Genomic DNA, 57,118 nt, shown 5'->3' with positions numbered 1-57,118 from the left:
GATGGCGACCCCGTAATGGCCCTTCTGGCCGTGGAACGCCACGTGATACCCCATGGCCTCCACGTCGGCTACCGGGAAGGCCTCGTCGTGGACCTTGATCTCCTGCAGGCCGATCACATCCGGCTGATGCTTGTCGATGATGGCTTGCAACTGATGAAGACGGGCACGCAGGCCATTGATATTGAAAGAGATGATCTTCATGTCGGGATGCTCATGTCGTTTTTATTAGTGGCTATTGAACTCGGGATCCGCCCCGGATGCAAGTGCGGGGCGGGCCAGAGGCCAGTCCCTGAACAGTGGCGGGTCAACGGGTCATCTTCTTGACAAACACCACCACGAACAGCGCCAGCGTGAAGCTGCCGGTGAAGGCCTCGAAGGCGGCGACGATCCGCGACAGGCCTACGGGGGTGAAGTCCCCATAGCCGAGGGTGGTGAAGGTCACCACGCTGTAGTAGAGGCACTCGAGCAGGAAGAAGGCGTTCTGCTCGAGGCTCGCCTGTGGCTGGTAGATGAGATGATTGCCGCTGAAGCTCAGGCCAAAGAAGAAGTAGAAGATGCTGCAGATGAAGATGAGCAGCAGGGAGAAGAGCACCACCCGCATGGGGGCCTCGCCGTAGCCGCAGAAGAGATCCACTATCCAGGAGGCGAAGCGCTGGTAGGAGCAAAACGGCATCTGCAGGCGGCGCATGGTGAGCTCCTGCTGGATGTAGCGACCGGACATGGTGAAGATGCCCTGGGCCTCTGAGGCTTTGCGCAGATCCCGGTAGGTCTCTTCCGCCTCCTTGAACCAGACGCGGGCCTGGGCTGGATCCCGCTCGCGGCGCCCCTTCCTGTCCTGCATCAGCCGCTTGCCGGTATCCAGGTTGTCGAGGCGGGTGTTCTTCCAGCGGATGCCGAGCAGGTTCACGTCGTGCAGCTCGGCGCAGTGCAGGTTGGCCTCGCTGAGGTCGGCCTTCATCAGGCTGCCGCCGTGAATCCTGAGGCCGTAGAGGTGGGCGCCGCGCAGATTGGCGCGATAGAGGTTGCACTGCTCCAGCAAGAAACCCTGGGGACCTTGCTTGTTCACCAGGTTGAGGTCAGCGAGCTCGGCCCTGGCCAGTTGCAAGCCGTGGCACAGACCCCCCTGGCGCACATAGTTTTCCAGCGCCTGAAGGGTGCCGGGGGATTGATGATCCCCCTTGGGGTCGTGCCAGCGGCACAGATCCTGATCTCCCGCCTCTTCGCTGCAGTGGCGGCCATCGGCCACCAGATACCGGCACATTGCCATGCTGTCCTCTCCCTCGCTGAACTGGTATCAGCATAGGTGAGGGGGGACGGGAGGCGCTTAGTTGAGCTGGTTATATTCCTGGCGCAGCTTGCGAAAACGCTCCTGCTGGGCGGGATTCAAGGGAATGCCTTCCAGCACCTCCAGGGTCTCCCGGCACTCGGCGCCAAATTCTGGACTCTTGCGGTTCTTCTGCATCAGTTGCAACAGCACCTGGATCTTGTTGAGGGCCGCCCCGGTGTTGGCCGGGGTGCGGCGCAGGGCCTCGCGAAAGTGGCTGAGGGCCTGCTCCAGCTCTCCACCCTGATAGGCCTTGATCCCCAGCTCGTTGAGCTGCTGGTAGCGCTGGCGGCGCTCCTGCACCGTCTTGTCATCCCGGGTAACCTGGATGCAGGTGGTGAGCAGCCTGTCTTCATCCTCCGCTAGCAGGGCCTGCAGACTCTCGGCGTACTCGAACTCGCCGAGCTGATAGAGCGCCAATATGGTCTCTCCCAGCAGGGCGGGGGGCATGGTCTCGGGTTGATCCAGCCAGTTCTGGTTCGCGCGGTAGAGCATCTTCTTGCCCCTGAGCAGTTCACCGAGGGCGATCTGCACCCTGGCCTGGCAGATCTGCTCGAACACCGGGTAGTTGAACTCCGCCATCATCAGGGAGTCGCGAATGCGGGACAGGGCCGAATTCACCTGCTTTTGCAGGTTGGCGATGTGGTAACCGTCGTTGCTGTTGAGGGCATAGAGGGTCAGGGTCTGGATGTAGGCTCCCAGATAGTGCGGGGTGCGGTGGATGGAGTTGCGGGAGAGATCGATGAGGGAGAGCAACACATCCTTGGCCTGACCGTAGTCGTGGCGCAGCAGGCAGACCTCGGCCAGCCGGCGGGAGAGCTGGACGGACTGGGGGGAGATGTCCACCGCCCGGCGCAGCTCCTGCTGGGCCAGATCGCTGTTGCCGAGGGCGAGCTGGGACTCCGCCAGCCAGAGGTAGGCCTCCACCATCAACGGGGCATTTTTCAGGGTCACCTGCAGGTGGCTCACCGCCTCCTCATGCAGCGCGAGGGTATGGCAGGCCTTGCCAAGGGTGAGCCGGGCCCAGCTGTTCTCCTGTCCGGCCAGCAACTGGCGCATCAGGCTGCGGGCTTCCCTCGCCTGACCGAGCTTGAGCTGGGTGTTGGCCTGCAGACAGCGGCAGAAGTTGGCAAAGCGGGGCACCCGATCGGCCTGGGCGGCGCACGCCTCAATCAGGGCCGGCAGATCATCCTGGGTGAGGGCGGTAAAGACGCTCTCCAGGGCCTGGCGGCGGGCGAGGGCGCGCTTCAAGCGAAACGAGAACTGCTCCTGAGAGAAGGGCTTCATCAGGTATTCGTCGGGTTCGGCCTCGAGGGCGCTCAGCACCATGGCCCGGGAGCCGTCGCTGCTGACCATGATCACCACGCTCTGGGGCGGAATGAGCTTCTGATCCCGCAGACTCTCCAGCAGCTGGCGACCGTTCTCCCCGCTGCCCAGCTCATAGTCCAGCAGATAGATGTCGAAGGTCTCTTTCTGGCAGCGGCGTCTGGCCTCCTCGGCGGAGTTGATGTAGGTGATGCGATTGATGCCGATGTTGAGCAGCATGGCCTTCATCATCATCTGGAAGGAGCGCTGCTCGTTGACCAACAGTATGCGTCTGGGCTTGGGCTGGGCTTTTTTCTCTGGCTCGGGAGTCTGCATCTGTCTGGATCAGGGCGCTGGGATGGGATGAGGGAAGTGTGCCACCAAAGCCCGCAGACAGGCAATCCGGCGGCGCAATTGCCCGTGTCGTCCCTCACAAATCCGTGCCTTGCCGGCAGGAAAGTGCGCAACTGGAGCTGTGGTTGGCCCCGTCTCGCTCAGGAAACGGGCTTGGTGGCGCCGGTTTGCGGCTTGGCGGAGAGATAGGGGGCAAACTCCGGGGTGTATCTGGCCTCGAAACCCTGCTCCGTCTTGACGATGAGGTAGACGGCCAGATGATGGCGACGCGCGAAGCTCATGGCCTGCTCGGGCCCCATCACCATGAGCGCCGTGTCCAGGGCATCGGCCTCCAGGGTGGTCTTGGTGATGACGCTGGCGGAGACCAGCTTGTGGGTCACGGGTTCGCCGGTGGCGGGATCGATGATGTGGGAATAGCGCCTGCCGTCCAGCTCGTAATAGTTGAGATAGCTGCCGGCGGTGCTGAGCCCCATGCCGTTGGGGGTGACGACGTCTTCGATGGTGCCTGGCTTGCCTGAGGGTTCGACGATGGCGACACGCCAGGGGTTGCCCTGGCTGTTGTGGCCCTTGCTGCGCACGGCCCCCGCCACCTCGATGAGGTAGTTGTCGACCCCCTTGCGCTCCAGTAGCGCGGCAATCTCGTCAGACGCAGCCCCTTCTCCCAGGGTGGAGAGATCGAGGTAGAGGTCCGCAATGCGCTTGGTGAGCAGGAAGTGATCCCCCTGTGGCGTCAGACCCAGTTTGTCGATGCCGACCCGCTCGCGGGCACGGACTATCTGCTCGGGGGAGGGACGTTTGACCGGGCGTTTGTCCGGCCCGAAGCCCCAGAGGTTGACCAGGGGCCCCACGGTCACATCTAGCTTGCCGCCGGTAAGGTGACCGACATCGATGCCTTGTTGCACGATCTTGGCCATGGTGGCCGGGATTAGGGTGGGGGCGTTGGCCGGTCCCAGGTTGAAGCGGGAGATGAGGGAGTCCGGATCATAGGTGGAGATCTCCTTGTTCATCCGGGCCAGCAGAGCGTTGACCTCTTTTTGCAGCGCAGGCTTTCCACCCGGGTAGGTATCCGTGATGGTCACCACGAAGTAGGTGCCCATGGTATTGCCCTGGATTCGCGTCTGGGTGGGGCTCGGCTGGCAGGCACTGAGCAGCAGCATCAGGGCCAGCAGGGCACCGTGGCGAAGGGGGGAAAGCGGTGCGGAAAACGACATCGACTACGCTCATAAGCAATGAAATCCGGGCGGGCAGCTTAGCCAACCCGGTCCGTGCTGACGAGTTTATTGCCCGCTCGGGGCGGAAAATAATTAACCGGTGTGGCACTCTGATCAGAAAATGCTGTCGCACGGTGGCCGAGAATGAGCCTCAGACGAGTGACCTGGTCCGCAGCTTTGAGCAAAAGCCATCGTCGATTGATGACAGTCCGGTAGAATGAAGATCGATTACGACAGCATCTTTGCCCATCGCCGAGGCGAGTCTGCAGGCAAGCGTGTTGCCATCCATAGCCAATCGAAGGAGAAGATGATGAAAAAGGCCATTACCCTGCTGTTTCTTGGTTCACTGACCGCCCTGGGCATGGTTGCACCGGCCCAGGCAGACGAATGCGCCCTGGCGATTGAAGGCAATGATGCCATGCAGTTCAACCTGAAGGAGATGAGTGTTCCGGCTACCTGCAAGGAAGTGACCATCACCTTGCACCATTCGGGCAAGATGCCGGTGACGGCCATGGGGCATAACTGGGTGCTGTCGAACACCGCCGATTATCAGGCGGTCGCCACCGCAGGCATGAGCGCCGGCGCCGATCACGACTACCTGCCCAAGGACGATGCCCGTATCCTGGCGCACACCAAGCTGGTGGGCGGTGGCGAGAGCACCAGCGTCACCTTCAAGACCGAGGGGCTGGCGGGCAAGGATCTCACCTTCTTCTGCTCCTTCCCCGGCCACTTCGCCATGATGAAGGGTACCTTCAAGGTGGGTTAAGCCGCCTGGCGTTTGACGATGCCGATAAAAAGCCGGGTTCTCCCGGCTTTTTTGTCTCTGGCGTTCGGTGCTAGCAATCAGGGCAACGCCGCCTTCAGCCTGCGGCCTGCGCCTGCTCGCTGGCTTGCAGGGTGAAGAAGGCGATGGTGGTCTTCTTCTGGCACTCGAAGCGGATGCTCTCCTCCCCTGTGATGACCAGGGTTTCATTGACCGCCACGGCTTTGCCATCAACCTCCAACTGGCCGCTCAGCAGGTGGCAGAGATAGGTCTTGTCCGCCTCCAGCGTCAGGCTCAAGGTGAAGGGGAGGTTGAGCACCCGCAGGTTGGCGCTGATGCGCTCGGGGTCATAGATAAGCCCCAGATCCATCACCTCTTTTTTCAGCAACTCGCAGTGGGTCTCGTCGTCACCGCTGAAATGGGCGGCCTCATGGGTGGCATAGGGGTGGCCGTTGAGCACGAAACCGGCGCCGCTGATGGGCAGCAGGATGCGCTGATAACCGGGGAACTTAGAGAACGGGCCCGGCCCCTTGATGGGGGCTGAGCTCAGGCGGTAGTCAAAGTCGAGCTTCTCCAGGCTGCTCCCTTTGGGGGCGATGAGGATCTGGGCCGTGGTGCCCTGCTTGTTCTTCCAGGGCATCTTCAACTGGTCAGACTCTTTGATCAGGGTGATCACTGTGGGCCTCTTTGTGGCAATCAAGGGATGAGGCCAAGTGATACCATCCCGGCCGCGGCCCCACAAGGCGAGCCGCCATCGGGCCCGTCCGGTTGGCCATTTACTGGACAATGGCGGGAAGAAGGGGAGCAGTTTCGGTGGTCGGTGTCCTCCTGATGGCGCTGGATTGAGCAATCTGTCGCCAACTCCGGGCCTTGTTCCCATGAAACCCCGAGGCTGTGATGGCGACGCTGTTAAAGCGCTCTCGACTCGCTACACTGGCAGCTTCGCTGTATGGAGGCACCATGACTCACAAGATCATTCTGGATACGGATCCCGGCATCGACGATGCCATGGCAATACTGTTTGCCGAGGCTCACCCCGCCATCGAACTGATGGCCATCACCACGGTATTTGGCAATGCCACCATCGAAAACGGCACCCACAACGCGCTCTGGCTCAAGCAGCAATATGGCATGAAGGCCGACGTGGTCCAGGGCGCCGCGGCGCCGCTCAAACGCGAGCCGGTCGGCCCGACCACGGTGGTGCATGGCCCCACCGGCTTTGGAGATGTGCAGGCCGGAGAGGTGAGCATCAAGGCGGACGCTCGCCCCGCCTGGCAATACATCGTCGAGGCGCTGAAGGCGGCGCCCGGCGAGATCACCCTGGTGACCATTGGGCCGCTGACCAACCTGGCGCTGGCGCTCGAAGCGGCCCCCGAGATCACCGGGCTGGTGAAAGAAGTGGTCGTGATGGGCGGCGCCTTTGGCGTCAACGGCCATCGTGGCAATGTGACCCCCTATGCGGAGGCCAATATTCACGACGATCCCGAGGCGGCGGATCGGGTGTTCACCGCCGATTGGCCCGTGGTGATCATCGGGTTGGACGTGACCCAGCAGAGCTTCTTCAGCAGCGCCTATCTGGACGCCCTGCGCAGCGAAGCCGGGGAGCCGGGCCGCTTCCTGTGGGATGTGAGCCGCTTCTACCTGCGCTTCTATTCCGAGCGCATCGGCCTGGATGGTTGTCACGTGCACGATCCCTCCGCCATCGCCTATGTCATCGATCCTGCCCTGTTCACCCTGCGGGAAGGGCCGGTGCGGGTCATCAGTGAGGGGCCGGCCATCGGCCACACCCTGCAAAAATTCGATGGCAAGTCCCATCCCCACGACGAGTGGGCCGCCTGTCCTGCCCAGCGGGTCGGGGTGGCGGTGCGGGATCAGGCGCTGCTGTCACTCTATCGGGAGACGCTGGTGGCCTGGGGCAAGGGTCGCCAGGGCGGCCAGCGGTGATGGGCAAAGCGTGATGCTCCCCCGATAATCGGCCGCCGGCGAGGCCTATACTGAGGCCATCAATGGGATACAAGGAGAAGCACGGATGGCCTGGTTGTCTTTGGTGGTGGCGATAGCCCTGATCTGGTGGTTGATGAAGCTGGGGCGCGGCGCCCTGTTCGAGATCCGGCTCGCCCCCGGCAAGGTGGTGGTGAAGCGGGGCTCCGTGCCGCCGCGTTTCCTGACGCAGGCCAAACAGGTGCTGCAGCATGACCCGGTGCGCGGTCGCATACTGGGGCAGCGGGATGGCAACGGGGTACGCCTCGTCTTCTCCCGCTCCATTCCTGAGCCCGTGGCCCAGCGGCTGCGCAACATCTTCCCCTATGGTGATTATCGCGGTCCGGCGCCGAGTCCGGATGGGCGTAAGTCCCACTGAGCCCGGCTGCCGCCACTCACTCTTTCAAATGCTGACTACGCCGGGCCGCTGCCCGGCGTTTGCTTGTTGGCGGGTTGGCGTTTCACCCTCAACGGGGCCCCTGCAGGGGCTTCATCACCTCTATCAGGAAGTCGATGAAGGCGCGGGTCTGGGGTTTCAAGAAGCGTCCGCCGCGAAACACCGCATAGATCTCGTCGTGACGATCCTCGTAGGGAGATGCCTGCCAGTCGGGCAGGACGGGCAGCAGGGACCCCTCGTCCAGTCCTTGCTGCACCATCCAGCTCGACAGCAGCAGCAGGCCGCAGCCCGCCTTGGCTGCGCACAGCAGCGGGGTACCGCCGATGGAGGTGAAATTGCCCTGCACCGCGACCCGCTGACGCTCGGCCCCCTGCTGAAAGTGCCAGTGCTGTCGTTGCCGACCCTGACCGCGGATGAGGCAGTTGTGATTGGCAATGTCGCCGGGGTGGGCCGGTTCCCCATGGGTTGCCAGGTAGTCGGGGGAGGCGACCAGCAGGGTACGATTCGCCAGCAGGCGGCGGGCGTGCAGGCCGCTGTCGAGAGGACGTCCGATGCGCACGGCCAGATCCACGTTCTCGGCGTCGAGATCCACCAGCCGGTTGTCGAGCTCTATCTCGAGGCGCACGCCGGGATAGCGGGCGAGGAAGGCGGGCAGCCGGGGGGCCAGCCAGGCGGCACCGAAGCTCTCGAACACGGACACCCGCAGCCCCCCTTGCGGCGCACCGGACAGGGGCTGGAGGGACTGCACCAGCTGATCCGCCTCCTCCAGCAGGGGGAGGGAGCGGGTGAGAAAGTATTCCCCCTGATCGGTCAACACCAGCTGGCGGGTGCTGCGCTTGAACAGCGGCACACCGAGCTGCTGCTCCAGACCGTCGATGGTGCGGGTGACCGAGGAGGGGGCCAGATTGAGGGCGCGGGCGGCGCGGGAGAAGCTGCCTGACTCCACCACCTGGGCCAGGATACGGATGCGATCCAGCATGACTCATCCTTTGCGTTTAATGCAAAACTGTTGCCGATTACGGCCATATTCTATTCATCTGAATGATAGTGGACAATGCCCTCATCGCCCATGGGGGTGCTCATCGAAGGAATCTTGTCATGTCCCACCGTATCCAGCTTGCCACCCAGATCCCCGTCGCCATCCAGGCCATGCGAGGATTGGAAACCTATCTCGGCACTACCGAGATCCCCCCCGCCCTCAAGGAGCTCATCAAGATGCGAGCCTCCATGATCAACGGCTGCGCCTACTGCATCGAGATGCACGGGGCGGTGGCACTGAAGCAGCAGGAGAGCCCTCAGCGGCTGCTGGCGCTGGCTGCCTGGCGGGAATCCCCGCTGTTCGACGAGCGGGAGCGCGCCGTGCTGGCCCTGACCGACGAGGTGACGCTGATCGCCGAACAGGGTCTCAGCGAGGAGAGCTATCAGCGGGGGCTGATCCTGCTCGGAGAGACCCTGCTGGCCCAGTGTCTGATGCAGATCATCACCATCAACGCCTGGAATCGGGTTGCGGTCGCGACCCGGATGGAGCATGCCCACGACTGACATCAGATGTCATTTGTTAATATCGTGTTAACGAGAAATGGCGGCAGAATGTGCTGATGACGGGTCCCCGCAGGGGGCCCGTTTTTTTCGCCTTGAGGGGCTAAAAAAGGAGGGGGTTGCGGAGGAAATGGGTTCTTTTTTGAATGCAAGAAGTTAATCATACGATCGTTTGATTAATTAATTTATATTTTTGTGATAGTTTCATGGCGCCAGATCAAGGAACTGGTAATGAGAATGCCGGATGTGAGGGAGCGATATGAGGCCCTGATTTCCGTTTATCCATTGGAAATATAAGGATGAATGATGTTTTTGTTTAATTAGTGAGCGTTTTTGGCCGTGTAGAAAATTAACGGGAGATGAATTGCTGGGCGGGGATCCGAGTTAATTGGTCGATGTCAAGTAATTAACATTCAATGTGTGTTTGTATCAGCTTGAAAACAATTTTGGGATTAATTTTTCATGTTGTTCACATGCCTGTCTGATGCAATAAAATGCTGCATTTTTTAATTATACCAATAAGCCTTGGGAAGATGAGGACATTGCATGAGACCTTTTGATGTGAAGAGGGGCTTGGGCGCTTTGCTGTTGATCGCGACTGCTGGTTTGCTGAGCGGCTGCGACATGGCTCTGATGAGCCCCAAGGGGCAAGTCGGTCTGGAGCAGAAATCACTGATATTGACCGCACTCGGCTTGATGCTGATTGTGGTGGTGCCCGTGATTATCATGGCGGTGGCGTTCGCTTATAAATACCGAGCGTCCAACACCAAAGCCACCTACGCGCCGGACTGGGCCCACTCCAACAAGATTGAAGCGGTTGTCTGGACCGTACCCGTCATCATTGTCGCCATCCTGGCGGTGATTACCTGGAAAACGTCCCACTCGCTCGACCCCTACAAGCCGCTGGAGTCCGATGTGAAACCGATCCAGGTCGATGTCATCTCCCTCGACTGGAAATGGTTGTTTGTCTATCCGGAACTGGGCATTGCCTCGGTCAACGAGCTGGCCTTCCCGGTCAACACCCCGGTCAACTTCCGCGTGACCTCAGACACCGTGATGAACTCCTTCTTCATTCCCCAGCTGGGTGGCCAGATCTACGCCATGGCGGGCATGCAGACCAAGCTGCACCTGATCGCCAACGAGGCAGGCCAGTACAAGGGCATCTCCGGCGGCTACAGCGGCGCAGGTTTCTCCGGCATGAAGTTCAACGCCATCGCGACACAAGATCAGGCCGGTTTCGACGCCTGGGTCGCCAAGGTGAAAGCCTCCTCCAAGGCACTGAACACCATGGGTGAGTTCGATGTGCTGGCCAAGAAGAGCGAAAACCACCCGGTTGAGTACTTCGCCAGCGCCGATCCCAAGCTGTTCGTCAATGTGATCAACAAGTTCATGGGCGGCATGTCCCATGGTGGCCACGACGCCAAGCAAGCTGGCGCCATGGAGCACGAGGCCATGAACCATGAGTCCGCCAATGAGGACACCATGGACCACGCGGCCATGAATCATGACGAGCATGCAGGACACATGGCCACGTCGATGGCTGACAAGAGTGTGAAAGCAGGATCCGAGGAATAATTGATGTTTGGAAAATTGACACTCGAGGCTGTCCCGTACCATGAACCCATCATCATGGTCACGATAGTCGGTATCATTCTGGGTGGGCTGGCGCTGACCGGGCTCATCACCTATTACGGCAAATGGCAATACCTGTGGAAAGAGTGGTTCACCTCGGTGGATCACAAGCGCCTCGGTATCATGTATCTCATCCTGGGCATGGTCATGCTGCTGCGCGGCTTCGCCGACGCAGTGCTGATGCGCGGTCAGCAGGTGCTGGCCTCCGCCGGTGGTGAAGGCTATCTGAATGCCCATCACTACGACCAGATCTTCACCGCCCACGGCGTCATCATGATCTTCTTCGTGGCCATGCCACTGGTGATCGGCCTGATGAACATCGTGGTGCCGCTGCAGATCGGTGCCCGTGACGTTGCCTTCCCCTTCCTGAACAACCTGAGCTTCTGGTTTACTGCCGCGGCCGTGGTGCTGATTAACATCTCCCTCGGGGTTGGTGAGTTCGCCCAGACCGGCTGGTTGGCCTATCCGCCCTTGTCGGGACTGGAGTTCAGTCCGGGCGTCGGGGTCGATTACTGGATATGGAGTCTGCAGATCTCAGGGTTAGGTACCCTGCTGACCGGTGTGAACTTCTTTGCCACCATCATCCGGATGCGTGCCCCCGGCATGACCATGATGCGTCTGCCGGTGTTCACCTGGACTGCCCTGTGCGCCAACATCCTGATCATCGCCTCCTTCCCGATCCTGACCGTCACCATCGCCCTGCTGACTGCAGACCGCTACCTGGGTACCCATTTCTTTACCAATGACATGGGTGGCAACATGATGATGTACATCAACCTGATCTGGGCCTGGGGTCACCCCGAGGTGTATATCCTGGTGCTGCCGGTGTTCGGGATCTTCTCCGAAGTGGTGGCGACCTTCTGCAAGAAGAAGCTGTTTGGCTACACCTCTCTGGTGTGGGCGACGGTGGCCATCACCGTGCTCTCCTTCATCGTCTGGCTGCATCACTTCTTTACCATGGGGTCCGGCGCCAACGTGAATGCCTTCTTCGGCATCACCACCATGATCATCTCCATCCCGACCGGGGTGAAGATCTTCAACTGGCTGTTCACCATGTACCGGGGTCGCATCGAGTTCAGCTCCCCCATGCTGTGGACTGTCGGCTTCATCATCACCTTCACCGTGGGTGGGATGACCGGCGTGCTGCTCTCCGTGCCGGCTGCCAACTTCGTGCTGCACAACAGCCTGTTCCTGATCGCCCACTTCCACAACGTCATCATCGGCGGCGTGGTGTTCGGTTGCTTCGCCGGTATCACCTACTGGTTCCCGAAAGCGTTCGGCTTCAAGCTGGATGACGTCTGGGGCAAGCGCGCCTTCTGGTGCTGGATTGTCGGCTTCTTCGTGGCCTTCATGCCGCTCTACGTGCTGGGCTTCATGGGCATGACCCGTCGTGTCAGCCAGAACATCGATCCCGAGTTCCACGGCATGCTGGTGGTTGCCGCCTGCGGTGCCGGCCTCATCGCCCTCGGCGTGCTGTGCCAGGTCGTCCAGATCGTGGTCAGTATCCGTGACCGCGAGAAGAACCGTGACCTGACCGGCGATCCCTGGGGTGGCCGTACCCTGGAGTGGGCGACCTCCTCGCCGCCGCCGTTCTACAACTTCGCCATCGAGCCGAAGGTCAAGGGTCTGGATGCCTTCTGGGAAGCCAAGCAAGACGGTAGCGCCTACCGCAAGCCGGCCCAGTATGCCCCCATCCACATGCCGAAGAACTCCGGTGCCGGTGTGATCATCGCCGCCTTCAGCGTGGTGTTCGGTTTTGCCATGATCTGGCACATCTGGTGGATGGCCATCGCCGGCTTCGTCGGCATGATCGCCACCTGGATCATCCACAGCTTCAACGACGATGTGGACTACTACGTACAGGTTGACGAGATCGAGCGTATCGAAGGTCAGCATTTCGACAACATCAACAAGGTAGCCTGACGCTATGGCAACTGACGTACTCCATCACACTCACGGCGCCCATGACGATCATGGGCACCATGACGCCGGTGCCACCAAGGTATTCGGTTTCTGGATCTACCTGATGAGTGACTGCATCCTGTTTGCGACCCTGTTCGCAACCTATGCGGTTCTCGTCAACGGCACTGCCGGCGGCCCCGCCGGCAAGGACATCTTCGAACTGCCGTTCGTGTTCGCCGAAACCATGCTGCTGCTGCTGAGCTCCATCACCTTCGGCTTCGGCATGCTGGCGATGAACAAGAACAAGGTCTCCGCCGTCAACACCTGGCTGTTCGTGACCTTCCTGCTCGGTGCCGGCTTCATCGCCATGGAGATCTACGAGTTCCACCACCTCATCGTCAACGATGCGGGCCCGGATCGCAGCGGCTTCCTCTCCGCCTTCTTCACCCTGGTCGGTACCCACGGTATCCACGTGACCAGCGGTCTTATCTGGATCATCGTGATGATGGTGCTGATCACCAAGAAGGGGCTGACCGAGCGCAACCGTACTCGCCTGATGTGCCTGAGCCTGTTCTGGCACTTCCTGGACGTGGTCTGGATCTGCGTCTTCACCGTGGTCTATCTGATGGGGGTCATGTAAATGAGTCATTCTGTTGACAATCACGGCGCCAGCCACGGCAGCGTCAAGTCCTACATGATAGGGTTCGTGCTGTCACTCATCCTGACGGCCATCCCGTTCTGGATGGTGATGGACGGCTCCGCCTCCCACGCCGTGGTGCTCGGCACCGTGGTCGGCATGGCGGTGGTGCAGATCTTCGTGCACCTGGTCTACTTCCTGCACATGAACACCTCCTCCGAGGAGCGCTGGAACCTGGTGGCCCTGGTCTTCACCGTGCTCATCATTGCCATAGTCGTGGTGGGTTCCCTGTGGATCATGTACAACCTCAACATCAACATGATGGTTCACTAAGCGGGTTGATGTGATGATGAAGCAATACCTGCAAGTGACCAAGCCAGGCATCATCTTCGGTAACCTCATCTCGGTTATCGGAGGGTTCCTGCTGGCGTCCAAGGGGAGCCTCGACGTCCCTCTGTTCATCCTGACCATGGTCGGGGTGTCACTGGTGGTCGCCTCCGGCTGCGTGTTCAACAACTACATCGACCGGGACATCGACTGCATCATGGAGCGCACCAAGAACCGTGCGCTGGTGAAGGGGTTGATCGCACCGGGTGTCTCGCTCTGGTATGCGAGCGTGCTCGGTGTTGCGGGCATTGCACTGCTCTACTTCGCGGCCAATCCGTTGGCCGCCTTGCTGGCAGTGCTGGGCTTCCTGGTCTATGTGGGGGTCTACAGCCTCTACATGAAGCGCCACTCGGTCTATGGCACCCTGGTGGGGAGCCTCTCCGGCGCCGCGCCACCGGTCATCGGCTACTGCGCGGTGAGCGGCCAGTTCGACTCGGGGGCGCTGATCCTGCTGGCGATTTTCAGCCTGTGGCAGATGCCGCACTCCTATGCGATTGCGATCTTCCGCTTCAAGGATTACCAGGCCGCCAACATCCCGGTGTTGCCGGTGGTGAAGGGGATCTCGGTGGCCAAACACCACATCACCCTCTACATCCTGGCCTTCATGGTGCCGACCCTGATGCTGTTCCTCGGCGGTTACGCCGGTTACAAGTATCTGATCGTCGCCACGGCGGTGAGTGTCTGGTGGTTGGGGATGGCGCTGTCCGGCTACAAGGCCGCGGTGGATGACTCCCTCTGGGCCCGCAAGCTGTTCATGTTCTCCATCGTCACCATCACCTGCCTGAGCGTGATGATGTCGGTAGACTTCCAGCCCGATGCGGCGCCGGTCCTGGTGACCATGCTGCCTTGAGTGCTGTGGTTCACCGCTGTGATGTGACGCAGGAAAATCAATAGAATCCAGAGCCGGGAACCTTCCCGGCTCTGTTATTATGTGGCCCCCGTGCGGGGTGATTGCCCGGTTTCTGCGGACGAATACAAGACGTCACGGGTCCGGATTTCTTCTCTCTTCTTGTCTATCGAGGCCATCATGAATGATTTCACCATGACGAGGGGCGAGCGACGCGCCACCTGGGCGCTCGGCTCCGTCTTCTCTTTGCGCATGCTCGGCATGTTTATGGTGCTGCCGGTACTGACCACCTACGGCATGTCCCTGGCCGGCGCCTCCGAGGCACTGATCGGCCTCGCCATCGGCATCTACGGCATGACCCAGGCCCTGCTGCAGATCCCCTTCGGTCTGCTCTCCGACCGCATCGGGCGCAAGCCCCTCATCGTCGGCGGTTTGCTGATGTTTGCACTCGGCAGCGTCGTCGCCGCCCTGAGCGACTCCATCTGGGGGGTCATCGTCGGCCGCGCCTTGCAGGGCAGTGGTGCCATCTCCGCCGCCGTCATGGCCCTGCTCTCGGATCTCACCCGGGAGCAGAACCGCACCAAGGCCATGGCCTTCATCGGGGTGAGCTTTGGCATCACCTTCGCCATCGCCATGGTGACCGGTCCCCTCATCACCCACGCCCTGGGCCTGTCCGGCCTGTTCTGGCTCATCGCCCTGCTGGCTCTGGCCGCCATTGCCCTGGTGATCTGGGCGGTGCCAAGGCCTGAGGCCCATCTGCAAAATCGCGAATCCGCCATGGTGCGGGGCGGTTTTCGCACCGTGTTGACCAACCCTAGGCTGCTCAAACTCAACCTCGGCATCCTCTGCGTTCACACCCTGCTGATGTCGAGCTTCGTGGCGCTGCCGCCACTGCTGGAGCAGGCAGGGCTGGCGCGGGAGCACCAGTGGCAGGCCTATCTCGCCACCATGTTGATCGCCTTCGTGAGCGTTGTGCCCTTCATCATCTATGCCGAGAAGCGCCGCCAGATGAAGCGGGTGTTCCAGCTCTGCGTGCTGGTGATGCTCATCGCCGAACTGGTGCTCTGGCAAGCGGGCCTGCAACTCTGGGGCCTGCTCGCAGGGCTGCAGATCTTCTTCATCGGTTTCAACGTGATGGAGGCATTGCTGCCGTCCCTCATCAGCAAGGAGTCCCCGCCGGGTTACAAGGGCACCGCCATGGGGGTCTACTCCACCAGTCAGTTCATCGGGGTCGCCATCGGCGGCAGTCTGGGCGGGCTGCTTTACGGCATCGGGGGAGCAGCCTTGGTATTTGGCGGTTGCGCCGTCCTGGCCCTGCTCTGGTTCGGGGTCAGCCTCACCATGCAGGAGCCCCCCTATGTGAGCAGCCTGCGCATCGTGTTGCCAGAGGGTGTCGCACCCACGCCGGCCCTCGAGCAGAAGGTGCGCGCCTGTGACGGGGTGAGCGCCGTGCTGCTGGTGGCCGAGGAGCGCTCTCTGTATGTGAAAGTGGATACCAAACACCTGAGTCGCAGCGATCTGGAGCGGCTGATCGCCACCTGAGGCTCGGGGCGGTGGCCGGACTCCCTTGCTATGCTGAAATCCCCAAGCAAGGAGGACGCTCCCATGTCATATGTGGATGGATTCGTGATCGCCGTGCCCACGGCGAACAAGCAGGCCATGATCGATCATGCGAAACACTTCGATCCCCTCTTCCTCGAACTCGGTGCGATCCGGGTGCTGGAGTGCTGGGGGGATGACGTGCCACACGGCAAGCAGACCGATTTTTACCGCGCGGTAGCGGCGAAGGAGGATGAGACCGTGGTCTTCTCCTGGGTGGAGTGGCCGGACAAGGCGACCCGGGACGAGGCGATGCAGAAGATGATGCAGGATCCCAGGATGGATCCGAAAAACCCCGACAACCCGCCCATGCCCTTCGATGGTGCCCGCATGATCTTCGGCGGCTTCAATGCCGTGCTGGATCTCAAGGCCTGATGCCGACCTCGCAGAATGAGGCCATGACCAGAGCCCGCCCATCGGCGGGCTTTTTTATGACCATTTTTCAGGGAAAAGCGGCGCTCTTCAGCTCGCTCGCCAGAAGGGCCTGTCCCCGAGGATGGTGGCGCGATGCATCACCCGCCGGGCCGGCAGGTAGTCGGCGTTGGCGTAGTGCTGGGTCACCCGATTGTCCCAGATGGCGATGTCGTTCTTCTGCCAGCGCCAGCGCACCTGAAACTCGGGGCGGCGAATGTGATCGAACAGAAAGCCGAGCAGGGCCTCGCTCTCCCGGGCCGGCAGGTCCGGCAAACGGGTGGTGAAACCTTCATTCACGAACAGCGCCTGGCGGCCGCTCACCGGGTGGGTGCGCAGCACCGGATGGCGCAGGGGCTGGTTGCTGGCCACCGCTGCCTGCCAGCGTTGACGCTCCTCCTCGCTGCCCTGATGGCGGTGGGCGGGGAAGGATTTGGTGAAGTCATGCTCTGCCTCCAGCCCCGCCAGCAGTTTTTGCAGGGGCGGGGAGAGGGCCGCCAGCGCCGCGATGCCGCTGGCCCAGAGGGTGTCTCCCCCGGTGGGGGGCAACTGCTTGGCGGCCAGGATGGCGAGCGCCGGTGGCGTCTCGATGAAGGTGACGTCTGTGTGCCAGTTGTCGTTGTCCGGCGGGTTGTCGTCATGGGTGTCGAGCACGATGATCTCCTCCGCCTCCTCGCTGTGGGGATAGACGGGATGGATGTGCAGATCCCCGAAGCGATTCGCCAGCGCCCGCTGTGCTCGCGGCGTGATGGGCTGGTTGCGGGCAAACAGCACCTGGTATTTGAGCAGGGCCCGGTGGAGTTGCTCGAACTGCGCCTGGCTCAGGGGCTCGGCCAGCGTGAGGCCGGCAATTTCGGCACCGATGTGGGGGCCGAGCGGGGTGATGGTCAGCTTGTTGTCATTCATTGTATTTCTCCATGCCAGGGCGTCAGCCTGCGCTGCAATGCGCGCAGGCCCAGTTCCAATACGAAGGCGATCACCGCGATCACCAGAATGCCGGCCAGCACCACGTCGGTGGCGAGGAACTCGCCGGCGGATTGCACCATGAAGCCCACGCCCCGGGTGGCGGCAATCAACTCGGCGGCCACCAGGGTGGACCAGCCCACGCCGAGGCCGATGCGGATCCCGGTCAGGATCTCCGGCAAGGCCCCCGGCAGGATCACGTGCCACAGCACCTGAATCCGGGTAGCGCCAAGGGCGCGGGCCGCCCGCAGTCGCACCGGCTGGGCGCTCTGCACGCCCGCCAGGGTGGCCATGGCCACGGGGGCGAAGATGGCCAGATAGATGAGCAGCACCTTGGAGGTCTCGCCGATGCCAAACCAGATCACCATCAGCGGCAGGTAAGCGAGCGGCGGCACCGGCCGGTAGAGCTCGATGAGGGGATCCAGCACCCCGCGCACCGTGGGGCTGAGCCCCATGGCGATGCCCGCGGCGATGCCAAACACCGTGGCCGCCGCCAGGGCGATCAGGATGCGGCCCAGACTCGCCCCCAGGTGTTGCCACAGGGTGGCGTCCATGAAGCCTTGCGGCCCGGCGATGGTGACGAGCTGCCCCAGTACCCGCTCGGGAGGCGGCAGGAACAGGGGGTCAATCCAGCCAAGGCGTGCCACCAGCCACCAGAGGGCCAGCAGGGCGGTGAGGGTCGCAAGGCTCAGACCAAGGCGGCGACCGAGGGGCCAGCGCAGCGGCCTGCGGGTGGCATGGGGCGCGGGCGTGGCCAGGGGTTGGGTCAGGGTCTGGTTCATGCGAAGGCCTCCCGCTCGGCAAACACCCGGCCGAGCACGTATTCCCGCCGCTCGATGAAGGCCGGATCGGACTTGATGCTGCGACTGGACTCCCCGGCGGCAAAGCGGCGACCAAAGTTCAGGGAGAGCCGCTCCAGCACCCGGCCGGGGGAGGGGGAGAGCAGCACCAAGTCGGTGGCCAGAAACACCGCCTCCTCGATGTCGTGGGTGATGAGCAGCACCTGGCGGCGGGCCTCGGACCACAGCCGCAGCAGCAGGGTCTGCATCTGCTCCCGGGTGAAGGCATCCAGGGCGCCGAACGGCTCGTCCAGCAACAGCAGTTGCGGCCGGGTGGCGAGGGCCCGGGCGATGCCGACGCGCTGGCGCTGGCCGCCGGAGAGCTGCCAGATGGCGCGCTCGCCCGCGCCTTCCAATCCCACCTGGCGCAGCAAGGCTTGCGCCTGTTCATGGCGACTGGCCCTGGGCACCCCGGCCAGTTGCAGGCCGAAGGCCACGTTGTCCTGCACGTTGCGCCAGGGGAGTAACCCCTCACTCTGGAACACCACGCCGCGCTCGGCACCGGGCCCGATGACAGGCTCACCCCCCAGGCTTATCTGGCCATGGCGGCAGGGTTCGAAACCGGCCACCAGGTTGAGCAGGGTGGTCTTGCCCGAGCCCGAGGGGCCGAGCACCACCATCAGCTCCCCCTCGGCGAGGGAGAGGTTGATGTTGTCGAGCACCTTCTTGCCAGCGTACTCGGCAGACACACGAGAGATATGCAGCATACTCGCCTCCTGTGGCTTATTGAGGCAGTGCTTTCACGAAGCGGTCGGTGACGAACTGGCGATAGTCGTCGGCGGCCCTGGCCACCTTGCCCTGCCCCTCGAGGAAGCGGGCGGTGTCGACGATGGTCTGGTTCACCAGGGTGCCGAGCTCGGCGCTCTGGGCGCGGGCGTCGAGGTAGGTGTTGCCTTTGACGAGCTCGGGGATATCCGCCTCGGGCACACCGCTCAGGCGGGAGAGCTTGTCGAGGTTCTCCGGCCGGGCCAGCCAGCCCTCCGGGTTGTCCAGATAACCGCGCTGGGCCGCGAGCGTGCTGCTCACGAAGGCCTGCACCACCTCGGGGTGAGCCTTGGCGAAGTCCTTGCGGACCACCCACACATCCAGGGTCGGCGCCCCCCATGTCCCCACCTGGGCCGAGTCGGTCAGCACCTTGCCCTCCTTGCTGAGCTGGTTGAGGGCCGGGGCCCACACATAGGCACCGTCGATGTCACCGCGCTGCCAGGCGGCAATGATGGCCGGCGGCTGCAGGTTCACTATCTGCAGCTTGGCCGGATCGACCCCCCAGTGCTTGAGGGCCGCCAGCAGGCTGTAGTGGGTGGTAGAGGTGTAGGGCACGGCGATGCGTTTGCCAACGAGATCCTGGGGGTTAGCGAGTCCTTGCTTCACCACCAGCGCTTCGGAGTCGCCGAGCTTGGAGGCGAGCAGGAACACCTCGATGGGCACGTTCTGGCTCGCCGCCACCGCCAGGGGGCTTGAGCCGATATTGCCAATCTGCACGTCGCCGGAGGCGAGCGCCCGCACCACGCTGGCGCCACTGTCAAATTTGCGCCACTCCACCTTGGCGCCACTCTCCTTGGCGAAGGTGCCGTCGGCCTGGGCCACCTTGGCGGGTTCGGCGGAGGTCTGGTAGGCGACGGTGACGTCCACCGCCTGGGCGGACTGGCTGAGCAGGACGGAGGCCGCGAGCCACACAGAGATGCCTTTTGCTGTCATGATGCACTTCCTTGTCTGGGGTGTTGGAAGCCACATCTTTGTCCAAAGCGCGCTTGGGAATGAAGGAACGAGAAACGCGCTCTCATGCCTTATGGTTCTTAGAAAAAGAGCAACAAATCAATGAGCTAATTGAGATATGCCGGGTTGTGAAGTGCTTATGCACCCCTTGGCAATGACCCCATGGGCAAGGGCGCGGCGAGGAATGGCAGGGTGAGCGAGCAGGAGCGGGGCAGGGAAAATAAAGGAAAGAAGAGGGCGGGACAGGACCCCGAGGGTCGAAGCGCGGGCCCGCCGTTTGGCGGGCCCGGGCGTGGTGAAGGGGATCCGGGGATCAGTGCTCCGATCAGCGGGTGATCAAGGCCCGGGGATCAGGGTGTCGATCAGCGTTCGATCAGCGGCGCCGAGCGATAGCTCCACAGGCCATAGGTGCGCAGGGCATCCCGGTAGATGCCGAGCAGCTCGCTGTCGCTGGCCTTGGCCAGGGTGGAGAGGGGCTTGTCCGGGTAGGCAACGCTGTCCACCTTGAGCCCGGCGGGGCCGCTCTGCCAGCTGGCGATCTCCAGCAGGGTCTGGCCCCGGCGCACGTGGCTGGCGGAGCTCACCAGGGTGGCATATTCAATCTGGTGGCGGGCGAGGGCATAGCCGCTGTAGAGGGCGTTGTCCACCGTGCTGGTGGCGTAGTTCTCCTCGATGATGCGAGATCTGTCGATCCCCTTCTTCACCAGCCAGTCCGCCATCAGCTTGCCCTCGGTCTGCCGGTTCTGGGGCACGCCGCCGGTCAGGATGATGAGGGCCGCCGGGTTGGCCTGGGCCAGTACCCGGGTGGTCTCAAGGCGCCCCAGCAGGATGTCGTTCATGGTGCCATCGGGGTTGAGGGCATAGCCCAGGGTGACGATGGCGCGTCGCCCGTTCTTCTCTACCCGGCCCTGACGCTCCTTGAGGGGGGTGGCGATCACCCTGTCCACGGTGTCGAAGATGCGCTGCAAGTCGGCGGCGCGCCCGCCATTGAGCTCACTCACCCGCTTGAAGTAGCCATCGGCCTTGGCCTGATTACCCTTGAAGCGCTGCCAGGTGGCCAGATAGCTGTTGATGTCGAGATCGTCGGGGGCGGCACTCTGGGCCTGTTCGAACAGGTTGATGGCCCTGTCCACGTTGCCGTTGTAGATCTGGGCGTTGGCCGCCGAGATGAGCAGATCGGTGCGATAGGGTTCGAGCTGATGAGCCTGCAGCAAGAGCTCGGTGACCTGCTCCATGTTGCTCGGCATCTTGGCGGTGAAGCCGGCATCGGAGACCCGGGCCGGTGACTTGAAGATGTGCAGGGCATCCGCCAGCAGCTGATCCACCACCTGGCGCTTGCTGATGTACTGGCCGTAGTTCTGCTCTTTTTGCAGGGAGCGCACCGGGGCGGCATCGACGCTCGGGATCAGGGCCGGCAGTGCCAGCAGGCTGGCCAGGGTCAGGGCAATCGCGGTTCTTTTCATTGAGGCTTCCTTGGGGCAGGAGGGCTTGCATCCCCTGCCGCTTTTTCAATAAAAACATGAGCTTGGTCTTGGCATTCTACCCGGTTTGGGATGAAGAAAACGTGAACCGCACCGATGGACCCGAGATGAGGGTCATCACGGCTGACCGAGGCGCTCGTCGAGAAAGGCGAGCCAGGCCACCACCTTGGCGGGCAGGTGACGCCGGCGTGGATAGAGACACCAGATGCCGTGCTCCGGCAGCCGGTAGGCGGGTAGCACGCTGATCAGCCGCCCGGCGGCGAGATCGTCCCCCACGATGAAATCCGGCATGTTGCCGATGCCAAGGCCCGCCAGCAGGGCGCTGTGAATGGCGTCGCTGTTGTTCACCTCGAAATTGCCCCTGGGGGTTACCCCCACCTCGCCATCCGGCCCCAGCAGACGCCACTGGGTACCGCCGCGAAACAGGGAGTAGAAGAGGCAGTTGTGGCGCTCGAGATCCTCCGGGCTTTGGGGCACTCCCGCCCGCGCCAGATAGGCGGGGGCGGCGCACAGGGTGCTGTGGCAGGGGGCGAGACGGCGGGCGATGAGGCTCGAATCCTCCAGGGCGCCGATGCGCAGCCCCACGTCAAACCCCTCGGCGACCAGATCCCGCTGCTCGTCGCTCATCTCGAACTGCAACTGCACCTCGGGATGGCGGGCGAGAAAGTCCGGGATGAGGGGCACCACATGACGGCGGCCATAGACCATGGGCACGGTGACCCGCAGCAGGCCCCGGGGCGCCGCCTGCAGGGCGCCGATGGCATCCTCCCCTTCGCCGGCCAGGCGCACCGCGTGACGCACCGTCTCGAAGTAGCGCTCCCCCGCCTCGGTAAGGCTGAGAGATCGGGTGGTGCGATAGAGCAGCTGGCAGCCGAGCAGTTGCTCGAGCTGGCTCACCTTCTTGCTGAGCGCCGACTTGCTGCCCCCCAGCTGACGCGCCGCACCGGAGAAACTGCCTGCCTCCACCACGGCGACGAAGGCGGGGAGCAGGGCGAAGGCATCCTGGTTCATGTCGTTCTCGAACTGGAAACAAAGTTGTGACGGCATGGTGGATTATCGCCGGAATAAAGACAATCTATCCTGCTCCTATCGCGTTAAAGGAGCCTTGCCATGTCTTCCACCCTTGTCACCTCTCTCGGTACTTCCCTCGGCGCTTTGCGCCTTCATGGCGGGCAAGCCATCGGGGCCCTGGCCGCCCTCGGTGCCGGCCTCTTGCTGGCGCTGATGATCGAGCGCAACGGCGCCCTGGCCCAGGCGACCGACCCCTGGCTCGCCAGCTGGCTGGCCCACGGGATCGGCACCCTGGTGGCCGCCCTGCTCTGGGGGCTCGTGGCCAGAGTGAACGCTAACCGCAGACGCAGTGCCGGGGCCGCAACGGCGGGGAAAACAGCCGCCGAGAGCACCTCCCTTTCAACGCCCTCAGTGCCAGACAGCAACAGCGCCACCCCCTGTCAGGGCGAGCCTGTCGCCACTTTGGTGACGGCAGAGCCTGCTCAAACGCAGAAGGCCCCGCTCTGGGCCTGGCTTGGCGGCCTGCCGGGGGCGCTCACCGTGGTGCTGGCGGCATTTTGCCTCAACTCACCCCTCGGGATGGCGGGCACCCTGGCCCTGCTGCTGCTCGGTCAGCTGCTGTTCGGGGCCCTGTGCGATGCCCTCGGCTGGTTCGGCCTGCCCCGCCGCCGTCCAGAGGGGATGGATCTCTTCGCCACCTTCTTGGTGATGGCCGGCGCCCTGCTGATCGTGCTGGGTCCGTGAGTTCGAAACATCTTGGGTGACGGTGCGCTGGGAGAGCGCGATGACGCTGCCGATGCGTGAGTGGCGGTTTCCCGCAGTGCCTGCCCTGACCCCTTTTACCGATAAGGAGAGAACGATGACCATCTTGATACTGCTGGGATTGCTCAACGGCGTGGCGGTCAGCCTGTCGCGCACCCTCAACGGCCGCCTCGCCACCGCCCGCGGGGCCCTGGGCGCGTCCCTGGCGAACCATCTGCTCGGCTTCCTGCTGCTCGGCGCCATGTTGCTGTTGACGGGGGCCCATTGGGAGCGGCTTGCCGGGCTGGATCCCAGGTTGCTGGTGGGCGGTGTGCTGGGGGCGCTATTTGTCGCCATCAGCAGCTGGGCCATAGGTCGGGTCGGCGCCCTGGCCTGCGCCCTGCTCATCATCACCGGCCAGCTGGTGGGGGGCGTGGCCTTGGATGCCCTGGCGGGACGCCTCGGCTGGGATGACTTGCTCGGCGTCGCCCTGGTGCTGGCCGGGGCCGGGCTGCAGCGCCTCGCGAGTGGGCGGAAAAGTCATCGCTGATTGGAAAATTCGAAATGGACCGAATTTTGTTGCCTTTGCGAATCGTTTTACCGCTTTTTATGTGATTCAGATCACTGTACCATCGCCGCCCGACCTGCCAGTCGCCGTCTCTCCCGCGCGGCTGGCGTCACCGATACTCGCCGTCACCCGGAACGTGAATGACCCCAGGATGGGACCCGCCACTGAACCGTAGGTTTGTGGTTTGTGTGTCGCGTGGTCGGCACGCCCCGCCTGACGTCCTCGCGCCCCCCGTCTGCAGACTTGCCATATGAAACTCCTCTCTTCATAGGTGCAAGATGACCCTGTTATTGAGTCTGGTCGGCATGCTGGCCCTGATGTTTATCGCCTGGCTGGCCAGTGAAAACCGCCGCGCCATCCGCTGGCGCACCGTGCTCGGGGCCCTGGCCCTGCAGACCGGTTTCGCCGCCCTGGTGCTCTATTTCCCCCCCGGTCAGCTGCTGCTCGGCGCCATGAGCAACGGCGTCTCCGCCCTGCTCGGTTTTGCCGACAACGGCATCCGCTTCGTGTTCGGCGATCTGGCGAGCAACGGCTTCATCTTCGCGGTGCGGGTACTGCCCCTGGTCATCTTCATCAGCGCGCTCATCGCCGTGCTCTATCACTTCGGCATCATGCAGTGGGTGATCCGGGTGCTGGGGGGCGGCATTCACCGCCTGCTCGGCACCAGCCGCGCCGAGTCCCTGGTGGCCACAGGCAACATCTTCCTCTCCCAGGGGGAATCCCCCCTGCTGATCCGCCCCTTCCTGGCGGGCATGACCCGCTCCGAACTGTTTGCGGTGATGACCTGCGGCATGGCCTCGGTGGCGGGATCTGTGCTCGGCGGCTATGCCGGCCTCGGCGTGGATCTCAAATACCTCATCGCCGCCTCCTTTATGGCGGCGCCGGGTGGCCTCTTGATGGCAAAACTCTTGGTGCCTGAGCAGGAGCGGGTGCGCGAGCAAGATGAGATCACCCTGGACAAGAGCGACTACAGCAACGCCATCGATGCCCTCGCGGGCGGTGCCATGGGGGGCATGAAGATCGCCGTGGCTATCGGCACCATCTTGCTGGCCTTTGTCAGCGTCATCACCATGCTCAACGCCGGTTTTGCCGCGGTCGGTGAGTGGTTCGGCTGGCCCGAGCTCTCCTTGCAACTGCTGCTGGGCTATTTGTTTGCCCCCGTCGCCTGGCTCATCGGGGTGCCGAGCAACGAGATGATGGCGGCAGGTTCCCTGATTGGCCAGAAGGTCATCATGAACGAGTTCGTCGCCTATCTGGATTTTGCCAGCATCAAGGAGAACTTGAGCGCCCACACCCAGATCATCATCACCTTCGCCCTGTGCGGCTTCGCGAATCTGGGGTCCATCGCCATCCAGCTCGGCTCCATCGGCACCCTGGCGCCGGAGCGCCGCCACGACGTGGCCAATATGGGCCTCAAGGCCGTGCTGGCCGCGACCCTGGCGAACCTGATGAGTGCGACCCTGGCCGGGATTTTCGCCTCACTGGGCTAAAGCTAGGGATTCTGGTCCAGAGAAGAGGCCAGTTCATTAGGTTGGCTAATGATATTGGTAACTTAATCATAAAAAATGATAAAGCCCCGTCTCGCCGCAAGGCCAGACGGGGCTTTTTATATGGCTGGGGATGGATCCTCAGCCTAATGGCGTAAATGTCGGACGTGGCTTGAGGCATCGAATAGGAGCTAAGGCGACTATCCGTGCATTTTGATGCTGAAAAACAAAACACCGGCGCTGGGCCGGTGTTTGGGATATCGAGCCCTGATCGGGGCGCGGCAATACGCTTAGGCGTAGAAGGCTTCTACAGTGCCCTTGACGGTGATCAGCATGGCATTGCCATAGCGATCCTTGGCCTTGGGGGAGGGGATCTTCACCCAACCTTCACTGATGCAGTACTCCTCGACATTGGTGCGCACCTTGCCGTTGAGGCGAATACCGATCTCGTGCTCGAAGCATTCCGCCACATGGTACGGGCTGCGCGGGTTGGCCGCCAGACGGTCGGGCAGTGCAGGTTTGTTGTCGCTCATTTTATAGACCTGAGTTTGATAAAAAGTGGGCCATTGTAGGCAATGCCCGCCGTGGGCTCAAGGCTGGTGGTGTGCCATGCTGCCTGCTTCTTTGCTCCCTGGCAGGTGATCTGGGTCGTCCTTTTTAAATTGGAGCGAGGTGAGGCGGAGATCCTCTCCGAGCTCTACTGGGTTTGTCTGCCAGAACATAATCATGATGCTAATGGCGGGAGTAGATCAGGGGATAGTAGGAGAGGGATTGGAAACGGTTGTTGGATATATCGTGGTTGGGAAAATATAGGCATCATGCCAGTCGAAATTTACTATTTATATCCCAGGGGATAAACCAAATTGGGTAAAAGATATCCGATTTCTTGTGTCTTTATTATATTCGGCCTTGCTCAGAAAAATTGGCGCCCTATTTTTTCAAACTTTACGGTGTGATTATTAAAGATTGCAGTATCGAAAAATAGTGTCGTACTTTTCGTCTACTTCATCCACTGAACTCCCTTTAGCATATAACGCTTTAGCTTTACGGTGCACTGGAGAGCTGCTTGTGTGCGTTCGAATATAGCCATTTATTACCCTTTATTTTTGGGAGTAATGAACACGGTTGAGATACCTTGAGGGTCATCACTAGCGGGGAACTCACCCTCAAAGCTGTTATTTAATGCTCTAAAACAATCGGTATCGTTAGAATTTAGAGAAAACGATATTTGCTGCTTTTTACCCCTTGCAGTTCCCCCTGAAGAGGCCAGCGTCTCATTTATCAATAAAGTTATCAGTCGATCCCAGTCATCAGACATGTTGCCAAAAATGAAGTGTTTCCCTAGTGAATTAATGGGGCGAGTAATCATACCCAAAATTGCTTCACTGTATGTCTCTGAGTATGAGGCAGGTGGCCATATTGTTTGCCACGAAGGGATTGTCATGGGCCATCGTCTAGCTTTAGCGTCCTTGATTTGCAAGAAAGTACAGTGTTCGAGACGTGAATTTTCATAAGAAGGAAGTTTGAACTCACAGTTGATTTTTGGATTCAATGGACTCGGGCTGCTACCTAGTGTAGTAGATGTTTGACTGCTTAGTAAAAACTTTGGAGCAGTTCCCAGAAGTCTCAGCTCGGTTTTTGTTGATTTATTCGAAATTGAGATTCGGTTGTAGCTTTTTCCTCTTTTTGCTTGAACAAGAAGAGCCCTGCCAGCTTTTCTGTTTTCGTCATCCCAAGTAACAATTAAAAGGTCCGCTAGTTCACAACTTGGCTTGAGCCAAGCACCATTTCTTTGTGTATACCAGCACTGGGGAGTATGGTCGACCCAAATAGAAGTTACAGAGACACATGGATGACCTAGTCTGCAAAGATCAGAATTCAAACTATCTGCCCAAAGCCAGAGTCCAGGCGGATGGTGAACCACCCTCAAATAGTCTCTTTCGACTGGGAAAGGGCCCTCAAAATGCAGAGCATAGTGCCAAATAAATTCAAAGGTAGATTCTAAGTTCATAATTTTCCTTATGGATAATATCCGCATTTTCGGTCGCTCTGGAGCAAAGTGGAAGACAGTCTGACAAAATGTACATGTTAGTCCTTAGCGTCATATATTGTGCGAATCTTTTGTTGCATTTCAGCTGACATAGTAAAACCTTGTGCAGTAATGTGGCTCAATGCGACATATGGTTTGCTGCTGCCACCATTTGGCAATCCAAGCTCTTCTTCAATATCGTTCATAAGAACAACAGAGCTACCCACATTAGCGTCAATTTCTTCTTCAATCTTTTGAGTAGATCTATCAGCGGACGCTATTGCATCTACACCTTTATGCACCTGATGATCTCGATCATAAACAGCTACATAGGGTATAGAGAATTTGTTCATGAGTCTGACATAAAGCGGGATATTGTCCTTCGAGCCACAATCTATGAGCGTGTATTCATATTTGAAAACATTGAGCTGCTTTGCTAACAGTGGTAGTACAGTCTTTTCTGTTGCTCCTTCTAACAGAACTACTTTGCTTGCAAAGAACAATTCACCACGATCAGGATTGATCCAGTAGGATAGGTTAAAATCTTTCTTGGTATCGCCTTCAAATAATTCATCAGTGCATTGTTTAATCTTAGTTCCGCTAATTTCATCTACTTTTGTTGCTATATAAATTGATTTGTATCGCTCAACATCAATAAGTCCACTTGAATGCGTACAAAGGATTACTTGACTACCGGATTCAGACAAACCTACAAATGAGTCAAAAAGCGATCTTTGTGCTTGCGGGTGAAGATAAAGCTCTGGTTCTTCAAAAATGAAGTATCTAGAATTTGATGCTCTTCTAGTTCCATTACCTTCTTCATCTCCAGCAACAGCTTCTGCGATAGTTCTTTTTGCGACAACTTGTATCAATGCAACAGTTAATGCCCTTTGTAAGCCGTGACCCTTTCGCTTTATATCTGTTCTAACACCGTCATTCACCCATACTTGAGTATTAGCTTTAAATACACTCTCAATATCTGGGGCGTTTACTTCAATATCTACTGTTGCCCCCCAAGATATCATTTCATTAGTAATCTCTTGCTCAAAGGCTGCTAGTTGTTGAGGGCGATCATTATTATCCTTTCCCTCATGATCTTTTTTGTTTAGAGTGGCGAATAGCTGGCCTAGTTTTTCTTTAGTTTCCCTCCATTCCTCATTATGCTCTGACATTAAAGCCACCACATCAGCGTACATCTTCCCGAAAACGCTAGAATCCTTTGAGGAAAAATCGTCTGAGGCCTCTTTAACTGCAGGAATAAAATACACATCTCCAAATATTCCTTTGGCAACGGTTTTTAACCCCAGAAAGTTTGTAACCTCTAGTTCAAAGTTGAACATGACATTAGCTTTATGTTGTGCAATGTATTCGTTTTGAGCATCAATAATATTTTGCCTAGTTATACGCCCAGAGTTAGGAATGAATTGATGTAATGGCAAGGTGCTTGCCAGCTCTCTATTTGTATAAGCGGATGCATTTGCTTCTTTAAGCCAATCATCTGACGGATTCTCAATATATCCGCGATATTCAAAGCTACCACCTAGATATGCTAATTTTCTGACCACGATCTTATCTTCAGAAGTAAGATACTTTTTGAAGGTAGTTTTATCAGATTCGTCTAAATTTCCAAATTTAATCTCGACGAAGAGTTCTGTTGAACCATTGTAAAAATCTAGATCTTGGGCTTTTATTTCGCCAAAAAAAATAACACGGAAGATAGGATATTAGATTTACCATGATTATTCTGCCCGATGATCACCATAAGATCTTGCGCTTGGAGTTTTTCCTCCTTTACAGAGCGCCAATTTTTAATCCATATGTTTTCGATTTTCACAATTATTCCTTATGGCCGAAAAGTAATTAAATGGAAGGCGCTACTAATCCGATAATAGAGTCTTCAATATCTCTATACTTTGCCCTGACAGTCACCACGAAAAACTAATGTAAAATAAATGAATTATCAGAACATCTCTATAAGAAGAACGTGCTCGCTTTATTTCCTTATTTAGACCTTTGTACAAAATATCATCAATGTAAAACCATAATAAGCAGGTTTTTTCGATGTTATTTTGAACTGAGAAAGCTACCGCCCCTGAGTTACAGCCCCCAGCTCGCTGCTTTTAACCTGCGAGATAGCAACAATCGCTGCCATGACGTTCTCCCGAGAGGCTGATTGTCGTTTGGCTATCTTAAGGGGCCGGATTGAGACATGGAAAGAGAGGGATGATAGAAATCTGAGCTAGTTCACCAATTAGTGATTAGCCGCTGTTTTAAGTGAAGTATTGGGTTAACAGAAGTTACGGAAATTCCCCTCACCCCAGCCCTCTCCCGGAGGGAGAGGGGGAAGATCTCAGTTGAAATGCGGGAGTTTATGGCTGGCACTGTTTTGTCTTGATCCCCCTTCAAGCCGCCGAGTCGAACTCTGTGGGTCAGGAGCACCGTCAGGGATGACGGCGCAGCCGCAGCTGGTACAGGGATGTACCATCTGCGGTGTTCCGTCCGATCCAGAGAGTGAGATGAGGGAACCCGCTGTAGGCGGGCGGCTTGGCGGGGGAGAAGACTTTTGGTGACTTTGGGTCTTTCCAAAGTCACTCGCCCCGGCCCGAAGGGCGGGCGAAACCCCGTCGAGGGCGGCGCCCTCGCGTCCTGCGTGGCGAAGCCACGCCATCAGGGGCATCCGCAGGATCAGGAGTTCAGATTAACGCTACCCGGATCGCGAACGTCCGAATACGCGGCGCTATTCGAACCTACGGTTTTGGGTATTAGGCCGAATTGTGCGGGTCAGGCTGGCGAAACCCCATCGAGGACGGAGTCCTCGCGTCCCATGCGGCGCAGCCGCATCACGGATCCTGATGTCCCTCACCCCAGCCTCTCCCAGAGGGCGAGGGGGCAAAGATGTTTGGAGCGAAATAGGGAATAAAAAGGGAGCCCATTCGGGCTCCCTTGTTGCTTAGGGTCAGGGTGATGGGGCCAAGCCCGGCCCGGCCTGGGGATCAGGGGTGGCGGGTCGCCGCCTTCATCCCTTCCACAAACTCCTTGAGGCGCACCAGCATGTGCTCCGGGTTCTGATGGTGGGTCTCGATGATCTTCACCACGGCGGAGCCCGAGATGGCACCGGCGGCGCCGGCCTTGATGGCGTCGCGCACCTGGGCCGGTTCGCTGATGCCAAAGCCGAGCAGGGCGGGGGGCGCCTTGAACTCGCGCAGTGAGTTGATGAGCCCCTCCACCGGCATGCCGGCCTTGGTCTCGGCGCCGGTGACACCGGCGCGGCTCACCAGATAGGTGTAACCGGAGCCGAGCTCCGCCACGGCTTTCAGGGTCTCGGCATCGCCGTTGGGCGGGGCGATAAAGATGCTGTCGATGCCGTACTTGTCGGCTGCGGCCTTGTAGGGCTCGCACATCTGCACCGGCACGTCCGCCACCAGCACGGAATCGACGCCCGCCTGCTGGCATTTCTCGTAGAAGCCGTCAATCTTGCGCACATAGACCAGGTTCGCGTAGACCAAGAGGCCAATGGGCAGCTCCGTGTACTTGGCGCGGATCTTGGCGAGCAGCCCGAAGCAGTCATCCGGGGTGGTGTGGCTGGCAAAAGCGCGCAGGGCCGCCCCCTGAATGGTGGGGCCGTCCGCCACCGGATCCGAGAAGGGAATGCCGAGTTCCAGGGCATCGGCGCCCCCTTCGACCAGGGCATCGACGATGGCGAGCGACAGCTCAGGGGTGGGATCCCCCAGCATCACGAAGGGGACGAAGGCGCCCTGCTTGGCTTGTGCTAACCGGGAGAAGAGTTGTGCGTAGCGATTCATTTGCGGGTTCCTTCTTGTTCGAAGCTCTTTTCCAAAATCTCGGCGACGGTGAAGATGTCCTTGTCGCCACGGCCGGAGAGGTTGACGATCAGCACCTGCTCTTTCTCAGGCTCGCTGCGGGCGAGTTTCAGGGCATGGGCCAGGGCGTGGGAGGACTCCAGTGCCGGAATAATCCCCTCCGATTGGGCCAGTTCCTGGAACGCATCCAGCGCCTCTTTGTCTGTGATGGAGACATATTCTGCCCGGCCGATGGCGGCCAGATGGGCATGCTGGGGGCCGACGGAGGGGAAATCGAGCCCCGCCGAGACGGAGTAGGACTCCTGGATCTGGCCCTGGCTGTCCTGCATCAGGTAGGAGTGCATGCCAAAGAAGACCCCCTTGCTGCCGTGACCGAGCGGCGCACCGTGCTCGCCGCTTTCGATGCCGTGACCACCGGGCTCGACGCCGATCAGGCGCACTTCAGGGTTGTCGATAAAATCGGCGAACATGCCGATGGCATTCGACCCGCCGCCGACGCAGGCGATCACCGCATCGGGCAGGCGCTCCTCCTTCTCGAAGCACTGGGCCTTGGCCTCTTCCCCTATCATCTTCTGGAATTCCCGCACTATGGTGGGGAAGGGGTGAGGGCCGGCGGCGGTGCCGAGCAGGTAGTGGGCGCTGTCGTAATTCGCAGCCCAGTCCCGCAGCGCCTCGTTGCAGGCATCCTTGAGAGTGGATGAGCCGGAGTGCACCGGAATCACGGTGGCGCCCATCAACTTCATGCGAAACACGTTCGGCTTCTGGCGCTCGCAATCCTTGGCGCCCATGTAGACCCGGCACTTGAGGCCAAGCAGGGCGCAGGCCAGGGCCGTGGCGACCCCGTGCTGACCGGCGCCGGTCTCGGCGATGATCTCGGTCTTGCCCATGCGCTTGGCGAGCAGAGCCTGGCCCAGCACCTGGTTGGTCTTGTGGGCGCCGCCGTGCAGCAGATCTTCCCGCTTGAGGTACAGGCGGGTCTTGGTGCCCTTGGTGAGATTGCGAGTCAGGGTGAGGGGGGTCGGGCGACCGGCGTACTCGGTCAGCAGTTCCTCAAACTCGGCGATGAAGGCCGGATCCTTCTTGGCATCGACGAAGGCCTTCTCCAGCTGGAGCAGGGCGGGGACGAGGATCTGGGGCACGTACATGCCGCCAAATTCCCCGAAGAACGGATTGAGCAGAGTCATGGGACTATTCCTTGTATTTATAGGCGAAAGCGATTCATCAATTTGGTGCATGTTCACAGGGCCCGCTTACAGTTGGCGCAGGGCACTCTCACAGTTGGCGCAGGGCGCCAAAGGCCGCGGCGAGTTTCTGGGGATCCTTCTGGCCCGGCGCACTCTCCACACCGGAGTTGAAATCGAGGCCGAGGCAACCGACCTGGGCGGCTTGCAATGCGTTGTCGGCGTTCAGCCCCCCGGCCAGCATCAGGCGGGATTTATCGAGGCCCGTCAGCAGAGACCAGTCGAACGCCTGGCCGGTGCCGCCGCTCTGGCTGCCCACTTTTGTATCCAGCAGCAGGCGATCCGCCGGGAAGTCGAGGTTAGGCAGGGGCTCGCCGCTTGTCTTGTCGAGAGTAATGCCCACGGCCTTCCAGATCTCGCAGCCTGGGGGCAGCAGGGGGCGCAGGCTCTCGATATAGGCGGCGTCTTCATCCCCGTGCAGCTGCACGGCGGCAAGCCCCAGGGCATCCACCGTCTTGGCGATGGTGGCGGCCTGGGCGTTGCGAAACACCCCCACATAGGAAAGGGGTGCGCCGGCCATCACCGCGCGGGCGGCGGGGATGTCCACGTAGCGGGGGCTCTTGGATACGAAGATGAGGCCGCCAAACACCGCGCCGGCCTGATGGGCGGCGGCGGCATCCTCGGGGCGGGTCAGGCCGCACACCTTGTTCTGGCCCAAGGTGAGCTTGCGCACCACGGCTTCGAGATCCGCCTCTTCCATCAGGGACGACCCCACCAGGAAGCCCTTGGCGTGCTGGCGCAATTCGGCCACCTGGGTGCGGTTGCGGATGCCGGACTCGCTGATGACAACCCGATCCGCCGGGATGCGGGAGGCCAGCTGGCCGGTGCGAGCGATGTCGACACTCAAGTCCCGCAGATCCCGGTTGTTGATGCCGATGACAGGGGCGCCCAGTGCGATGGCGCGCTCCAGCTCTTCTTCATTGCTCACCTCGGTCAGCACCCCGAGACCCAGCTCCTTGGCAACCGCAAACAGGGTGTTATAGCCCTCGTCGGTGAGCACGGAGAGCATCAGCAGGATGGCATCCGCCTGATAATGGCGGGCCAGATAGACCTGATAGGGGTCGATCATAAAGTCCTTGCACAGCACCGGCTGCTGGACGCGGCTGCGCACCCTCGGCAGAAACGCGAAATCCCCCTGGAAAAACTTCTCGTCGGTCAGCACAGAGATGGCGGTGGCGTATTTGCCATAGACATCGGCGATGGCCTCGGGGCTGAAGTCATTGCGGATCAGGCCCTTGGAGGGAGAAGCCTTCTTGCACTCTAAAATAAAGCGGGTGGAGCCTGCCCGCAGTTGCCCTTCGAAGTCCCGATCGCTTGGCACCAGAGCGGCCTTGAAGCTCTCCAGCGGCTGGGCTTCCTTGCGGGTCGCAATCCAGCCCTGCTTGGCGGCCACTATCTTGCCGAGGATGGTCTGGTTGATGGAGTCCATGTTCAAGAAAGCATGGGGGGCAATGACGTCTGACATCTCGTTATCCTTGCGAAGCTGTGAACTGCCCTTCGGGCGTTCTGAGTGAGTGCCTTGTGGGCTCTCTTTGGTCGTGGCTGACATCATGCCTCCTGATGGCTCAGGGTGGCCAGCGCCTTGGCGAGGGCGCTGCACTCGCCGCTGGCTAGCTTGGCCAGCACCAGGGCGGCGGCTTGCTTGAAGTCCGGCGCCTTGCCCGCCATCACCAGCAGGGGGGCCACGTTGGCGGCGATGGCGGCGTTGTGGGCCGGGCTGCCTTCACCCGCCAGGATGGCGGCCGTGATGGCGCGGTTCTCTTCCGGCTCACCCCCCTGGATGGCGCTGACCGGGTAGGTCTCGAGGCCAAAGTCCGCCGGGGTGATCAGGTACTCGCGGATCTCGCCGTCCCGGATCTCGGCGACCTGGGTCGGACCGTGGATGGCGATCTCGTCGAGGCCGGCGCCGTGTACCACCATACCGGTTTTCAGACCCAGTGCCAGCAGGGTTTCGGCGATGGGGCGCACCAGTTCCGGCGCATAGACCCCCATCAACTGGTAGGTGGGGCGGGCCGGGTTGATAAGGGGCCCCAAGACGTTAAATAAAGTGCGGGTCTTGAGGGCCTGGCGCACCGGCATGGCGTGGCGCACCCCGGCGTGATACTGGGGGGCGAACAGGAAACAGATGCCGAGCTCGTCGAGGCAACGGCGGGCCTGCTCTGGGCTCATGTCGAGCTTGATCCCCATCTTGTCGAGCAGGTCGCTCGAGCCGGACTTGCTCGAGACGGAGCGGTTGCCGTGCTTGGCGACCTTGAGGCCACAGGCGGCGGCCACCAGAGCCGAGGTGGTGGAGACGTTGATGGTGTTGAGGCCATCACCGCCGGTACCGACGATGTCGCAGAAGGCATAATCCGGGCGCGGGAAGTCGCGGGCCTCGGCCAGGAGCGCATCGGCGGCGCCGGCGATCTCCTCCGGGGTCTCCCCCTTGAGTTTGAGGGCGGTGAGCAGGCTTGAGAGCACGATGGGATCCACTTCGCCGCGCACGACCTGACCGAAGGCATCGCGTGCTTCATCGCGCGACAGAGACAGCCCCTGATAGAGGGTATTGAGATGGTGATGCATGGGGGTCTCCTTACCGCACCGTACTTTCGGGACGCGTCACGTGGGCGAGGGCCTGGGTGAGCAGGCGGGCCCCTTCGCTGGTCATGATGGATTCTGGATGGAACTGGAAGCCGAGCACGCGTTCGCCGCTCTGCTCGACAGCCATGGGCATGCCCTGATAGTGGGCAATCACCTGCAGTTCTTCCGGCACATAGGTCGCGACCAGGGAGTGGTAGCGGGCCACCGGCAGCGGGCTCGGCAGACCGGCGAAGGCGCCGTGGCCGTTGTGCTCGATCAAGGAGCGCTTGCCGTGGACGATTTCACCCGCCGCCCCGACTGTGCCGCCATAGGCTTCACACAGGGCCTGATGACCGAGGCAGATGCCGATGATGGGCACCCGGCCACGGGCCAGCTTGATGAGCTCGATGAGGCAACCCGCCTCGTGGGGGGCTCCCGGGCCCGGCGAGAGCACCAGCACGGCGTCGCCACCGGCGGCTTCGATCTCATTCATGATGCGGCTCGCCGGCAGGCTGTTGCGGTAGATGCGCACCGGATAGCCCAGGGTGCGGAACTGATCCACCAAGTTATAAGTGAACGAATCGAAGTTATCGAGCAGGAAAATATTAGTCATGATACTGCTCCTTCGAAGGGCGGAACTGATCGGCAACCTGGCAGTAAGTGAACGAGTCGAAGTTATCGAGCAGGAAGATGTTAGTCATGGCGCGCCTCCTTGTGCTTCTCTGACTGGTGCTCCTGCAGACTCAGGGCCTGCAGGGAGGTGCCATGGCTGGCGGCGATGGCGGCCAGCACGGCGGCGGCCTTGGCGCGGGTCTCGTCCGCTTCGGCTTGGGGCTTGGAATCATAGACGACGCCGGCACCGGCCTGGACATGGGCAACACCGTCTTTCACGAAGGCGGAGCGGATGACGATGCAGGTGTCCATCTCCCCCTCACCGTTGAGGTAGCCCACGGCGCCGCCGTAGCTGCCACGGCGCTTGCCTTCCACCATGCGAATGAGCTCGCTGGCGCGCAGCTTGGGGGCACCGGTCAGGGTGCCCATGTTCATGCAGGCCTGATAGGCGTGCAGGGCATCCAGATCGGCGCGCAGGGTGCCCACCACCCGGGAGACTAGGTGCATCACGTGGCTGTAGCGATCCACTTTCAGCAAGTCTTTGACGTAGCGGGTGCCGGGCTCGGAGATGCGGGCTATGTCGTTGCGACCCAGATCCACCAGCATCAGGTGCTCGGCGACCTCTTTCTCGTCCTGGCGCAGCTCCAGCTCGATGCGGCCGTCCAGATCCAGATTGATGCTGCCGTCCGGGTTGAGGCCACGGCGGCGGGTGCCGGCGATGGGGTACATTTCCACCTGGCGGCTGCCCGCCTCGAACTTGACCGCGCTCTCCGGGGAGGCGCCAAACAGGGTGAAGCCCTCATCCTGCACGTAGAACATGTAGGGGCTGGGGTTGGTCTGCTTGAGACGACGGTAGGCGGCGACGGGCTCGGGGCAAGGCAGGGAGAAGCTGCGGGACGGCACCACCTGGAAGATGTCGCCACGGCGGATAAAGCCCTTGAGCTTCTCCACCTCGGCGCAGAACTGCTTGTCGTTCTTGTCGACCGCCAGCGCCCCGGCCAGGGGCTGGGTCGCCTGTTGTCTGGGTTGCGGCTGCTGACAGGCCAGCTTGAAGGTCTCGAGGCGGGCGGTCAGGCGGGCATAGCGCTCGTCGAGCTGGCTGTCGTCTTCGTCACCGCCGCCGAAGAGGCAGGCCAGCAACTGGGTACTCTGCTTAATGTGATCTATGGTGATCAGGGTCTCGGCCACATAGAAGCAGTAGTCGGGGCAGTCGTTGCTGCCCTCCGGCACTTGTGGCAGATCCTCGAAGGAGGCGATGAGGTCGTAGGCGAAGCTGCCCCCCATAAACAGCGCGTCCTTGCCGAGCTGGCATTGCAGCTCCCGTTGCAGGGTGCGCAGCACGTCCAGCACGCTGATCCCCTTGAGACGGCTGTCTTCGTCAAGCTCCCGATCGGAGGCCGGGAAGGCGAGGCAGAGCTCGCCATCGTCCAGGGTGCGGGTGATGAGGGCGGGCAGACGCTCATCGAGCAGGGTCTGCAGGCGCTCGCCGTTGTCGTTGAGGGCGCGTACCCGCACGGTGCGACCGCGGCACTCGATGCGCAGGCAAGCATCCACCAGCAGCAGGCTCTGGGTGCCGGCCTTGGAGTCGATCTCCACGGATTCCAGCAGCAGGTTGTTGGGGCGGCCCTCGCAGAGCTGGCTGTAAAGCGCCAGCGGGTCTGTCACATAGGGGGCGTTGAGCCGGATGGTATCGAATTCGCCCAGGGGTAACCGGGTCTTGTTGGCTGTCATGATGCGTTCCCTTGCAGCTGTTCTGTGTAACCGATGTTCATGATGTTGAGTCTCTTGAAAATGGATGGATGGGGTTGCCTCAGTGGGCCCGCCATCGCCCTGCTTGTGCGCTGATCAGAATTCTCGGTTTCATCAGATGTCCATTTGCCGGATAATAAAAAAGCCCGCTGGGGTCAGCGGGCTTTTTCTCTGGGTTCTTTATTTGCTGTCAGATTTCAGGTACAGCAACGACCACACGCCCGCATGTCAGGGAATGTGCCACCACCAGCTATGGGTCAGGGTGATTGTCGTTTGCATGATAAAATCCTGTATCGATCTGTTTGCACTTGAAGTGTCTACAGAAAACGCTAAAGCCGCGGCCAAGTCAAGTCGCTTTTTTGCCGCTTTTTGCCAAGCGGACCCGTTGATAAGAGCGAAACACGCCGATGAGATTCGATCTGCATTGTCATACCACGGCTTCCGATGGGGTACTTTCTCCCTCGGAACTGGTGCGCCGCGCCGCCGAAAAAGGGGTCGAGGTGTTAGCGGTCACTGACCACGATACCCTCGCCGGGCTTGATGAAATTCGCGAAGCGATCAAGGCCGAGCAACTGCCCCTGCGACTGGTGAGCGGGGTCGAGATCTCCACCGGTTGGGAGCATCACGAGATCCACATCGTGGCGCTCGGGGTGGATGAACAAAATCCAGGACTCACCGCCTTTCTGGCCGCCCAACTGGCCCGTCGGGAGGCCCGCGCCGAAGAGATCGGGCGGCGTCTCGAGAAGTGCCAGCTGCCCGGCACCTATGAAGAGGCCAAGGCCCTGGCCGGCGACGCTGCCGTCACCCGTGCCCATTTCGCCCGGGTGCTGATGGCGCGCGGGGTGGCGGACAACATGCAGAAGGTATTCAAGAAGTACCTGAGCCGGGGCAACAAGGGTTATGTGCCCGCCGAGTGGCCCGAGATGGCGGTGGCCATCGAGGCCATCCATGGCGCCGGTGGTCTGGCGGTGCTGGCCCACCCCAGCCGCTACGATCTCACCGCCAAGTGGATCAAACGGCTGCTGGTGGCCTTCAGGGCTGCCGGTGGCGATGCCATGGAGGTCTCCCTGCCCCAGCAGAGCCCCCAGGAGCGGGCCAACCTCGGTCAGTGGGCCAAGGAGCACGATCTCTACATCTCGGTGGGGTCGGATTTCCACTTCCCCTCCAGCTGGACCGAGCTCGGTCGTCACCTCTGGCTGCCCAAGGAGGGAATGCCGCTCTGGCTCGGCTATCCCGGCCATTTTGGCCTCAGCCCCGAGGAGCATGCCAGCCTGCTGGCCGCCCGCTGAGGCGCGGATCGGGAGGCTGAGAAGCCAATTTTAACTTTTGGCGCGAGCGAGTCTTCGCCAAAGGCGTTAAGGTAGTGTCATGGGCGCAGGCCCTTGACCATGAAGCGGGCACGCCGCGTGCCCCTATCGCGAGAACAGCATATGAGTCAGCATTTTTACGTACACCCGGACAACCCCCAGGCCCGTCTCATCGGCCAGGCGGTACAGATCCTGAAAAACGGCGGCGTCATCGTCTATCCCACCGACTCCGGTTATGCCCTGGGCTGCCAGATGGGCAACAAGGATGCCCTCGAGCGTATCTGCCGCATCCGCCGCATCGAGCCGAACCATGATTTCACCCTGGTGTGCCGGGATCTCTCCGAAATCGCCACCTACGCCAAGGTGGACAACGGCGCGTTTCGCCTGATCAAGAACAATACCCCGGGGGCTTATACCTTCATCTTCAAGGCGACCAAGGAAGTACCGCGCCGCCTGATGAACGAGAAGAAGAAGACCATCGGCATCCGGGTACCCGCCAACAACATCGCCCTCGCGTTGCTGGAAGAGCTCGGTGAGCCCCTGCTCTCCACCACCCTGATCCTGCCGGGCTCCGAGATGGCGGAGTTCGACCCGGAAGAGATCGCCGACAAGCTCGGCAAGCAGCTGGATCTGGTGGTCAACGGCGGTTATCTCGGCGAGCAGCCCACCACAGTGGTGGACTTCTCCGACGACGAACCCGTGCTGCGTCGTCGCGGCGCCGGGGATCCCACGCCGTTTGAATAAGGCCGCCGACACGGCGACCCGGGATCCGGGTGAGGGCAACCAGCCCCCGCCCGTCCCGGCGCCGCCCATCGCCACCGTCCTGGGGCAGCCCTACCATGAGCTGCCCCAGGATTTGTTTATTCCGCCGGATGCGCTTGAGGTGTTCCTCGACACCTTCGAGGGGCCTCTCGATCTCTTGCTCTACCTCATCCGTCGCCAGCAGCTGGATATCCTGAACCTGCCCATCTTGCAGATCACCGCCCAGTACATGGAGTACGTGGAGCTGATGCAGGGGCTGAACCTGGAGCTTGCCGCGGAATACCTGCTGATGGCGGCCTGGCTCGCGGAGATCAAATCCCGCCTGCTGCTGCCCAAGGCGCCGGAGCTGGAGGATGACGAGGAAGGGGAAGATCCCCGCGTGACCCTCATCCGTCGCCTGCAGGAGTACGAGCGCTACAAGCTGGGGGCCGAGCGGCTGGACGCTTCGCCCAGGGTGGAGCGGGAGATCTATGTGGCGAGCGCCTTGCCGCCGGATTTCGGCGCCTTGAAGCCACTCACGCCCGATGTTTCACTGGTTGAGCTCGCCCTTTACATGCAAAGTGTGGTAAAACGCGCGACTCATTTTGAGCATCACCAGATCCGCCGGGAGCAGATCCCGACCCGGGTGCGCATGGCGGAGATCCTGGCCATGTTGTCCCTGGGCCAGACCCTGCGCCTCGATCAGGTGGTCAAGGCCGAGGAGGGGCGCATGGGGGTATTGGTGACCTTCCTGGCGCTGCTGGAGCTGTGCAAGGAGTCGCTTATCTGGATTTTGCAGGCCGAGCCGCTCGGTCCCATCCACTTTGCATTGGCCAGTGCGTCCGAGGAGGGCAACCATGGCGCTGCCCACTGAGCGGCTGAAGACATTGATCGAGGCGGCGCTCTTCGTCGCCGGTCGCCCGCTCTCGGTGAGTGAACTCAAGGGGGGCGTGCTCTCGGACTACCCGGTCACCGGTCGCTACGTGCAACTGCTGCTGGCCGAGCTCAAGAAAGAGTACGAGACGCGGGGGGTGGAGCTCAAGGAGGTCGCCTCCGGCTGGCGCTTCCAGGCCCGCCAGGAGTATGCCGAGGAGCTCTCGAGGCTCTGGAGCGAGAGGGCACCGCGCTACTCGCGGGCCGTGATGGAGACGCTGACCCTGATCGCCTATCGCCAGCCCATTACCCGGGCCGAGATTGAAGCCATCCGTGGGGTGGCGGTGTCGAGCCAGATCGTCAATACCCTCAAGGATCGTGGCTGGGTGCGCAGCATCGGCCACAAGGAGGTGGTGGGGCGCCCCGAGCTGCTCGCCACCACCCGGGAGTTTCTGGATTATTTCAATTTGCGCAGCCTGGAGCAGCTCCCCGAGCTGGACCCCGAGCTGCAGACCCCCCTCGCCGGTTTGTCCGGGGAAGGGCAGGGCGGCCAGAGCGTGCCGTCATGAGTCGACAAGTATCAAGCGGTGAAGGCGCCACACGTGGCGTCATCACGAAAGCCACCGTTGCCCTTCATCATGCGGGCAGCGATCAACAATCAGGTAAACCCGATGAGTGAAAAACTGCAAAAAGTATTGGCCCGCGCGGGTCAAGGCTCCCGTCGTGAGATGGAGGCCCTGATCACCGCAGGTCGGGTCAGCGTGGATGGCAAGGTCGCCACGCTGGGGGATCGCGTCGAAGTGAACGCCGTGATCCGGGTGGATGGTCACCAGGTCAAGACCCGTGCGGCGGAAGAGCAGATCTGCCGCGTGCTGGCGTACCACAAGCCCGAAGGGGAGATGTGTACCCGTCACGATCCGGAAGGGCGTCCCACCGTGTTTGATCGTCTGCCCAAGATGGACGGGGCCCGCTGGATTGCGGTGGGTCGTCTGGACGTCAACACCTCCGGCCTGCTGCTGTTCACCACCGACGGCGAGCTCGCCAACCGGCTGATGCACCCGAGCCACGAAGTGGAGCGGGAATACGCGGTGCGTGTCTTTGGCGAGATCACCGAAGCCATGTTGCAGCGCCTGCGCAAGGGCGTGCAGCTGGAAGACGGCATGGCCAAGTTCAACAAGATCAAGCCAGCCGGCGGTGAAGGGCTGAACCAGTGGTTCAACGTCACCCTGACCGAGGGTCGCAACCGCGAAGTGCGCCGCCTGTGGGAATCCCAGGAAGTGCAGGTGAGCCGCCTGATGCGCATCCGCTACGGCGACGTCACCCTGGATCGCGGCATCCCCCGCGGCGGCTGGCAGGAGCTCAAACTGCCCGAGGTGAACTACCTGCGCGGCCTGGTCAATCTGCCCAACGAAACCGAGTCCAAGGTGGACTTGCAACAGGACGGCAAGGCCGGTCGCCACAAGCAGGCCGCCCAGATCCGCCGCGCGGTCAAGCGCCACAAGGAGATGCAGGGCAAGGAGCCGCGTGCCCGCAGCACCACCGCCCGTCGCAAGCCGACCTCCTCCACCCGCAACTCGGGGACCGGCAGCAAGTAAGCCTGCCCGGGGGTGAGCTCGTCGCCACGCCTTGAAAGCCCGCACCACTTGGTGCGGGCTTTTCCATTTCTGGGAGAAGGCGCGGCGGGGCAGGGCCGCTCAGCCGGGGAATGGGGGCATTTTCATTCGTGGGGCTAATGGATTTTCATTTTGATAAATTTTTCTATCACTGCGTGTCAGGCAGCGGGAGCGGTTGCTCTGCCTGGGCTGGCTTGTTAGCCTTGCCCGCACTGATACAGGAGAGATGAATGAGCAAGGTATTGGATGAGCTGCTGGCACTGCTGGCGCTGGAGAAAATCGAGGAGGGCCTGTTTCGGGGCCAGAGCCAGGATCTCGGTCTGCGGGCCGTGTTTGGCGGACAGGTGATGGGGCAGGCCTTGTCAGCCGCCAAGCAGACGGTGGCGAGCGATCGCCAGGTGCACAGTTGCCACTCCTACTTCCTGCGCCCGGGGGATGCCAACAAGCCCATCGTCTACGACGTGGAGAACATCCGCGACGGCCAGAGCGTCTCCACCCGCCGGGTCAAGGCCATCCAGGGGGGCAAGCCCATCTTCTACCTCAACGCCTCCTTCCAGGTGGTGGCCGAGGGCTTCGAACACCAGGCCCGGATGCCAGAGGGGATCACCCCCCCCGAGCAGCTCAAGAGCGAGCTGGAGCTGGTGCGCCCCTATGAGCAGGTGATCCCGCCGGCCCTGCGGGACAAGATCCTGTGCGAGAAACCCATCGAGATCCGCCCGGTGACCCTGGTCGACCCGATCCGGCCCGATGTGCACGAGCCCCTGCGCTACACCTGGTTCAAGGCCAACGGCCCGGTGCCGGACGATCAGCGAGTGCACAACTACCTGCTGGCCTATGCCTCGGACTTCCACTTCCTGTTCGCCGCCCTGCAACCTCACGGCGTCTCCTACTGGGAGCCGGACATGCAGGTAGCGACCATCGATCACTCCATGTGGTTCCACCGGGAGTTCCGGCTGGATGACTGGCTGCTCTACGTGGTGGACAGCCCGAGCGCCAGCGGCGGTCGCGGCCTGGTGCGCGGCCAGTTCTTCACCCGTGACGGGGTGCTGGTGGCCAGCACCATGCAGGAAGGGGTGATCCGCCGCCGGGGCAGCAACCCATGAGTTGCTCAAACGGCCGGGGGATGAACCTGTGATCGTGCCCATTCTGCGCAGCTTCGATGAGGGCAAGTTGCGCGCCTTCTACCTCGATTACCTGGGGTTCGTCATCGACTGGGAGCACCGATTCGGCCCGGACCTGCCGCTCTATCTGCAGATCTCCCGGGGGGAGTGGGTCATCCACCTCTCCGAGCACCACGGGGATGCCTGCCCGGGGGCGGCCCTGCGCCTCTCCACTGACCAGCTCGATGCCCTGTTCGCCGAGTGGCGGGCCAAGGGCTATCCCAACGCCCGCCCCGCCATCGAGACCATGCCCTGGGGTTGCCGGGAGCTCACGGTGCGGGATCCCTTCGGTAACCGGCTGGTGTTTACCGAGCCGTTGCCGCCGGCAGAACACGCCTCATAAAAAAACGGGAGCCACTGGCTCCCGTTTTTTTATTGGCTGATGTGGCCTGTCAGGCCGCTTCCTGCTCGGCGACCGGCAGGCTTTCCCCTTCGGCGAAGCGGTCGGCCCAGAGGGCGATGACGCCGTCACCGGTGACGTTGCAGGCGGTGCCGAAGCTGTCCTGGGCCAGGTAGAGGGCGATCATCAGGGCGATGGAGGCCTCACCGAACCCGAGCATGGAGGTGAGCAGGCCCAGCGCCGACATGACGCCGCCGCCCGGGGCACCGGGGGCCGCAATCATGATGACGCCCAGCATCATGATGAAGGGCAGCATGGTGCCGATCCCCGGGATGGCCAGGTGCTCGGAGAGGAACATCACTGCGGTGGCGCAGGTCACCAGGGTGATGGTGGAACCGCACAGGTGGATGGTGGCGCACAGGGGAACGGTGAAGTTGGCGATCCCCTCGCTCACCCCGTTGTTCTTGCTGGCTTTCAGGGCGACCGGGATGGTGGCGGCGCTGGACATGGTGCCAAGGGCGGTGAAGTAGGCGGGCAGCATGTTCTTGATGAGCATGGCCGGGGAGCGGCCCAGCGCCAGACCGGTGGCGACGAACAGCACGGAGAGCCAGATCCAGTGCATGGCGATGGCCATCACCAGCACCACGCCGAAGGTCTTCAGGGTGGCGAAGACGGTGCCTTCCACCGTCATCTCGACGAAGACGCCGGCGATGTAGAAGGGCAGCAGCGGAATGATCACCCGGGCCAGCAGGCGGTCGATGATGTCACGGCCCTGATCCGCGACCCGGCGCAGATCGGTGGCCTGGGTGGCGCTGATGCCGATGCCGAACACGAAGGCGGCGGCGAGGGCCGACATGACCCCGAACAGCGGCGGTATCTCCAGGTTGATGTAGGAGCTGAGCTTGATGGCCGTCTCCGTGCTGGCCTCGGCGGCCGTGGTCAGGTGCGGGATCAGGTGGCTCGCCACCGTGAAGGCGAACAGGCCCGCCAGTATGGTGGAGCAGTAGGAGAGGGCCACCGTCTTGCCCAGCAGCTTGCCGGAGTTCTTCGGCAGGCTGGCGATGCCGCTCATGATGAAGAACAGGATGATCAGGGGGATGGTGAAGGTGATCAGCTGACCGATGACCGTCTTGGCCGTAAACAGCACGCGTGCGACCCATTCCGGGGCGTAGAGACCGAGCAGGAGACCGGCGAGGATGCCGGCAATCAGTTTAAGGACAAGTTTCATGCATTAATCCAGGTGTTGGTGTCTGTTTTGTTATTTAATCTTGATTTTGATGCTGCTTTTTAACACAAAAGCCGCATCTTGTCTGTCTTCACCTGGTTAATGCAGAGTTAAATATTGTTATCTAGATGCGACGTCGCGTCGGGCTCCCTGTCTGGAGCGGCGGCCGCGATATTGATTAATTGTGGCGGGATTGGCCTCGCGGATCAGCAGGGCGTGCAGCCAGCGTCCCTGCCTCTCATCGTCGCTTTGCCAGCACTGTTGCAGCGCAAAGGGCAAGGGGGCGATGAGAGCGGCAAGAGCAGCTTCGTCCAGGGCCGTGCGCAGCGGATAGTCGAGAGGCGCGGCGGCGTCTTCGCGCGGCAGCCCGCCATCCGGGTGGGGGAAGGAGCAGTAGAGCGGTCCCTTTGGCCTGAGCAGGCTGGCAAGGTGAGCCAGCACGGGGGCGAGCTCGGCCTCGGTGAGGCAGGGCAGGGAGGCGCTGGCCCAGATGCCGTCAAAGGGCAGCACGTTGTGCATCTGCTCGAAGCGGCACACCCGCACCGGCTGGCCGCACCGGCGTGAGGCGGCCTTGGCCTGGGTCAGGCTCGCATCGAAGGCGGTGACCACATACCCCTGGTCGCGAAAATAGTGAAGATCCTCGCCCGACCCGCAGCCCGCCTCCAGCAGGTGGGCGCCTTCTGGCAGCAGCGCCAGGAAGCGATGATGGGCCTGGGCGGGAAGGGGGAGAAGAGAGGATGACGCGGGCATGATCAGGGGATCTCTTGGATGCGGGGCGGCTACTCTAGCAGATTTCCGGCTCTGGTGGCTGGCTTGGTCGGGGGAGGAGGCCATCCTCATCTCTCCCGACCGGCCTTCTGATGTTAAGGCCTCGTCTCGGTCAGGCGGGGCGCACTGCCGGGCCCCGGGGCTGGGCGATCAGGGAGAACATGCCGTCGAGCAGGAAGTCGGCGTCTTTGATGAGGTTCAGGCGCTCCGGGAAGTGCAGCCAGTTGATGACGTAACCATCCAGGGTGCAGTGCATCAGGGTGGCGGCCCGATGCAGATCCAGATTGGCGGGCAGGTGGCCGAGGCGTACCGCGTTGGCCAGGGTGAGCTCCAGATCCCGGAAGAAGTTGAGCGACTGCTGGCGCATGTGCTCGCGCAATGAGCTGGCTTCCCCTTCCAGGGACTCCAGGTTGTACATGATGGTGAACATCTGCTGCTGGGCGGGCTCGGTGCTTATCTTGATCATCACCTCCTTGAGGAAGATGCGCAGCTTGCCGAGGGGATCGGGTTCTCGCTCATCGAGACAGGCGTCGAGTTGATGGGAGAGGGGGGCACAGAGCTCCTCCCACAGGGAGACGAACAGCTCTTCCTTGTTTTTGAAGTGCCAGTAGATGGCGCCCCGGGTCAGGTCGGCTGCCTTGGCGATATCGGTCAGACTGGTTCTGGCCAGCCCCTGTTGACAGAACAGAGTCAGGGCGGTGCTCATGATGTGGCAGCGGGTCTGCTGCGCTTCTTCTTTAGTCCGTCTGGCCATGGTGCTGTACCCGTTGAAATGATTAAAAGTTACTTACATACATTCTCGAATGTATGTATATTGCACCATCTTCGCAGTTTTACCAATAGGGCCCTTATAAACCCTATGGTTTTGTTCTCTTTTTGATTGAAACAGAGGCTAGGAATTTCATGCACAAACATATTCTCGCACGTTCGGTCGGCCTTGCCATGCTGGCAAGTGGCCTGCTGATTGGTTGTGGTGACAAGGGCGAGGCTCAGCAGGCCATGGGAGAAATGCCCCCCGCCGCGGTGGATGTGGTGACGCTGCACACGGCTCCGCTGCAACTGCTGTCCGAGCTGACCGGCCGTACCGCCCCCCTGCGGGTCGCCGAGGTGCGTCCCCAGGTGAACGGCATCATCCTCAAGCGCCTGTTCACCGAAGGCAGCGACGTCAAGGCCGGCCAGTTGTTGTACCAGATCGACCCCGCCGTCTATCAGGCCGCCGTCGCCAGCGCCAAGGCGAACCTTGCCAAGGCAGAGGCCAACGAGCGCAGTGCCCGTCTCAAGGCCCAGCGTTATGCCGAGCTGGTGAAGGTCAAGGCCATCAGCCGTCAGGAATATGACGATGCAGACGCCGCCTGGAAACAGCAGGTTGCCGAGATCGGTGCCGCCAAGGCCGCCCTGCAGAGCGCCAACATCAATCTGGCCTATACCCGGATCACCGCCCCCATCAGCGGCCGCATCGGCAAGTCTGCGGTGACCGAGGGGGCCCTGGTGACCGCCCAGCAGGCCACCAGCCTGACCACCATCTCCCAGCTCGACCCCATGTATGTGGACGTGCGCCAATCCACCGCCGACCTGCTGCGCCTCAAGCGTGAAGTGGCTGCTGGCAAGCTGACCCAGGGTCAGCAGGATGGCGCCAAGGTCAGCTTCCAGCTGGAAGATGGCAGCACCTATGCCGAGCAGGGCTCACTGCAGTTCTCCGACGTGACCGTGGATGAGACCACCGGCATGGTGACCCTGCGGGTCATCGTCCCCAATCCGAAGGATCTGCTGCTGCCCGGCATGTTCATGCGCGCCACCCTGCAAGAGGGCGAGCGCCCCGAAGGCTTGCTGGTGCCGCAGACTGCCGTGACCCGTACCCCCAACGGCGGTGCCACCGTCATGGTGGTGACCCCGGACAACAAGGTGGCGCTGCGGGATGTGCAAGTCAGTCGCATGGTCGGCGATAGCTGGGTCGTGGAGTCAGGTCTCCAGTCCGGTGAGAAGGTGATCGTGGCCGGTCTGCAGAAGGTCAAACCTGGCGCCGAGGTTGCCCCCACTGAGCGCGCTGCCACCACGGCCACCGCACAGGCTGAGCAGACCCCGGTAACCAAGTAGTAGGATGGAGTAGTCGCCAAATGGCACGATTTTTTATAGATAGACCGATCTTCGCCTGGGTGATCGCCCTGGTGATCATGCTGGCCGGGGTCATGGCCATCATCGGCTTGCCGGTCGCACAGTATCCGACCATAGCCCCGCCGGCAGTGGGCATCTCCGCCAGCTACCCGGGTGCCTCCGCCAAGACGGTGGAAGACTCGGTGACCCAGATCATCGAACAGAATATGACGGGTCTGGATCACCTGCTCTACATGTCGGCGCAATCCGACTCCTCGGGCAACGTGAGCGTGACCCTCACCTTCAAGCCGGGTACGGATCCCGATATTGCCCAGGTGCAGGTGCAGAACAAGTTGCAACAGGCGATGTCGCTCCTGCCGCAGGAAGTACAGCAGCAGGGGATCCGGGTTCAGAAGACCTCCAGCAGCTTCCTGATGGTGGCCGCCTTCATCTCCACCGATGGCAGCATGACCAACGACGATCTTGCCGACTATGTGGTGTCCAACATCAAGGAACCCCTGAGCCGTCTGGACGGCGTGGGTGACATCACCCTGTTCGGCAGCCAGTACTCCATGCGCATCTGGCTGGATCCGCACAAGCTCAATCGGGTGCAGATGACCCCCGCTGACGTCCAGGCCGCCATCAAGTCCCAGAACGCCCAGGTGGCGTTCGGCAAACTCGGTGGCACCCCGTCGGTGAGCGATCAGCAATTCACCGCCACCATCATGGGCCAGACTCGCCTCTCCACCCCGGAGCAGTTCAGCAATATCTTGCTGCGGGTGAACCAGGATGGCTCCAAGGTGCTGCTCAAAGACGTGGCCCGGGTCGAACTCGCCGGTGAAAGCTATGACGCCTCCGCGCTCTACAACGGTCAGGCCACCGCGGCACTCGCCATCAAGCTGGCCACCGGCGCCAACGCCCTGGACACGGCCGAGCATGTCCGCGCCAAGCTGGGGGAACTCTATGAGTACTTCCCGAACAACATGGAGATCGTCTATCCCTACGACACCACGCCGTTTGTGAAGATCTCCATCGAGGAGGTGGTGCAGACCCTGGTGGAAGCGATCTTCCTGGTGTTCTGCGTCATGTATCTGTTCTTGCAGAACTTCCGGGCCACCCTGATCCCGACCATCGCCGTTCCCGTGGTACTGCTCGGGACCTTCGGCGTCATGGCGGCGTTCGGCTTCTCCATCAACACCCTGACCATGTTCGGTCTGGTGCTGGCCATCGGCCTCCTGGTGGATGATGCCATCGTGGTGGTGGAGAACGTGGAGCGTCTGATGAGCGAGGAGGGACTCTCCCCGCTGGAAGCGACCCGCAAGTCCATGACCCAGATCACCGGCGCCCTGGTGGGGATCGCCCTGGTGCTCTCCGCCGTGTTCGTACCCATGGCCTTCTTCGGCGGTTCCACCGGTGCCATCTATCGTCAGTTCTCCCTGACCATCGTCTCGGCCATGGTGCTCTCCGTGCTGGTGGCCCTGATCCTGACACCGGCCCTGTGCGCCACCTTGCTCAAACCCATCAAGCAGGGGGAACACGGTACCCAGCGTGGCTTCTTCGGCTGGTTCAACCGCTTCTTCGACACCAATGCCAACCGCTACCAGAACGGCGTACGCAAGGTGATCAAGCAGGGTACCCGCTACAGCATCATCTATCTGGCCATGCTGGTCGTGCTGGGGGTGCTGTTCATGCGCCTGCCCACCTCCTTCCTGCCGGAAGAGGATCAGGGGGTCATCATGTCCATGGTGCAACTGCCGGTCGGCGCCACCAAGGAGCGTACCGAAGTGGTACTGGCCGAGATGCGCGACTACTTCCTCGAGAACGAGAAGGAGAACGTGGACTCCGTGCTGACGGTGGCGGGCTTCAGCTTCGCCGGTAGCGGTCAGAATGCGGGCATGGCCTTCATCAAGCTGAAGGACTGGAGCGAGCGTCAGGGTGAGGAGCGCAGCGCCAATGCCATCATCGGCCGCGCCATGGGTTACCTGTTCAGCATCAAGGAAGCCCAGGTCTTCGCCTTCAACCTGCCTCCCATCCCCGAGCTTGGGACCGCCACCGGTTTCGACTTCTTCCTGCAAGACCGCGGTGGTCTGGGGCACGAGAAGCTGATGGAAGCTCGTAACCAACTGCTCGGCATGGCGGCGCAGGATCCCAACCTGGTACGGGTACGCCCGAACGGGATGGAAGACACGCCCCAGCTCGACATCAAGATCGACTACGAGAAGGCGCTGGCCCAGGGTCTCTCCATCGCGGACATCAACAACACCCTGTCGGCAGCCTGGGGTTCGTCCTACGTGAACGACTTCGTGGATCGCGGCCGGGTCAAGAAGGTCTATCTGCAGGCGGATGCGCCATTCCGGATGAACCCGGAAGATCTGAAGCTGTGGTACGTGCGCAACAGCTCCGGCCAGATGGTGCCCTTCTCTGCTTTCGCCACCACGGAGTGGAGCTTCGGCTCGCCGCGTCTTGAGCGTTACAACGGCGTCTCCGCCATGGAGATCGTCGGTGAAGCGGCGCCGGGCAAGAGTACGGGGGATGCCATGGCAGCCATCGAGGCCATGGTGGAAAAACTGCCCGAAGGGGTAGGCATCGAGTGGACCGGTCTCTCCTTCCAGGAGCGTCAGGCCGGATCCCAGGCGCCTGCGCTCTATGCCATCTCCTTGCTGGTGGTCTTCCTCTGTCTGGCGGCGCTCTATGAGAGCTGGAGCATTCCGTTCTCCGTCATGCTGGTGGTACCGCTCGGGGTGCTGGGCGCCATTTTGGCGGCAACCATGCGCGGGCTCGAGAACGACGTCTACTTCCAGGTGGGCCTGCTCACCACGATCGGGTTGTCGGCGAAGAACGCCATCCTCATCGTCGAGTTTGCCAAGGAGCTGCACGACAAGGGGATGAAACTCGGCGAAGCCGTGGTGGAAGCCTCCCGCCAGCGCCTGCGCCCTATCCTGATGACCTCGCTCGCCTTCATCCTCGGCGTACTGCCGCTGGTGATCAGTACCGGCGCCGGCGCCAGCAGCCGTAACGCCATCGGTACCGGCGTCATGGGGGGGATGATCACCGCGACCGTGCTGGCCATCTTCTTCGTGCCCCTGTTCTTCGTGCTGGTGATGCGTTATTTCACCGAGCACCACAGCGCAGAGGAGCGCATTGCCCACGCCAAGGAGATCAAACATGACTAAGACCCTGATCGCCCTGAGTGTGACCCTGCTGCTGGGGGCCTGTTCCATGGCCCCCGACTACCAACGTCCCGCGCAGCCCCAAGGGGCCACCTGGCAGGCCGATCTGGCCGCCAAGGGGGAAGCGGCGCCCTGGCGTCAGCAGTTCCTCGATCCCGAGTTGCAGAAGCTCATCGGCACAGCCCTTGAAAACAACCGGGATCTGCGCCTCGCGGCCTTGAACGTCGAGGCCTATGAAGCCAGATACCGGATCCAGCGGGCGGCCCAGTTGCCGACCCTGGCTGCCGATGGCAGCGGCTCCCGCCAGCAGGGATCGGACGATCTCAGCAGCACGGGGCAGGGCACCATCAGCAGCCAATATGGCGCCAACATCGGCATCACCGCCTATGAGTTGGACCTGTTTGGCCGGATCCAGAGCCTGAAAGATCAGGCGCTGGAGAACTACTTGGCACAGATCGAGACCCAGCGCAGCACCCAGATCGCCCTGGTGGCCTCGGTGGCCAATGCCTACTTCACCCTGCTGGCGGATCAGGAGCTGCTGGCGCTGAGCCAGGCGACCCTGGCCACCGAGCAGGAGAGCTACGCCCTGACCCAGCATAAATACCGGCTGGGCGCCGCCTCCGAGATGGAGCTGGCACAGGGACGTACGGCGCTGGAGAACGCCCGGGTCAGCCAGGCGCAGTATCAGCGTCAGGTGAAGCAGGACAAGAACGGTCTGGCCCTGCTGCTCGGCACCGATGTGCCGGTGCTGGAAGGACAACCCAAGACCCTGGACGAGGTGCAACTGGCTGCCATCCCGGTGGGTGCGCCTTCCACGCTGCTGCAACAACGCCCGGACATCCTGGCGGCGGAGCACAGTCTGAAGGGGGCGAACGCCAACATTGGCGCAGCCCGCGCCGCCTTCTTCCCGACCATCTCGCTCACCGCGACGGCGGGCACCGCCAGCAACCAGCTGAGCGGCCTGTTTGACGGCGGCACCGGTACCTGGACCTTCATGCCCCAGATCAACCTGCCCATCTTCGACGGTGGCAAACGGGTTGCCGATCTGGACGTGGCCGAGGTCGGCGCCAAGCAGGCGGTGGCGAGCTATGAGAAGAGCATCCAGACCGCCTTCAAGGAGGTGGCCGACACTCTGGGCGCCCAGGCGGATTACCAGCAGCAGCTGCAGGCCCAGCAGGATCTGGTGAATGCCAACCAGACCTACTTCAAGCTGGCGGAGTTCCGCTATGAGCAAGGGGTGGACAGCTATCTGACCCGCCTCGATGCCCAGCGCTCCCTGTTCAGCGCACGGCAGGGGCTCATCAGCACCCGTCTGGCCCAGCTCAGCAACCAGGTCGCCCTCTACAAGGCGATTGGCGGTGGCTGGCAGGCGCCGGAAGAGGCGACTCAGGCGACCGACAGCCAGGGTTGATGACGAGCGTCACATCATGCAGACACAGGGCGAACCACTTGGTTCGCCCTGTTTTTATATGGGATGGCGGCTAGTCGTTGACAGAGAGGTGGTGTGGGCGCGGGCATCTCCCACGATAAGCGTCACTTCGCACCAGGGGGTGGCCGCATTCAGTCCCGTTCCCCATCGTCTGCGGGGCCCTGCCAAGGCTGTGCAATGGATTGCATAAGCTGCGAACTAATTATTCTTTCAAAGAATAAATGGGCGAATCATATAGTTGGTCACTCGACTCTCATTCCAAGGACGTGCAATGAAACGAAGACTGCCCGCCATCCTGCTCGGTGCAGGTTTGGTTCTCGCCCCGCTGACCCAGGCGGCCACCCTGCTCAACGCTTCCTACGATGTGATGCGCGACTTCTACAAGGACTACAACCCGGTCTTCGTGCAGCACTGGCAGGCCCAAGGGGGTGAGCCGCTGCAGATCCACATGTCCCACGGTGGTTCGAGCAAGCAGGCGCGCGCCGTCATCGACGGCCTGCCCGCGGATGTGATCACCATGAACATGGCCACCGACATCAACGCCCTCGCCGAACATGGCGCTCTGGTTCCGAAAGAGTGGGCGACCCTCTTGCCGGACAACAGCGCTCCCTTCACCTCGGCCACCGTGTTCATCGTGCGCAAGGGCAATCCCAAGGGGCTCAAGGACTGGCCTGATCTGCTCAAAGAGGGCGTGAAGGTGATCGTGCCCAACCCCAAGACCTCGGGTAATGGGCGCTACACCTACCTGTCGGCCTGGGGCTATGTACTGGACAAAGGGGGGGATGAGAACGCCGCCAAGGCGTTTGTCGGCAAGTTGTTCAAGCAGGTGCCTGTGCTCGACACCGGTGGCCGCGCCGCCACCACCACCTTCATCCAGAACCGGATAGGGGACGTGCTGATCACCTTCGAGAATGAAGCCGAGATGATTGCCCGCGAGTTTGGCCGTGGCAGTTTCGAGGTGATCTACCCCAGCGTCACCGCCGTGGCCGAGCTGCCGGTGGCGGTGGTGGACAAGGTGGTCGACAAGCGGGGCACTCGCAAGGAGGCGGAAGCCTATCTGAAGTATCTGTGGTCTGACGAAGGACAGCGCATCGCCGCCAACAACTACCTGCGCCCGCGCAACCCGGCGATCCTTGCCGAGTTTGCCGACCGCTTCCCGCAGGTCACCTTCCTCGACGTGGTGAAGACCTTCGGCGAGTGGCCGGTGATCCAGAGCACCCACTTCAAGGAGGGTGGGGTATTTGACCAGATTTATGCGGTGCAGTAAGGTTCGTCCTGGATGAGAATATCCCGGCCATGTGTCCTTATGCAGATGGATTAATCTGTGGAGCTCATTCCCTGACCTCATATATTCCAGTCAGCGTGTCAGGGGGGCATGGAGAGCCGCTCATAGCAGGCATATGAAAGGGGATGGCGCTCGCGTTGCCAATCCGGGGCCCCTGGTGGGGCCCGAATGACAAGAAGCACAAAGGGTTAGTCTCGTGATGAGGCTAACCCTTTGTTTTAACTGGTGCCGGAAACAGGAGTCGAACCTGCGACCAGCACATTACGAAACGAATGATTCCATTGTTGGTTTGTAGCTTATGTCGTTTGGCAACTAATCAAGTCACGCAGGCTGGACTGAGTTTTCATCCTCCTGCGTTCTACTATTAGGAACAGCTATTTAACCCACAGACCAATAAAGTTGTCGATTCTCTGCTTAATACCACTATCAACTGTCCGCAATCGTAAAATGGGAATGTGGCATTTATTCAAAATCTCATTCTTCATGACATCTCGAGCCGCCTGTTCTGGGTGGTCGTGATACCCGCCATCGACCTCGATCACCCCAACCGGGGTCTTGCCCACTTTGAAATAGATGACGAAATCGCAGCTGGCGCGCCTCATGAACGCCCGCTGAGTCTCCGTCCAGTCGGAGTTAGTCGGCGATGCGAGCTTTTCTAGTCGGATCTGCGTATGGTACTTCAGTGCCTGGCACGCCGGAGCCGACAGTACTTCGCGCAGCAACTGCGCTACGATCTGCTCGGACTTGTAGCGCGAATCCTCGGGTCGTAGACGGGCGTTCAGGCGTGCCAAGGACTGATCGTACTCGTGGTACAACAAGTCGAATGCCGACACCACCGGGGCACGCACGACCTGCTCGTCCTGCGCGTAATAGCTGATATAGCGGATCAGCGCGGCGATGTGGCCATTGTTGTCGGTGAACACCTCGTCACCGGTCACAAGGGTGAAGCGATGTTTGGCCCGCGACACTGCCACGTTGATCATGCGGGGGTCGTCGACAAAATCCAGGCGTCCCTGCGCCTGGTTGTAGCGCTTTTTGTCGAGCACGGTAGAGAAGACAATCTCGTCGCATTCACGCCCCTGGAACTTGTGCACAGTGTCTCTGACGAAGTCCGCCGGCAGGTGTGTGTTGGATAGGCTGACCTGTGCTCGGAACGGGGCGATGTAACCGCGACCTTCACTATCTACTGCGACGGGCTGCCCTTCGTCTTCGAGCACCTTCCGCAAGGAATCCAGCTCCCGGAGGTTGGTGTTCTTGCGTGCGTGGTTGCCCTTGGCGGTCACCACCAGGCGCAGGGGCTCCTCGCCGTTATCCACTGTCATTGGCACCAGCGCGTTGTCATAGAACTGCTGGTTGCAGAACTGGATGATCCTGGGGTGGCAGCGGTAATGCTCCTTCAGCAGCGTTCTTGGCAGTGCGTCCTGGAATACGGCAATGCACGAATCCAGCAGGCTGTAGTGCTCGCAATCGTAAGCCTCGGCCGGTGCCTGCAGCCCCAGTTTCACGGGAATGTGCGGCAACTGGCGGTTGTCGCCGACAACGATCAGGTTCTTGGCGCAGCCCAGCGGTAGGATGCCCGGCACTATGTCCTGCAAGGAAGCTTCGTCGATGATCACATAGTCGAGGATTGCCCCCGGCGCGATCGAGTTGACGATGGAGTGCGTGCCGCTGCCCAGGATAGGAAAACGCTGCACGAAGGCATCAAAGTTTCTGCGGTAGGTTTTGGCATCGAAGCTGTCTCGCGGCGGAACCTGGCTTTGCAAATGCTGCTTCAGATGGTGCATCGATACGGTTGTCAGTTCTTTGAGCAAAGCCGTGAAGTTTGCGCGCGCCAAGGATTCACGGCACGCCCGCAGCTCGGTTTCCTTATCCTGCAGCGACTTGTCGTAGTAATGCATCTGCAGGGCATGGAACGCGGCCATGCGCGCCTCGCCCTCGGTGAACGGCTTGGTGCGAAAGATTCTGAATTGGAACAGCAGCTCGATGCGGTCCTTGAGCCTCACGCGCTGCTCGCCCAGGTGCGCCAGGTAGGCCATGAGGTCGGCAGCCTTGCGCGGAGTCAGCCTGTACTTGTCCAACGACGTGACCTGCACACCGTTTTCTGCCTGCCACTGTTGCAGGTAGCGCCGCTCGATGACTAGCTCGTCCAGTTCGATCTGCAGTTGTGCCGCCCGGTTGTGGTCTTGCAGGTGCTGCTTCAAGCGGGTCAGCAAGGCCTGGATCTCTTCCTGGGATGGTGTCGGCCCGGGCGCGCTGGAGGGCCACGCAGGCAAGTTGGCGAAGAAGGCCTCGCGGTTATCCTTGCTGCCAAGCTTGGCTATCAGGTAGCCCAGGCCGCATTTTTCCAGCTTTTCGTAGACGTTTGCCACGGCTGCATTGTTGTTGGACAGTACCGCCACCGTCTGCCCGCGCAACAGGATATTGGCGAGGATGTTGAGGATAGTCTGGGTCTTGCCGGTTCCCGGTGGGCCTTCGATCACGCTGATTTGCGCGCTGAACGCACGCTCGACTGCTTTGTACTGGCTTTCGTTCAGCCCGAACGGATAAATGAGCCCCTGACCTGGCATCAGCGTGCCGTTGCGCCCGGTGCAATAGGCTTGCAAGGCAGTGCTGGCGATGGCAGGCAGCTTTCCAAGTTGAGTCACAACATTGCTGGCTATGTCACGATCAGCCTGCGACTGCGCTTGAGCGTGTCGGGCACTCGCAATCTTCATGAAATAACCGAAGACCGGCGTGTCCTTGATCGAGGTAGGGGAGGTGAAGACGATGCCATCCATCTTGTGAACATAAGGCCTGTTGGTGCCCGGATAGTGCACCACGGCATATCGCTCGCCGTAGATCACAGCTTTGTCGATGGGTTTGACGATCGTGCTGCCAGGTTTGGTCAGCAGTATATTGCTCAACTCGCGGGAAGGTGACACTCGGCAGTTACTGAGCGGGCGGGTGTATTTTTTACTGGAGGGGAAATGACAGGTCAGTTCCAGTGCTTCGTACTTTTCGCTCCAGCGAATCACCCAGTCGCTGATCTTTGCGGTCTTGTCCTCACCATCAACCAGAATCGATATCATGTACCTTTAATCCCTAGGCACATTACGTCCAGCTTCTCCTCATGCCAAATACAGCAGTTTCCAAGGAAGAATATATTGCCATCATTGCATGCGGGATATTGGGAATGCATCGAGATGGTCCGGAGGTATGCGCACCTCGCACTGAACACGGCCGCAAGATCGACCTGCTTTTGGGTATTTACGACACAAAAACGACACAAGGAGAAGATCACGCAGCGGCAAAAATTGCCTAAGTTATTGATATTAAATGGTGCCGGAAACAGGAGTCGAACCTGCGACCTTCGCATTACGAATCCAAGTGATTACAGTCTCATGACGTTTCAGTAGACACCATTCATAACAATTAACTCATGTTAAAACAATAAGATAAAAGAATTTTCAGTCTCACATTGTCTCATCTAGTACCACATCATATCATCACAAAAGCGGGGTATGGAGAGGGGTATGGATCATGGCGATCAAGTTGCTCAATACAGCTACAGAAATCTCTGCTGCAAACCTGAAAGAAGGTGCAACAGTACAGCGGTTTGCTGTCCAGTCCAAGCACGGTGGCGGCTTGAAGTTGGAGATTCGTGCTAATGGTTTGAAGCGATTTATCTATCGGTACAAATTGAGTGGGAAGGAGGGAGAGCTGTTGCTGGGAAGCCATCCAGCGATGAGTTTAGCTGCGGCTCGTCTCGCCCATGCGGCCGCGGTTGCACTCGTGAAGCAGGGCATCAACCCTAGCCAAGCAGCGAAAGAGGCCAGGATAAAAAACACCCAGATACCAACATTACGGGAAGTGTATCGCGATTGGCTGATGTTTCGAGCGAAGTCTAAGCCAATAGGAGCTCGTACACTATCTGACTACGAGGGAACTTTTACACGTCATATTGATCAAGTCTTGGGCAATGTCCGTGTTTGTGATTTGTCTCGTGCCATGCTGTATGAACATTTCCGTCAA

Annotated in this window: 52 protein-coding genes and 1 pseudogene (2 of these 53 only partly in view); 27 read left to right on the top strand and 26 right to left on the bottom strand. The window is 60.9% G+C overall.

Annotated features, from left to right (window positions below):
* The 4 genes from xthA to ABNP46_RS14385 form a co-directional block, all read right to left on the bottom strand.
* A protein-coding gene (xthA, locus tag ABNP46_RS14400; protein WP_349918693.1) for an exodeoxyribonuclease III crosses the window boundary here: on the bottom strand, positions 1-201 show its 5' end (the start). Its footprint begins 606 nt before the window's first position; 201 of the gene's 807 nt are visible here — the first part of the coding sequence; it begins with the start codon at positions 199-201; its stop codon lies off the left edge, out of view.
* A gap of 103 nt (positions 202-304) precedes the next feature.
* Positions 305-1,267 carry an ion channel gene (locus tag ABNP46_RS14395; RefSeq protein WP_349918692.1) on the bottom strand — a complete coding sequence of 321 codons (963 nt, stop codon included), beginning with the start codon at positions 1,265-1,267 and terminating at the stop codon, positions 305-307.
* Positions 1,268-1,324: 57 nt separating this feature from the next.
* Positions 1,325-2,965, bottom strand: coding sequence for a response regulator (locus ABNP46_RS14390; RefSeq protein WP_349918691.1), 1,641 nt, complete (start codon positions 2,963-2,965; stop codon positions 1,325-1,327).
* Positions 2,966-3,123: 158 nt separating this feature from the next.
* Positions 3,124-4,194, bottom strand: a complete 1,071-nt coding sequence (locus tag ABNP46_RS14385; protein ID WP_349918690.1) for an FAD:protein FMN transferase — start codon at positions 4,192-4,194, stop codon at positions 3,124-3,126.
* A gap of 310 nt (positions 4,195-4,504) precedes the next feature.
* Between ABNP46_RS14385 and azu the strand changes: the two genes are divergently transcribed.
* Positions 4,505-4,960: an azurin gene (gene azu / locus ABNP46_RS14380; RefSeq protein WP_349918689.1), complete on the top strand. Its 456-nt coding sequence runs from the start codon at positions 4,505-4,507 to the stop codon at positions 4,958-4,960.
* Between the two features lie 94 nt (positions 4,961-5,054).
* Here the strand turns inward: azu and ABNP46_RS14375 are convergent, their stop codons facing one another.
* The gene (locus ABNP46_RS14375; protein WP_349918688.1) at positions 5,055-5,633 is read right to left on the bottom strand and encodes a HutD family protein; all 579 of its coding nucleotides are present in this window, start codon (positions 5,631-5,633) and stop codon (positions 5,055-5,057) included.
* 284 nt (positions 5,634-5,917) lie between these two features.
* Here ABNP46_RS14375 and ABNP46_RS14370 point away from each other — a divergent pair, with 284 nt between their 5' ends.
* Together ABNP46_RS14370 and ABNP46_RS14365 are read left to right on the top strand one after the other, a co-directional pair.
* On the top strand, positions 5,918-6,901 hold the full coding sequence (locus tag ABNP46_RS14370) for a nucleoside hydrolase (protein WP_349918687.1): 984 nt from the start codon (positions 5,918-5,920) through the stop codon (positions 6,899-6,901).
* 85 nt (positions 6,902-6,986) lie between these two features.
* Positions 6,987-7,316, top strand: a complete 330-nt coding sequence (locus ABNP46_RS14365) for a DUF3634 family protein (RefSeq protein ID WP_349918686.1) — start codon at positions 6,987-6,989, stop codon at positions 7,314-7,316.
* Positions 7,317-7,404: 88 nt separating this feature from the next.
* On the opposite strand, the gene ABNP46_RS14360 is transcribed toward ABNP46_RS14365, so the two are convergent.
* A complete protein-coding gene (locus tag ABNP46_RS14360; protein ID WP_349918685.1) occupies positions 7,405-8,313 on the bottom strand; it encodes a LysR family transcriptional regulator in 909 nt (302 codons plus the stop codon).
* A gap of 119 nt (positions 8,314-8,432) precedes the next feature.
* On the opposite strand from ABNP46_RS14360, the gene ABNP46_RS14355 reads away from it, so the two are divergent.
* The 8 genes from ABNP46_RS14355 to ABNP46_RS14320 all read left to right on the top strand — a co-directional run bounded on the left by ABNP46_RS14355 (position 8,433) and on the right by ABNP46_RS14320 (position 16,252).
* Positions 8,433-8,876, top strand: a complete 444-nt coding sequence (locus tag ABNP46_RS14355) for a carboxymuconolactone decarboxylase family protein (RefSeq protein ID WP_349918684.1) — start codon at positions 8,433-8,435, stop codon at positions 8,874-8,876.
* A gap of 543 nt (positions 8,877-9,419) precedes the next feature.
* Entirely contained in the window at positions 9,420-10,448 is a 1,029-nt protein-coding gene (gene cyoA, locus ABNP46_RS14350) for a cytochrome o ubiquinol oxidase subunit II (protein ID WP_349918682.1), read from the top strand.
* 3 nt (positions 10,449-10,451) lie between these two features.
* Positions 10,452-12,428, top strand: a complete 1,977-nt coding sequence (gene cyoB / locus ABNP46_RS14345) for a cytochrome o ubiquinol oxidase subunit I (protein WP_349918681.1) — start codon at positions 10,452-10,454, stop codon at positions 12,426-12,428.
* A gap of 4 nt (positions 12,429-12,432) precedes the next feature.
* The gene (locus tag ABNP46_RS14340) at positions 12,433-13,047 is read left to right on the top strand and encodes a cytochrome o ubiquinol oxidase subunit III (RefSeq protein ID WP_349918679.1); all 615 of its coding nucleotides are present in this window, start codon (positions 12,433-12,435) and stop codon (positions 13,045-13,047) included.
* Complete coding sequence (locus ABNP46_RS14335) at positions 13,048-13,377, top strand: cytochrome o ubiquinol oxidase subunit IV (protein ID WP_349918678.1); 330 nt, start codon at positions 13,048-13,050, stop codon at positions 13,375-13,377.
* 10 nt (positions 13,378-13,387) lie between these two features.
* Entirely contained in the window at positions 13,388-14,281 is an 894-nt protein-coding gene (gene cyoE / locus ABNP46_RS14330; RefSeq protein WP_349918677.1) for a heme o synthase, read from the top strand.
* A 177-nt stretch (positions 14,282-14,458) separates the two neighbouring features.
* Entirely contained in the window at positions 14,459-15,820 is a 1,362-nt protein-coding gene (locus ABNP46_RS14325) for an MFS transporter (protein ID WP_349918676.1), read from the top strand.
* A gap of 63 nt (positions 15,821-15,883) precedes the next feature.
* Positions 15,884-16,252, top strand: a complete 369-nt coding sequence (locus ABNP46_RS14320) for a DUF1428 domain-containing protein (RefSeq protein ID WP_349918675.1) — start codon at positions 15,884-15,886, stop codon at positions 16,250-16,252.
* Positions 16,253-16,339: 87 nt separating this feature from the next.
* Here the strand turns inward: ABNP46_RS14320 and tauD are convergent, their stop codons facing one another.
* From tauD to ABNP46_RS14290, 6 genes are all read right to left on the bottom strand, one after another.
* A complete protein-coding gene (tauD, locus tag ABNP46_RS14315; RefSeq protein ID WP_349918673.1) occupies positions 16,340-17,194 on the bottom strand; it encodes a taurine dioxygenase in 855 nt (284 codons plus the stop codon).
* Entirely contained in the window at positions 17,191-18,033 is an 843-nt protein-coding gene (tauC, locus tag ABNP46_RS14310; protein ID WP_349918672.1) for a taurine ABC transporter permease TauC, read from the bottom strand. The genes tauD and tauC overlap by 4 nt, the downstream gene beginning before the upstream one ends.
* Positions 18,030-18,797 (bottom strand): taurine ABC transporter ATP-binding subunit, encoded by a 768-nt coding sequence (tauB, locus tag ABNP46_RS14305; RefSeq protein ID WP_349918670.1) that lies wholly within the window; start codon positions 18,795-18,797, stop codon positions 18,030-18,032. Before tauB ends, tauC begins: the two co-directional genes overlap by 4 nt.
* Positions 18,798-18,813: 16 nt before the next feature.
* Entirely contained in the window at positions 18,814-19,788 is a 975-nt protein-coding gene (gene tauA / locus ABNP46_RS14300; RefSeq protein WP_349918668.1) for a taurine ABC transporter substrate-binding protein, read from the bottom strand.
* A gap of 380 nt (positions 19,789-20,168) precedes the next feature.
* Complete coding sequence (locus tag ABNP46_RS14295) at positions 20,169-21,269, bottom strand: ElyC/SanA/YdcF family protein (RefSeq protein ID WP_349918667.1); 1,101 nt, start codon at positions 21,267-21,269, stop codon at positions 20,169-20,171.
* A gap of 135 nt (positions 21,270-21,404) precedes the next feature.
* Complete coding sequence (locus ABNP46_RS14290; RefSeq protein WP_349918665.1) at positions 21,405-22,334, bottom strand: LysR family transcriptional regulator; 930 nt, start codon at positions 22,332-22,334, stop codon at positions 21,405-21,407.
* Between the two features lie 63 nt (positions 22,335-22,397).
* On the opposite strand from ABNP46_RS14290, the gene ABNP46_RS14285 reads away from it, so the two are divergent.
* The 3 genes from ABNP46_RS14285 (at position 22,398) to ABNP46_RS14275 (ending at position 25,097) form a co-directional block, all read left to right on the top strand.
* A complete protein-coding gene (locus tag ABNP46_RS14285) occupies positions 22,398-23,042 on the top strand; it encodes a DMT family transporter (RefSeq protein ID WP_349918664.1) in 645 nt (214 codons plus the stop codon).
* A 115-nt stretch (positions 23,043-23,157) separates the two neighbouring features.
* Positions 23,158-23,589, top strand: a complete 432-nt coding sequence (locus ABNP46_RS14280) for a DMT family transporter (protein ID WP_349918662.1) — start codon at positions 23,158-23,160, stop codon at positions 23,587-23,589.
* 296 nt (positions 23,590-23,885) lie between these two features.
* Complete coding sequence (locus tag ABNP46_RS14275; RefSeq protein WP_349918660.1) at positions 23,886-25,097, top strand: NupC/NupG family nucleoside CNT transporter; 1,212 nt, start codon at positions 23,886-23,888, stop codon at positions 25,095-25,097.
* Between the two features lie 287 nt (positions 25,098-25,384).
* Here the strand turns inward: ABNP46_RS14275 and ABNP46_RS14270 are convergent, their stop codons facing one another.
* Positions 25,385-25,627 carry a DUF3297 family protein gene (locus ABNP46_RS14270; RefSeq protein ID WP_349918658.1) on the bottom strand — a complete coding sequence of 81 codons (243 nt, stop codon included), beginning with the start codon at positions 25,625-25,627 and terminating at the stop codon, positions 25,385-25,387.
* Positions 25,628-25,714: 87 nt separating this feature from the next.
* Here ABNP46_RS14270 and ABNP46_RS21175 point away from each other — a divergent pair.
* Positions 25,715-25,810 (top strand): annotated as a pseudogene (locus tag ABNP46_RS21175) (metal-dependent hydrolase); the annotation flags it as partial.
* Positions 25,811-26,187: 377 nt separating this feature from the next.
* Here the strand turns inward: ABNP46_RS21175 and ABNP46_RS14260 are convergent.
* The 9 genes from ABNP46_RS14260 to ABNP46_RS14220 form a co-directional block, all read right to left on the bottom strand.
* Positions 26,188-27,105, bottom strand: a complete 918-nt coding sequence (locus ABNP46_RS14260; RefSeq protein ID WP_349918656.1) for a hypothetical protein — start codon at positions 27,103-27,105, stop codon at positions 26,188-26,190.
* Positions 27,106-27,182: 77 nt separating this feature from the next.
* Positions 27,183-28,688, bottom strand: a complete 1,506-nt coding sequence (locus ABNP46_RS14255) for an ATP-dependent nuclease (protein WP_349918654.1) — start codon at positions 28,686-28,688, stop codon at positions 27,183-27,185.
* A gap of 122 nt (positions 28,689-28,810) precedes the next feature.
* Positions 28,811-28,957, bottom strand: a complete 147-nt coding sequence (locus ABNP46_RS14250; RefSeq protein WP_349918652.1) for an AAA family ATPase — start codon at positions 28,955-28,957, stop codon at positions 28,811-28,813.
* A 1,159-nt stretch (positions 28,958-30,116) separates the two neighbouring features.
* Entirely contained in the window at positions 30,117-30,926 is an 810-nt protein-coding gene (gene trpA / locus ABNP46_RS14245) for a tryptophan synthase subunit alpha (protein WP_349918650.1), read from the bottom strand.
* A complete protein-coding gene (gene trpB, locus ABNP46_RS14240; protein WP_349918648.1) occupies positions 30,923-32,128 on the bottom strand; it encodes a tryptophan synthase subunit beta in 1,206 nt (401 codons plus the stop codon). Before trpB ends, trpA begins: the two co-directional genes overlap by 4 nt.
* An 88-nt stretch (positions 32,129-32,216) precedes the next feature.
* On the bottom strand, positions 32,217-33,734 hold the full coding sequence (gene trpCF, locus ABNP46_RS14235; protein WP_349918646.1) for a bifunctional indole-3-glycerol-phosphate synthase TrpC/phosphoribosylanthranilate isomerase TrpF: 1,518 nt from the start codon (positions 33,732-33,734) through the stop codon (positions 32,217-32,219).
* Complete coding sequence (trpD, locus tag ABNP46_RS14230) at positions 33,734-34,747, bottom strand: anthranilate phosphoribosyltransferase (protein WP_349918644.1); 1,014 nt, start codon at positions 34,745-34,747, stop codon at positions 33,734-33,736. The genes trpCF and trpD overlap by 1 nt, the downstream gene beginning before the upstream one ends.
* Before the next feature lie 10 nt (positions 34,748-34,757).
* Entirely contained in the window at positions 34,758-35,357 is a 600-nt protein-coding gene (locus ABNP46_RS14225) for an aminodeoxychorismate/anthranilate synthase component II (protein WP_349918642.1), read from the bottom strand.
* Between the two features lie 80 nt (positions 35,358-35,437).
* The gene (locus ABNP46_RS14220; protein ID WP_349918640.1) at positions 35,438-37,087 is read right to left on the bottom strand and encodes an anthranilate synthase component 1; all 1,650 of its coding nucleotides are present in this window, start codon (positions 37,085-37,087) and stop codon (positions 35,438-35,440) included.
* Positions 37,088-37,512: 425 nt separating this feature from the next.
* Here ABNP46_RS14220 and rnm point away from each other — a divergent pair, with 425 nt between their 5' ends.
* The 7 genes from rnm (at position 37,513) to ABNP46_RS14185 (ending at position 43,142) form a co-directional block, all read left to right on the top strand.
* Entirely contained in the window at positions 37,513-38,394 is an 882-nt protein-coding gene (gene rnm / locus ABNP46_RS14215; RefSeq protein WP_349918638.1) for an RNase RNM, read from the top strand.
* A 141-nt stretch (positions 38,395-38,535) separates the two neighbouring features.
* Positions 38,536-39,156 carry an L-threonylcarbamoyladenylate synthase gene (locus ABNP46_RS14210; protein ID WP_349918636.1) on the top strand — a complete coding sequence of 207 codons (621 nt, stop codon included), beginning with the start codon at positions 38,536-38,538 and terminating at the stop codon, positions 39,154-39,156.
* The gene (locus ABNP46_RS14205) at positions 39,149-40,027 is read left to right on the top strand and encodes a segregation and condensation protein A (RefSeq protein ID WP_434476149.1); all 879 of its coding nucleotides are present in this window, start codon (positions 39,149-39,151) and stop codon (positions 40,025-40,027) included. The genes ABNP46_RS14210 and ABNP46_RS14205 overlap by 8 nt, the downstream gene beginning before the upstream one ends.
* Positions 40,011-40,595, top strand: coding sequence for an SMC-Scp complex subunit ScpB (scpB, locus tag ABNP46_RS14200; protein WP_349918634.1), 585 nt, complete (start codon positions 40,011-40,013; stop codon positions 40,593-40,595). Before ABNP46_RS14205 ends, scpB begins: the two co-directional genes overlap by 17 nt.
* 102 nt (positions 40,596-40,697) lie before the next feature.
* Positions 40,698-41,621 carry a 23S rRNA pseudouridine(2605) synthase RluB gene (rluB, locus tag ABNP46_RS14195; RefSeq protein WP_349918632.1) on the top strand — a complete coding sequence of 308 codons (924 nt, stop codon included), beginning with the start codon at positions 40,698-40,700 and terminating at the stop codon, positions 41,619-41,621.
* A 248-nt stretch (positions 41,622-41,869) separates the two neighbouring features.
* The gene (tesB, locus tag ABNP46_RS14190) at positions 41,870-42,742 is read left to right on the top strand and encodes an acyl-CoA thioesterase II (protein ID WP_349918630.1); all 873 of its coding nucleotides are present in this window, start codon (positions 41,870-41,872) and stop codon (positions 42,740-42,742) included.
* Between the two features lie 28 nt (positions 42,743-42,770).
* Positions 42,771-43,142 (top strand): glyoxalase superfamily protein, encoded by a 372-nt coding sequence (locus ABNP46_RS14185; protein WP_349918628.1) that lies wholly within the window; start codon positions 42,771-42,773, stop codon positions 43,140-43,142.
* 49 nt (positions 43,143-43,191) lie between these two features.
* Here the strand turns inward: ABNP46_RS14185 and ABNP46_RS14180 are convergent, their stop codons facing one another.
* The 3 genes from ABNP46_RS14180 to ABNP46_RS14170 form a co-directional block, all read right to left on the bottom strand.
* On the bottom strand, positions 43,192-44,367 hold the full coding sequence (locus tag ABNP46_RS14180; RefSeq protein WP_349918626.1) for a dicarboxylate/amino acid:cation symporter: 1,176 nt from the start codon (positions 44,365-44,367) through the stop codon (positions 43,192-43,194).
* 117 nt (positions 44,368-44,484) lie between these two features.
* Positions 44,485-45,114, bottom strand: a complete 630-nt coding sequence (locus tag ABNP46_RS14175; RefSeq protein WP_349918623.1) for a class I SAM-dependent methyltransferase — start codon at positions 45,112-45,114, stop codon at positions 44,485-44,487.
* A 130-nt stretch (positions 45,115-45,244) separates the two neighbouring features.
* The gene (locus tag ABNP46_RS14170; protein WP_349918621.1) at positions 45,245-45,886 is read right to left on the bottom strand and encodes a TetR family transcriptional regulator; all 642 of its coding nucleotides are present in this window, start codon (positions 45,884-45,886) and stop codon (positions 45,245-45,247) included.
* A 149-nt stretch (positions 45,887-46,035) separates the two neighbouring features.
* Here ABNP46_RS14170 and ABNP46_RS14165 point away from each other — a divergent pair, with 149 nt between their 5' ends.
* From ABNP46_RS14165 to ABNP46_RS14150, 4 genes are all read left to right on the top strand, one after another.
* Positions 46,036-47,226 (top strand): efflux RND transporter periplasmic adaptor subunit, encoded by a 1,191-nt coding sequence (locus ABNP46_RS14165; protein WP_349918619.1) that lies wholly within the window; start codon positions 46,036-46,038, stop codon positions 47,224-47,226.
* A gap of 20 nt (positions 47,227-47,246) precedes the next feature.
* Positions 47,247-50,396, top strand: coding sequence for an efflux RND transporter permease subunit (locus tag ABNP46_RS14160; RefSeq protein WP_349918617.1), 3,150 nt, complete (start codon positions 47,247-47,249; stop codon positions 50,394-50,396).
* A complete protein-coding gene (locus tag ABNP46_RS14155; RefSeq protein ID WP_349918615.1) occupies positions 50,389-51,804 on the top strand; it encodes an efflux transporter outer membrane subunit in 1,416 nt (471 codons plus the stop codon). The genes ABNP46_RS14160 and ABNP46_RS14155 overlap by 8 nt, the downstream gene beginning before the upstream one ends.
* A 289-nt stretch (positions 51,805-52,093) precedes the next feature.
* Positions 52,094-53,089: a sulfate ABC transporter substrate-binding protein gene (locus tag ABNP46_RS14150; protein ID WP_349918613.1), complete on the top strand. Its 996-nt coding sequence runs from the start codon at positions 52,094-52,096 to the stop codon at positions 53,087-53,089.
* A 392-nt stretch (positions 53,090-53,481) separates the two neighbouring features.
* Here ABNP46_RS14150 and ABNP46_RS14145 read toward each other — a convergent pair whose 3' ends face one another.
* Positions 53,482-56,175, bottom strand: a complete 2,694-nt coding sequence (locus ABNP46_RS14145) for an AAA domain-containing protein (RefSeq protein WP_349918611.1) — start codon at positions 56,173-56,175, stop codon at positions 53,482-53,484.
* A 451-nt stretch (positions 56,176-56,626) separates the two neighbouring features.
* On the opposite strand from ABNP46_RS14145, the gene ABNP46_RS14140 reads away from it, so the two are divergent.
* Positions 56,627-57,118, top strand: the start of a protein-coding gene (locus ABNP46_RS14140) for a tyrosine-type recombinase/integrase (RefSeq protein ID WP_349918609.1). It continues 828 nt past the right edge of the window; only the first 492 of its 1,320 coding nucleotides appear in the window; it begins with the start codon at positions 56,627-56,629; its stop codon lies off the right edge, out of view.

The organism is Aeromonas veronii, assembly GCF_040215105.1.
Lineage (GTDB): Bacteria > Pseudomonadota > Gammaproteobacteria > Enterobacterales > Aeromonadaceae > Aeromonas > Aeromonas veronii_G.
The sequence above is the reverse complement of the archived record's forward strand: the minus strand, read 5'-3'. Positions and strand labels throughout refer to the sequence as shown.

Coding starts and splice junctions, on each gene's coding strand:
- ABNP46_RS14395 (WP_349918692.1), bottom strand. CDS start 1,267: ATGGCAATGTGCCGGTATCTGGTGGCCGATGGCCGCCACTGCAGCGAA.
- ABNP46_RS14390 (WP_349918691.1), bottom strand. CDS start 2,965: ATGCAGACTCCCGAGCCAGAGAAAAAAGCCCAGCCCAAGCCCAGACGC.
- ABNP46_RS14385 (WP_349918690.1), bottom strand. CDS start 4,194: ATGTCGTTTTCCGCACCGCTTTCCCCCCTTCGCCACGGTGCCCTGCTG.
- azu (WP_349918689.1), top strand. CDS start 4,505: ATGAAAAAGGCCATTACCCTGCTGTTTCTTGGTTCACTGACCGCCCTG.
- ABNP46_RS14370 (WP_349918687.1), top strand. CDS start 5,918: ATGACTCACAAGATCATTCTGGATACGGATCCCGGCATCGACGATGCC.
- ABNP46_RS14365 (WP_349918686.1), top strand. CDS start 6,987: ATGGCCTGGTTGTCTTTGGTGGTGGCGATAGCCCTGATCTGGTGGTTG.
- ABNP46_RS14360 (WP_349918685.1), bottom strand. CDS start 8,313: ATGCTGGATCGCATCCGTATCCTGGCCCAGGTGGTGGAGTCAGGCAGC.
- ABNP46_RS14355 (WP_349918684.1), top strand. CDS start 8,433: ATGTCCCACCGTATCCAGCTTGCCACCCAGATCCCCGTCGCCATCCAG.
- cyoA (WP_349918682.1), top strand. CDS start 9,420: ATGAGACCTTTTGATGTGAAGAGGGGCTTGGGCGCTTTGCTGTTGATC.
- cyoB (WP_349918681.1), top strand. CDS start 10,452: ATGTTTGGAAAATTGACACTCGAGGCTGTCCCGTACCATGAACCCATC.
- ABNP46_RS14340 (WP_349918679.1), top strand. CDS start 12,433: ATGGCAACTGACGTACTCCATCACACTCACGGCGCCCATGACGATCAT.
- ABNP46_RS14335 (WP_349918678.1), top strand. CDS start 13,048: ATGAGTCATTCTGTTGACAATCACGGCGCCAGCCACGGCAGCGTCAAG.
- ABNP46_RS14325 (WP_349918676.1), top strand. CDS start 14,459: ATGAATGATTTCACCATGACGAGGGGCGAGCGACGCGCCACCTGGGCG.
- ABNP46_RS14320 (WP_349918675.1), top strand. CDS start 15,884: ATGTCATATGTGGATGGATTCGTGATCGCCGTGCCCACGGCGAACAAG.
- tauD (WP_349918673.1), bottom strand. CDS start 17,194: ATGAATGACAACAAGCTGACCATCACCCCGCTCGGCCCCCACATCGGT.
- tauC (WP_349918672.1), bottom strand. CDS start 18,033: ATGAACCAGACCCTGACCCAACCCCTGGCCACGCCCGCGCCCCATGCC.
- tauB (WP_349918670.1), bottom strand. CDS start 18,797: ATGCTGCATATCTCTCGTGTGTCTGCCGAGTACGCTGGCAAGAAGGTG.
- tauA (WP_349918668.1), bottom strand. CDS start 19,788: ATGACAGCAAAAGGCATCTCTGTGTGGCTCGCGGCCTCCGTCCTGCTC.
- ABNP46_RS14295 (WP_349918667.1), bottom strand. CDS start 21,269: ATGAAAAGAACCGCGATTGCCCTGACCCTGGCCAGCCTGCTGGCACTG.
- ABNP46_RS14290 (WP_349918665.1), bottom strand. CDS start 22,334: ATGCCGTCACAACTTTGTTTCCAGTTCGAGAACGACATGAACCAGGAT.
- ABNP46_RS14285 (WP_349918664.1), top strand. CDS start 22,398: ATGTCTTCCACCCTTGTCACCTCTCTCGGTACTTCCCTCGGCGCTTTG.
- ABNP46_RS14280 (WP_349918662.1), top strand. CDS start 23,158: ATGACCATCTTGATACTGCTGGGATTGCTCAACGGCGTGGCGGTCAGC.
- ABNP46_RS14275 (WP_349918660.1), top strand. CDS start 23,886: ATGACCCTGTTATTGAGTCTGGTCGGCATGCTGGCCCTGATGTTTATC.
- ABNP46_RS14270 (WP_349918658.1), bottom strand. CDS start 25,627: ATGAGCGACAACAAACCTGCACTGCCCGACCGTCTGGCGGCCAACCCG.
- ABNP46_RS14260 (WP_349918656.1), bottom strand. CDS start 27,105: ATGAACTTAGAATCTACCTTTGAATTTATTTGGCACTATGCTCTGCAT.
- trpA (WP_349918650.1), bottom strand. CDS start 30,926: ATGAATCGCTACGCACAACTCTTCTCCCGGTTAGCACAAGCCAAGCAG.
- trpB (WP_349918648.1), bottom strand. CDS start 32,128: ATGACTCTGCTCAATCCGTTCTTCGGGGAATTTGGCGGCATGTACGTG.
- trpCF (WP_349918646.1), bottom strand. CDS start 33,734: ATGTCAGCCACGACCAAAGAGAGCCCACAAGGCACTCACTCAGAACGC.
- trpD (WP_349918644.1), bottom strand. CDS start 34,747: ATGCATCACCATCTCAATACCCTCTATCAGGGGCTGTCTCTGTCGCGC.
- ABNP46_RS14225 (WP_349918642.1), bottom strand. CDS start 35,357: ATGACTAATATTTTCCTGCTCGATAACTTCGATTCGTTCACTTATAAC.
- ABNP46_RS14220 (WP_349918640.1), bottom strand. CDS start 37,087: ATGACAGCCAACAAGACCCGGTTACCCCTGGGCGAATTCGATACCATC.
- rnm (WP_349918638.1), top strand. CDS start 37,513: ATGAGATTCGATCTGCATTGTCATACCACGGCTTCCGATGGGGTACTT.
- ABNP46_RS14210 (WP_349918636.1), top strand. CDS start 38,536: ATGAGTCAGCATTTTTACGTACACCCGGACAACCCCCAGGCCCGTCTC.
- scpB (WP_349918634.1), top strand. CDS start 40,011: ATGGCGCTGCCCACTGAGCGGCTGAAGACATTGATCGAGGCGGCGCTC.
- rluB (WP_349918632.1), top strand. CDS start 40,698: ATGAGTGAAAAACTGCAAAAAGTATTGGCCCGCGCGGGTCAAGGCTCC.
- tesB (WP_349918630.1), top strand. CDS start 41,870: ATGAGCAAGGTATTGGATGAGCTGCTGGCACTGCTGGCGCTGGAGAAA.
- ABNP46_RS14180 (WP_349918626.1), bottom strand. CDS start 44,367: ATGAAACTTGTCCTTAAACTGATTGCCGGCATCCTCGCCGGTCTCCTG.
- ABNP46_RS14175 (WP_349918623.1), bottom strand. CDS start 45,114: ATGCCCGCGTCATCCTCTCTTCTCCCCCTTCCCGCCCAGGCCCATCAT.
- ABNP46_RS14170 (WP_349918621.1), bottom strand. CDS start 45,886: ATGGCCAGACGGACTAAAGAAGAAGCGCAGCAGACCCGCTGCCACATC.
- ABNP46_RS14165 (WP_349918619.1), top strand. CDS start 46,036: ATGCACAAACATATTCTCGCACGTTCGGTCGGCCTTGCCATGCTGGCA.
- ABNP46_RS14160 (WP_349918617.1), top strand. CDS start 47,247: ATGGCACGATTTTTTATAGATAGACCGATCTTCGCCTGGGTGATCGCC.
- ABNP46_RS14155 (WP_349918615.1), top strand. CDS start 50,389: ATGACTAAGACCCTGATCGCCCTGAGTGTGACCCTGCTGCTGGGGGCC.
- ABNP46_RS14150 (WP_349918613.1), top strand. CDS start 52,094: ATGAAACGAAGACTGCCCGCCATCCTGCTCGGTGCAGGTTTGGTTCTC.
- ABNP46_RS14145 (WP_349918611.1), bottom strand. CDS start 56,175: ATGATATCGATTCTGGTTGATGGTGAGGACAAGACCGCAAAGATCAGC.